The organism is Acetivibrio mesophilus (assembly GCF_004102745.1).
Classification (GTDB): Bacteria; Bacillota; Clostridia; order Acetivibrionales; family Acetivibrionaceae; genus Hungateiclostridium; species Hungateiclostridium mesophilum.
Window position 1 is genome coordinate 1 of the sequence record NZ_RLII01000024.1, and the last position, 55609, is coordinate 55609.

38 protein-coding genes are annotated in these 55609 nt (G+C 38.5%); 6 read left to right on the forward strand and 32 right to left on the reverse strand.

Translation table 11 applies throughout. The features are described 5' to 3' along the window. Positions 1 to 254: 254 nt before the first annotated feature. The 22 genes from greA to EFD62_RS13960 form a co-directional block, all read right to left on the reverse strand. Positions 255 to 731 (reverse strand): transcription elongation factor GreA, encoded by a 477-nt coding sequence (gene greA, locus EFD62_RS13855; RefSeq protein ID WP_069195016.1) that lies wholly within the window; start codon positions 729 to 731, stop codon positions 255 to 257. Between the two features lie 343 nt (positions 732 to 1074). Then, on the reverse strand, positions 1075 to 2031 hold the full coding sequence (locus EFD62_RS13860) for a hypothetical protein (RefSeq protein WP_128706298.1): 957 nt from the start codon (positions 2029 to 2031) through the stop codon (positions 1075 to 1077). Positions 2032 to 2106: 75 nt separating this feature from the next. Beyond that, positions 2107 to 3855, reverse strand: coding sequence for a glycosyl hydrolase family 18 protein (locus tag EFD62_RS13865; protein WP_128706299.1), 1749 nt, complete (start codon positions 3853 to 3855; stop codon positions 2107 to 2109). 129 nt (positions 3856 to 3984) lie between these two features. Continuing rightward, a complete protein-coding gene (locus EFD62_RS13870) occupies positions 3985 to 4512 on the reverse strand; it encodes a DUF6106 family protein (RefSeq protein ID WP_069195019.1) in 528 nt (175 codons plus the stop codon). Between the two features lie 35 nt (positions 4513 to 4547). Then, on the reverse strand, positions 4548 to 5627 hold the full coding sequence (locus tag EFD62_RS13875) for a PilZ domain-containing protein (protein ID WP_069195020.1): 1080 nt from the start codon (positions 5625 to 5627) through the stop codon (positions 4548 to 4550). A gap of 219 nt (positions 5628 to 5846) precedes the next feature. Beyond that, entirely contained in the window at positions 5847 to 7484 is a 1638-nt protein-coding gene (gene groL, locus EFD62_RS13880) for a chaperonin GroEL (RefSeq protein ID WP_069195021.1), read from the reverse strand. 49 nt (positions 7485 to 7533) lie between these two features. After that, on the reverse strand, positions 7534 to 7818 hold the full coding sequence (gene groES, locus EFD62_RS13885) for a co-chaperone GroES (RefSeq protein ID WP_069195022.1): 285 nt from the start codon (positions 7816 to 7818) through the stop codon (positions 7534 to 7536). A 222-nt stretch (positions 7819 to 8040) separates the two neighbouring features. Beyond that, positions 8041 to 9204: an AlbA family DNA-binding domain-containing protein gene (locus EFD62_RS13890; protein ID WP_128706300.1), complete on the reverse strand. Its 1164-nt coding sequence runs from the start codon at positions 9202 to 9204 to the stop codon at positions 8041 to 8043. A gap of 24 nt (positions 9205 to 9228) precedes the next feature. Beyond that, positions 9229 to 9891: a bifunctional phosphoribosyl-AMP cyclohydrolase/phosphoribosyl-ATP diphosphatase HisIE gene (gene hisIE / locus EFD62_RS13895; protein ID WP_069195024.1), complete on the reverse strand. Its 663-nt coding sequence runs from the start codon at positions 9889 to 9891 to the stop codon at positions 9229 to 9231. A gap of 21 nt (positions 9892 to 9912) precedes the next feature. Next, positions 9913 to 10674 (reverse strand): imidazole glycerol phosphate synthase subunit HisF, encoded by a 762-nt coding sequence (hisF, locus tag EFD62_RS13900; protein WP_128706301.1) that lies wholly within the window; start codon positions 10672 to 10674, stop codon positions 9913 to 9915. 12 nt (positions 10675 to 10686) lie between these two features. Further along, positions 10687 to 11400 carry a 1-(5-phosphoribosyl)-5-[(5-phosphoribosylamino)methylideneamino]imidazole-4-carboxamide isomerase gene (hisA, locus tag EFD62_RS13905; RefSeq protein WP_069195026.1) on the reverse strand — a complete coding sequence of 238 codons (714 nt, stop codon included), beginning with the start codon at positions 11398 to 11400 and terminating at the stop codon, positions 10687 to 10689. Between the two features lie 26 nt (positions 11401 to 11426). Further along, positions 11427 to 12068, reverse strand: coding sequence for an imidazole glycerol phosphate synthase subunit HisH (gene hisH, locus EFD62_RS13910; RefSeq protein ID WP_069195027.1), 642 nt, complete (start codon positions 12066 to 12068; stop codon positions 11427 to 11429). Between the two features lie 82 nt (positions 12069 to 12150). Then, positions 12151 to 13035, reverse strand: a complete 885-nt coding sequence (locus tag EFD62_RS13915; protein ID WP_069195028.1) for a phosphoribosylaminoimidazolesuccinocarboxamide synthase — start codon at positions 13033 to 13035, stop codon at positions 12151 to 12153. Positions 13036 to 13083: 48 nt separating this feature from the next. Then, positions 13084 to 13671 (reverse strand): imidazoleglycerol-phosphate dehydratase HisB, encoded by a 588-nt coding sequence (gene hisB, locus EFD62_RS13920; RefSeq protein ID WP_069195029.1) that lies wholly within the window; start codon positions 13669 to 13671, stop codon positions 13084 to 13086. A gap of 88 nt (positions 13672 to 13759) precedes the next feature. Beyond that, positions 13760 to 14848, reverse strand: coding sequence for a histidinol-phosphate transaminase (hisC, locus tag EFD62_RS13925; protein WP_128706302.1), 1089 nt, complete (start codon positions 14846 to 14848; stop codon positions 13760 to 13762). A 62-nt stretch (positions 14849 to 14910) separates the two neighbouring features. Beyond that, a complete protein-coding gene (hisD, locus tag EFD62_RS13930) occupies positions 14911 to 16218 on the reverse strand; it encodes a histidinol dehydrogenase (protein ID WP_069195031.1) in 1308 nt (435 codons plus the stop codon). Positions 16219 to 16223: 5 nt separating this feature from the next. Next, complete coding sequence (hisG, locus tag EFD62_RS13935) at positions 16224 to 16865, reverse strand: ATP phosphoribosyltransferase (protein ID WP_069195032.1); 642 nt, start codon at positions 16863 to 16865, stop codon at positions 16224 to 16226. 14 nt (positions 16866 to 16879) lie between these two features. Further along, positions 16880 to 18139: an ATP phosphoribosyltransferase regulatory subunit gene (gene hisZ, locus EFD62_RS13940; protein ID WP_069196352.1), complete on the reverse strand. Its 1260-nt coding sequence runs from the start codon at positions 18137 to 18139 to the stop codon at positions 16880 to 16882. Positions 18140 to 18301: 162 nt separating this feature from the next. Further along, on the reverse strand, positions 18302 to 19732 hold the full coding sequence (locus tag EFD62_RS13945; RefSeq protein WP_083225180.1) for a BsuPI-related putative proteinase inhibitor: 1431 nt from the start codon (positions 19730 to 19732) through the stop codon (positions 18302 to 18304). A gap of 125 nt (positions 19733 to 19857) precedes the next feature. Beyond that, on the reverse strand, positions 19858 to 22083 hold the full coding sequence (gene pcrA, locus EFD62_RS13950; protein WP_128706303.1) for a DNA helicase PcrA: 2226 nt from the start codon (positions 22081 to 22083) through the stop codon (positions 19858 to 19860). Positions 22084 to 22204: 121 nt separating this feature from the next. Continuing rightward, the gene (hpf, locus tag EFD62_RS13955) at positions 22205 to 22735 is read right to left on the reverse strand and encodes a ribosome hibernation-promoting factor, HPF/YfiA family (protein ID WP_069195034.1); all 531 of its coding nucleotides are present in this window, start codon (positions 22733 to 22735) and stop codon (positions 22205 to 22207) included. A gap of 1264 nt (positions 22736 to 23999) precedes the next feature. Then, positions 24000 to 25793 carry a phosphoenolpyruvate carboxykinase (GTP) gene (locus EFD62_RS13960; RefSeq protein WP_069195035.1) on the reverse strand — a complete coding sequence of 598 codons (1794 nt, stop codon included), beginning with the start codon at positions 25791 to 25793 and terminating at the stop codon, positions 24000 to 24002. 601 nt (positions 25794 to 26394) lie between these two features. On the opposite strand from EFD62_RS13960, the gene EFD62_RS13965 reads away from it, so the two are divergent. Continuing rightward, the gene (locus EFD62_RS13965; RefSeq protein WP_128706304.1) at positions 26395 to 28092 is read left to right on the forward strand and encodes a cellulase family glycosylhydrolase; all 1698 of its coding nucleotides are present in this window, start codon (positions 26395 to 26397) and stop codon (positions 28090 to 28092) included. A gap of 84 nt (positions 28093 to 28176) precedes the next feature. On the opposite strand, the gene EFD62_RS13970 is transcribed toward EFD62_RS13965, so the two are convergent. The 5 genes from EFD62_RS13970 to EFD62_RS13985 all read right to left on the reverse strand — a co-directional run bounded on the left by EFD62_RS13970 (position 28177) and on the right by EFD62_RS13985 (position 33807). Continuing rightward, positions 28177 to 28944 carry a MerR family transcriptional regulator gene (locus tag EFD62_RS13970; RefSeq protein ID WP_069195037.1) on the reverse strand — a complete coding sequence of 256 codons (768 nt, stop codon included), beginning with the start codon at positions 28942 to 28944 and terminating at the stop codon, positions 28177 to 28179. Positions 28945 to 29005: 61 nt separating this feature from the next. After that, entirely contained in the window at positions 29006 to 30307 is a 1302-nt protein-coding gene (locus EFD62_RS13975; protein ID WP_128706305.1) for a hemolysin family protein, read from the reverse strand. Positions 30308 to 30365: 58 nt separating this feature from the next. Further along, positions 30366 to 30491, reverse strand: a complete 126-nt coding sequence (locus EFD62_RS18235) for a hypothetical protein (protein ID WP_268919986.1) — start codon at positions 30489 to 30491, stop codon at positions 30366 to 30368. A 125-nt stretch (positions 30492 to 30616) separates the two neighbouring features. After that, positions 30617 to 32770 carry a glycoside hydrolase family 3 N-terminal domain-containing protein gene (locus EFD62_RS13980; protein WP_069195039.1) on the reverse strand — a complete coding sequence of 718 codons (2154 nt, stop codon included), beginning with the start codon at positions 32768 to 32770 and terminating at the stop codon, positions 30617 to 30619. A 50-nt stretch (positions 32771 to 32820) separates the two neighbouring features. Then, positions 32821 to 33807, reverse strand: coding sequence for a Gfo/Idh/MocA family protein (locus EFD62_RS13985; RefSeq protein ID WP_128706306.1), 987 nt, complete (start codon positions 33805 to 33807; stop codon positions 32821 to 32823). A 453-nt stretch (positions 33808 to 34260) separates the two neighbouring features. Between EFD62_RS13985 and lysS the strand changes: the two genes are divergently transcribed. After that, positions 34261 to 35862: a lysine--tRNA ligase gene (gene lysS / locus EFD62_RS13990; RefSeq protein WP_069195040.1), complete on the forward strand. Its 1602-nt coding sequence runs from the start codon at positions 34261 to 34263 to the stop codon at positions 35860 to 35862. Between the two features lie 117 nt (positions 35863 to 35979). Here lysS and EFD62_RS13995 read toward each other — a convergent pair whose 3' ends face one another. The 5 genes from EFD62_RS13995 to EFD62_RS14015 all read right to left on the reverse strand — a co-directional run bounded on the left by EFD62_RS13995 (position 35980) and on the right by EFD62_RS14015 (position 45097). Further along, positions 35980 to 38004: a sensor histidine kinase gene (locus EFD62_RS13995; RefSeq protein WP_128706307.1), complete on the reverse strand. Its 2025-nt coding sequence runs from the start codon at positions 38002 to 38004 to the stop codon at positions 35980 to 35982. Then, on the reverse strand, positions 37979 to 38674 hold the full coding sequence (locus EFD62_RS14000; protein ID WP_069195042.1) for a response regulator transcription factor: 696 nt from the start codon (positions 38672 to 38674) through the stop codon (positions 37979 to 37981). Before EFD62_RS14000 ends, EFD62_RS13995 begins: the two co-directional genes overlap by 26 nt. A gap of 324 nt (positions 38675 to 38998) precedes the next feature. Then, positions 38999 to 40846, reverse strand: coding sequence for a glycoside hydrolase family 9 protein (locus tag EFD62_RS14005; RefSeq protein WP_128706308.1), 1848 nt, complete (start codon positions 40844 to 40846; stop codon positions 38999 to 39001). Between the two features lie 486 nt (positions 40847 to 41332). Next, the gene (locus EFD62_RS14010; RefSeq protein WP_128706309.1) at positions 41333 to 43105 is read right to left on the reverse strand and encodes a glycosyl hydrolase; all 1773 of its coding nucleotides are present in this window, start codon (positions 43103 to 43105) and stop codon (positions 41333 to 41335) included. A gap of 237 nt (positions 43106 to 43342) precedes the next feature. Further along, entirely contained in the window at positions 43343 to 45097 is a 1755-nt protein-coding gene (locus tag EFD62_RS14015; RefSeq protein ID WP_128706310.1) for a Na/Pi cotransporter family protein, read from the reverse strand. Positions 45098 to 45319: 222 nt separating this feature from the next. Here EFD62_RS14015 and EFD62_RS14020 point away from each other — a divergent pair, with 222 nt between their 5' ends. From EFD62_RS14020 to EFD62_RS14035, 4 genes are all read left to right on the forward strand, one after another. Beyond that, entirely contained in the window at positions 45320 to 50185 is a 4866-nt protein-coding gene (locus EFD62_RS14020) for a Kelch repeat-containing protein (RefSeq protein ID WP_128706311.1), read from the forward strand. A gap of 230 nt (positions 50186 to 50415) precedes the next feature. Then, positions 50416 to 51519 carry an eS1 family ribosomal protein gene (locus EFD62_RS14025; protein ID WP_128706312.1) on the forward strand — a complete coding sequence of 368 codons (1104 nt, stop codon included), beginning with the start codon at positions 50416 to 50418 and terminating at the stop codon, positions 51517 to 51519. Positions 51520 to 51548: 29 nt separating this feature from the next. After that, positions 51549 to 53129, forward strand: a complete 1581-nt coding sequence (locus EFD62_RS14030; RefSeq protein ID WP_144445285.1) for a copper amine oxidase N-terminal domain-containing protein — start codon at positions 51549 to 51551, stop codon at positions 53127 to 53129. 33 nt (positions 53130 to 53162) lie between these two features. Further along, complete coding sequence (locus EFD62_RS14035) at positions 53163 to 55406, forward strand: copper amine oxidase N-terminal domain-containing protein (protein WP_069195050.1); 2244 nt, start codon at positions 53163 to 53165, stop codon at positions 55404 to 55406. Positions 55407 to 55609: the final 203 nt, after the last annotated feature.

Here is a 55609-nt window from a genome sequence, read left to right on the forward strand (position 1 = left end):
ACCTCCTTTTGCTATTTATGCGGTCGGCTAAACCCGCTATATTTTAGCAAATGGAGGTATTTTTATCTACTCATAGCTATAAGCTTTTTGGAACCACCTGCATAGCAGGTGGTATTCATAAAGACAATAAAATAACAGCTTACACTTCATGTAAACTGTTATTAATAATATGCTAACTTAAATTATATATTAATTAAATTATATATTAATTAAATTATATATTAATTCAAATTAATATTACAAGATATATTCAATTACTTATTGATTCCTAAAATCTTAAACTTAATAATGCCATCAGGCACTGAAACCTCAACAACGCCGCCTACCTTTTGCCCAATAAGTGCCTTTCCCACAGGAGACTCATTAGAAATCTTGAATTGGGCAGGATCTGCTTCCGTAGAACCAACTATATAATACTCAACCTCTTCATCAAACTCCATATCCAAAACAGTAACTTTAGAACCTATACCTACTACATCTGTTTTTATATCGTCTTCATCTATAACTTTAGCATTCTTCAGCATATTCTCAAGTTGAAATATCCTTCCTTCTATATATGCCTGTTCGTTCTTTGCTTCGTCATATTCGGAATTTTCAGATATATCACCAAATGAAAGAGCTTGTTTAATTCTCTCTGCTACCTCTCTTCTCTTTACAGTCTTTAAATTCTCCAGCTCCTGTTCCAACTTTTGCAATCCCTCATATGTTAGAACAACTTCTTTATTTACCATTTGAAGCCTCTCCTTTACTTAGAATTTCGTGTTGATAATATATGCATTTCCTTCTTATTTATTCTAAAATTGATATTTTCGAAATATAAACAGCACCGAAATGGTATAACAGCGCCTTTAGCTAAGCTATAGAACCACGAATATAAAAGCAATATAAAATTACTTCTATCAATAGTACGAATGAAATGGAACCAGTATAATCAGAACCGCCTAATATCATAAACCGCTATAACAGCAATTAATTCATAAATGCGATTTATCTAAGTCAATTTTTATTCATTATAGACCACTAAACTAATATTGTCAATAACCTACCAAGAAAAAAAGTTTTTCTCAATACAAATCAGTTAATAATTGGAATAAGCTTAAATCCATCGTTTTGAAACTGCCTTGAAAGATTATCTATTACAGTATAATCAGCACTGTTTCCAATTGCGTATGTTCCAATTTCAAGCTTGTTTAATAAAATAATCTCTGCCAATTCGGCTTTTTTATAAAATTTATACACATCTTTGCCCATCATTTCCTCAAACTTCTTCGGTAGGATGATGTCAATATCATTAATTATTATATCTGAAAACTCTATTTTATCTGTCTTAACACTTCCATAATTTATAACCGATGCATTGGATTTTATGTTTTTAGAAATATTAAAATCACATAAATCAGTTAGATTCACAATAACTTCAGCATCTTCTATGCCGCTTGCCACACTGTCTGTTACCCTCACCGACAAACCTGTCTCTTCAAAGATATCATCAATTATTTTTTCAACATTATCCTTCTCGTGTGTTATTATCGTCAAATACTTTGAAAGAGTTGATAAGAGCTTAATATATGAATATAAAAGATCATGGCCTCTACCATGGATAATTGCCACACTAAGCCCCCTTATATCCTTACCCTTTCTGTCTGAAATTATCTTCAAAATATTTACCAGCATTGCTGTATAAATAAAATACCCCGAGAAAGGATTTTTAATACAGCAGTCAATATCTAATTCCTCGGGCATACTTCCGGGAAAAAAGCACCTATCAATGGAGTAATCCGAACACAGTTTCCGAATAATCTTTTTTAGTCTGTGCATCGTAAAAAAGTTTGGTTTTTTAAGTTCGCTCAATCTATAGGGCAGTCTCACCGTAAAAATATTAAATTCGTCATAAAGCTCTGCTTTCTTGATTGCTCCATCGGGGAGATTTGAGCTTAAAAGTCTTCTCAATATATTGAATATATTTTTAATTAAATTCTTTTTTGTACCTTCTTTCTCGTGACACAATAGCATCAAACCTATATTACTCATTTAAGTATCACATACCTTCTTTTAAACAGGTTTTATATCATCCTATTTGTGACAGAAGCCAAATATTCGTACTAATCAAGGAAATTTATATTGATTATCCCGGTTTTGATTCAACCACTCTTGGTAACTCTCTATTTCCTTGAGATTCCTGTTCAATACATCCCAGATATCCTCAGATACAAAATAAATGCTCCATGCACATGTACCTGCAAGCCTATATTTTTGGGCCAGGGATGCTTTTAAGTTAATTGAATTGGCATCTTCAAGCCAAAGCCTATAATATGTGTTATCTTTAGTATATTCGGCGTAAAACTGCCCACTTTCCTCATCCCATTCCACTTTTGCTTTGTTCTCTATAATGTTGTTTTTTGCTTGCTTCATTGTAAGAGCACTGCTTGTCAGCTTCTTTTTGCCGGATGCATCAGTCGTCTCTTTCCATAGCCGGGTATAAAACGGAATACCCAAGAGCAGCTTTTCCCTCGGTACTCCTTCCTCTTCAAGAACCCTTTTCAATATTTTTTCCTGCCAGCTAACCTGTGCTACCGAACCCGCTACAGGGCTTGTACTCCAGTGTTGGTCGTAGGACATATACATTATATAATCTACAGGCTGGCTCAATGCCCTTTTATCGTAGCATTTTATATCGTTGACATCTACAGATACCACAAGTCCTTGCTCCCTCAACAACGGAGAAATTTCTCTGACAAACTGTGTAAAAACATCTCTATCCGAATTATACATATTTTCAAAATCAATATTAATGCCATCAAGCTTGTACAGTGCCGCATACGCCAATATTTCCTTGATAAGGTTGTCCCTTGCATCCGTATTGTTTAACAACCTGCTTGTCATATCAGTGTCAGTAAAGTCATTGCTCAAGAGAGCCCACACCTGGTAACCTTCGCCATGGGCCCAATCAACATACTTTGAATACGCTCTGTTGATTAACTCTCCTTTATCATTTTTCACCTGAAACCATGTAGGGGAGATGACATCAAGCCCTTTCATCTCCCCCAAAGACGCATGGTCTTCTCTTCTTGAATATATCATATCCCAAGCAAGATTTATCTTGCCCTTTGGAGGCATCCATGCAGGTTTCGGATCTTTTTGCTCCAAAAATTCCTCTACAATCATTCTTTTGACAACAACAAAACGTTTTTCAATATATCCAATAGCGCCATCCCAAGTTCTGACCTTGTACCATTTGTCATACTCCTCAAATATTCTGAGAGTATTTTCGGAAGTCCCACCAGAAGTTAAATCAAACTTTCTTATAATAGGTTCGCGTATGGAACGTCCTTTTCTCACAACCGCTTCGGGTTGAATTGGCTCAGCTATCTGTCTTATGCTGTTTTTATAGTCGATAATAATGACGTTGCTTTCTTGGATGTAGGATACCTCAATGCCATAGAATTCGGCCAGGAACTCGATAGGGATATACACCACTTCATTTTCCACCGTCACAGGTATATTTAGAGTTATTGGCTCGTTATTGACAATTGCATTGAGATTATCCGTCTTCATCCTTATTACTCTATCCTTCGTGGTTATGGTGACCTTCCCTAAAGCCTCGTCCCAGAAAATATGAGGATCAAAATACTCTTTTACAACATCAAAAGGAAGAAGTATCTCACCTTCCATCAGCTTCGGGCCGTTCTTTGAAACTACTCGATCACCCTCAACCAACAAAACTAATTCCCCCTCCAAAAAGGCAGGAACCACATTATCATTGGGTTTAAAATAAAGGTAATATCCCACTGGAATTATAGCCACCAACGCCAATAAAAGAACAATCACAAAGCAACCTATAATTTTCTTCTTCATTTTGTTCCCCCATAATCACAAAATAGTCATTTATCTAACATTATACAATAAAATTATCAATTCGACACTAAATAAAAAAAGGAAGTCCGATTTGACTCCCTTTTTCGCCAATATTCACTAGCATGCAAACTACTCAAATACCTTTCGCGGTATCATCGTTTTAATGGATTTCAACATCTTTTCATTTGGCTCAAAAAAGACTATCACTCTTGTCGATTGTGTCCTGCCATCCTCATCACTCTTTTTATTTACAACAAAGCAATAGATGTCCTCAGAATCTAGAGAGCTAACAGCCATTATCCTATCCTTTATTTCTTCAACGTAGCTGCTCAGCTTATCGGAATCTGCTTTCGCAAAAATCTCAAATTCTCTGCAATTTGAATTTATGAGATTCTTCCTCTTCTTTTTGTTGGTTATTTTATCGATATCAAGTTCTCCATTGGTAAACGCATATTCATACTCTATTCTTCTTGATGTAATAATCAAATAGGTTAAATATATTATCGCTGCAGAAATCAACAGGGATGTCCCGTAAGGCCCTAATAAAACTATTATTGCTGCAATTAAAATAATAGCCAAAGTTATTGAGCCGCCGATAATCAAGACATCACTAGCATCCCTCTTCTTTTTTACTATTTTCTCTAAAAATATATCCACTTCCATCCTCCCAAATAAATATAAAATAATTCAATTTAAAGATACTTTATAATTCTATCTTCAAACTCATTATAAATCAATGGCTTGAACAAAACTTCATCTTCACTTGCAAGGGTATTGAGAATACCCTCCTCCATAAGTTCTATAGGCAGAATAAGCTGAACCTGCATATCGGAAAAATCCGTTTTTATATTTTTTATCGTATTGACAACTTCATCATCCAATGTGTTTGTATCAACTATTACCAGCTTTGGTTTTTCCTCTGTAAGGTAGTCAAAATAGAACTTAAAGTTATTTATTACATCAAAATTCTCCGCTCCAAGTTTTATCAGTGATTCCCTGATATCATAGCTTTCATCAACATCCGAACTGAATATTACAATTTTAGTATCAAACCTCATGTCAGAAATTCTTTTGAATTCTCTAAGGGTAGTCAATGACTCAAAATATTTGTCCTCATACTTTGATATCTCGGCATTTAAAATATCCCTATCGTTTTTATCCATATCAATGAACTGCACTCCATAGCCAAATTCACCGTTTTTATAGTCCGATACCCTTAATACTTTCGCAGATGCAACAATTCCTCCGGACGAGTCAAAATTTAGTTTGATATCAATTGTGCTGTCAAAATCCAATTTCGTATTGGAAATAAACATTGCACCGCCTTTACTTATATTTTTAATCGTGGCCTCCGTCCATAGGCTGTCACATTTTTGTCCTTGATTCACATTTTTATTTGAACCGTCTTCCCTTTCTTTTATTCCGGATTTCATATCAATATCAAATCTTATATGTTTTCTTAAGTTATAGTACTTTTTTGCATCCGTGTATTTTATAGTGACTGTCACAGGAGCATCCTTGCTTTTATCGTCAATATGCCCATTTATAATGTATTCATATCCCTTGCGTTGAAATTTTATAACAGCTCTACTTCCATCATCTTCCAACAGGGCAGTCTTTGAAGCATCAACCAAAACATCCACCTGGTCTTCACTGGCATATAATATCGGAAGTACTGTCCATACATCATCGGTTTCGAATCTTACGCGTACAAGATTAGTATATTGCATGATACTAAATAATTCTTCTCTGCTTACGGAAATAACACTCATAATAAATCTCCTTTTGTAGAAAATGATTTGAACGCAAGACAACTAACATGATATGAACCGAATTGCTTATACTATATATTTTATATCTTTTATGAAATAAGTTCAATACTCTGTAAATATTAGGCAGCATTTTGTGGGTTTTATAAGGTATAAATAATAAAGAGAGACCCTTTATTTAAGGATCTCCCCTTGTTACTGACATTTGTGACGCGGTTTAAATTAGTACATTCCGCCCATTCCGCCGCCCATTCCGCCAGGCATTCCTGCAGGAGCAGCTTCTTTTTCAGGAATATCGGAAACAACACTTTCTGTAGTGAGCACCATTGAAGCAACTGATGCAGCGTTTTGAAGAGCTGATCTTGTTACCTTTGCAGGGTCAACAATTCCTACTTCAATCATGTTAACATATTTTTCGTTAAGGGCGTCAAATCCTACGCCTACTTCGCTAGCCTTCAGCTTTTCAACTATTACAGAACCTTCAAGACCTGCATTTTCAGCAATTTGTCTAACCGGCTCTTCCAAAGCTCTGAGAATTATCTGTACACCAGTTTTTTCGTCTCCTGTTACAGTTTCGAGAATCTTCGAAACTTTTGGAAGAACATTTATCAGAGCTGTTCCTCCACCTGCTACTATTCCCTCTTCAACAGCAGCCTTTGTAGCAGCAAGAGCATCTTCTATTCTTAATTTCTTTTCCTTCATTTCTGTTTCAGTTGCAGCACCAACCTGGATTACAGCTACGCCGCCAGAAAGCTTTGCAAGTCTTTCCTGCAGTTTTTCTCTGTCAAAATCCGATGTAGTCTCTTCAATTTGAGATTTAATTGATGCAATTCTCTTTTGAATTTCGCTGGCGCTTCCTGCACCGTCAACGATAATTGTATTTTCTTTCTGAACCTTGATCTGTCTTGCTCTACCAAGTTGTTCAACAGTAGTATCTTTGAGTTCAAGACCGAGATCGGATGTTATAACCTGACCACCGGTGAGAATTGCTATATCTTCAAGCATAGCTTTTCTCCTGTCACCAAAGCCCGGTGCCTTAACAGCAACACATGTAAATGTTCCCCTTAATTTGTTTACAAGGAGTGTTGCAAGAGCTTCACCTTCAACATCTTCAGCAATAACAACCAGTTTCTTACCCTGTTGAACTATCTGTTCAAGCAATGGAAGAACATCCTGTATATTGCTTATTTTCTTGTCTGTAATGAGGATATATGGATCATCGAGAATAGCTTCCATCTTTTCAGTATCAGTAACCATGTAAGGTGATACATATCCTCTGTCAAACTGCATACCTTCAACTACTTCAAGGTTTGTACCCATTGTCTTTGATTCTTCAACAGTGATAACACCATCATTTGTTACCTTTTCCATAGCATCGGCTATCAATGTACCGATAACTTCGTCATTAGCGGAAATTGAAGCAACCCTTGCAATGTCTTCTTTTCCCTTAACCTTCTGACTTACTTCTTTAATACCTTCAACTGCTGCATCAACTGCTTTTGCTATACCTTTTTTCAGCACCATAGGATTTGCGCCGGCAGCAACGTTTTTAAGTCCTTCTCTGATTATAGCCTGTGCCAGAAGTGTTGCTGTTGTAGTACCGTCACCGGCAACATCATTAGTTTTTGTAGCAACTTCTTTTACAAGCTGTGCACCCATATTTTCAAATGCATCTTCAAGCTCAACTTCTTTAGCAATGGTTACACCATCATTTGTAATAATCGGTGAGCCAAATTTCTTATCAAGTACAACGTTTCTTCCCTTAGGTCCAAGGGTAACCTTTACTGTATCTGCTAACTGATTAACGCCTCTTTCTAGCGCTCTTCTTGCTTCTTCACCAAACTTTATTTCCTTTGCCATATAATAACCTCCTTAAGGTATACTTTTTGTAACTAGATTGATAAGGCAATTATTCAACTACCGCCAAAATATCGCTCTGTTTGAGGATTGTATACTCCTGTCCGTCAAATTTTACTTCTGTGCCAGCGTACTTGCTCATTATAACCCTATCTCCGACTTTTACTTCCATCTTAACTTCTTTTCCATCTACGATTGTGCCAGGTCCTACTGCAACAACTTCAGCCACCTGTGGCTTTTCCTTGGCTGAACCCGGTAAAACAATACCGCTTTTTGTTGTTTCTTCAGTTTCTACCATTTTAACAACTACTCTGTCTGCTAATGGTCTAATATTCATATAAGTACCTCCTCTTTGAATTTTTTATTTAAACTTGGTTTATGTATTCATTTATTAGCACTCACCAAAGGTGAGTGCTAATCACAAATATAATATTATTATATTACCCATTTTGTTATCAAACATGCATTTTTCCTAAATTTTATCGTTTTACGGGGATAGGAGCCAATTGCCGATAAATACATCCCTAATTCATTAATTTCCTCATTTTTTCGTTGATAATCAACTCTTTGTATCAATATTTACCCCCTGTGTTGCTTCAATTGGCAAAAGCACCTTAAACAAATTCTGGGAACCAATATTTATAAATTTAACTGTCCCTATCTCTTTAAAGGATATTTTAACCCGCTTCATTCCCAACCCCGACTTCATAAATCTCCTTTTGGGATCCAAAGTCAGAAGCCTTTGATACAGCCATGGATTTCGTCTATCGGGATTATTCTCTCTTGAAAAACTGTAGACGCTGTTATTGGCAATAAGAGCACCAGGGTTGCTGACCTCAATATTTTTTTCTGTAACTGTTATCACAATTCCCTTTGTTACATCCAGATAGTCCCTATGAACAAGAGCATTGGCGATTACCTCTTCTAAGGCATTAAAGGGATATCGTTCCGTTTTTATTATACTTCTCATATAACCGGATACATCATCGAGCATTTTTAATATATTCCCGAAAAACATTCGAGTCTCTCCATTGCAAACTACTTTTATATAGACATGCGGAAGATATAAGGAAGGATTTTTCCCGAACAACAGCAATCCTCCTATAGTTGGGTGATATTTCTCTGTCTCGGACTTTTGCCCAATTATACCCAGTGCCTCAAGGATAAGGTCGCTAGGATTGTCACTAATGACATTTAGTGTTTTAAAGTAGTCTTTAATAAGAGTAAAATCCAATTCCTCCATGCCTAAATTCTTCAGTATCACTGTCTCATAGGTCATAAGACCGTTTTCCTGAAATAGATTTGCGATTTCACCTCTCCTGGCTATATCGGTGGTTGAACCTCTCCTTATGTAGAAGGCTCCATTCTGTATCATCTGATGGGGCTTATGACTGCTTTTATAGACAGTAATAACCCCCACTGTTTTGCCCTCCAACTGAACAAAGTCTACCGATATCGGCACAGGGGGATCACAGCGGTTATAAATTATCTGCTGAATCTGCTCTTCTTTATACCCTTTAGGATCAATTCCCAATATTTTTTTGGTCTTATCCTCAATGCCCAAGAGAATGTATCCTCGCCCGCCCCTGGAATTGGCCATGGCAATAACATCCTTGGTAAGCTCCTTTTTCTCACCTTCAGTGGATAAATTAAGCGCTGCCTTAAAGTCAATCTTAGGACCTTCTTCCTTTTTCAGCAAGCGCTTTAGCTTATAGCAGTCCATTGCTATTCCTCCGCGATACTTATCCTATCTTCTTTTTTTCAGCTCTTCATAGATATCTTCAAGCTTAACTCCTCTTTCCACCATCAAAACAAGGAGATGATAGATCAAATCGGATATTTCGTATACAATTTCACCTTTATCCTTATTCTTTGCTCCGATAATAACCTCTGCCGTCTCTTCTCCAACCTTTTTCAGTATTTTATCAAGGCCCTTTTCAAACAAATAATTCGTATAAGAGCCTTCTTTAGGATGTATGGTTCTATCAACTATGACATCATATACATCCTGAAGTATCTTTGCATTTTCTGCTGCATACACCTTTTGCTCATCAAAAACCTTATCGGAGGTTTCCTTTAATTCATCCCCAGAGACCTCTCTGTAAAAGCAGGAATAATGTCCTGTATGACAGGCCGCCTCAACTTGTTCAACCTTAATGAGAAGCGTATCTCCATCACAATCTATATTTATAGACTTAATGATCTGAAAATGGCCGGAAGTCTCACCTTTTAGCCACAATTTATTTCTGCTTCTGCTGAAATAATGAACCTTACCTGTTTCCAAGGACTTCTTTAGCGCCTCTTCATTCATATATGCCATCATGAGTACTTCATTTGTCTTATAATCCTGTGTAATTACAGGAAGCAAACCCCTATCATCAAATTTTATCTCTTCTAAAATACTTCCCATTTTATTGCCTCCATATCCAATCTACATTCTTATTTCTATTCCGTTCTCCCTCAAATATTTCTTAAGATCCATTATTTCCATTTCTCTGTAGTGAAACAGGGATGCAGCCAGCACAGCATCAGCCTTCCCCTCCACCAGTGCCTCACGGAAATGTTCCAAGGTCCCGGCACCACCCGATGCAATAACTGGAATCTTTACACTTTCCGACACCTTTCTGGTAAGCTCAATATCATACCCTTTTTTGGTACCGTCACAGTCCATACTTGTGAGAAGGATTTCCCCGGCACCAAGTTTCTCAGCCTCCACAGCCCACTCTACCGCATCTCTTCCGGCATTGACCCTTCCTCCGTTAAGGTATACATCCCATCCGGAATTGTCATCGCGCCTCTTCGCATCAATTGCAACCACCACGCACTGACTTCCAAATCGGGATGCAGCTTCCGATATCAGCTCCGGTCTCTTTAACGCTGCAGAATTAATAGATATTTTATCCGCTCCGGCTTTTAAAATTTCCCGAAAGTCCTCAACCGTTCTTATTCCCCCACCTACAGTAAAGGGGATAAAAACCTGCTCCGCAACCCTTCTGACCACATCAATCATAATGCTTCTAGCATCTGCCGAAGCTGTTATATCTAGAAAAGTAAGCTCGTCAGCACCGGCCTTATCGTAAATAGAAGCGATTTCAACCGGGTCTCCAGCATCCCTTATGTTTACAAAATTAACACCCTTTACGACCCTGCCATTGTGAACGTCCAAGCAAGGAATTATTCGTTTTGTCACCATTTGCCTCACTCCTTATTTCGCTGCTTCTATAGCTTCCTTCAAGTCCAGACTTCCTGTGTATAGTGCCTTTCCAACGATAGCACCGGAAACACCAACATCCTTCAAATTCCTGATATCCTCCAAGTTGCTGACTCCTCCAGAAGCGATTATCTCTATATTCACGGCTTTCACCATTTCTTCCATAGCCTTAAGATTTGGACCTTCCAGCATTCCATCTCTGGATATATCTGTGTATATTATGGTCTTTGCACCCAATTGCTCCATCTTCTTGGCAAAACCTACTGCTGTAAATTCGCTGGTTTTTGCCCAACCCTCAATAGCCACCATACCGTCTTTTGCATCAATTCCAATGACAACGCTACCCTCAAAAGTCTTTAAGGCCTGTTTGACCAGCTCGGGGTTCTTAACTGCCGAAGTCCCCAATATCACACGGTGAATTCCCTTGCACAGGAGAGTTTCTATCGCTTCGATAGTCCTTATTCCTCCACCCAGTTGCACAGGAATTCCCAGCTTCACAGCCATTTCACTTATGACTGGAGTATTCTGAGCATGTCCGGTTCTTGCTCCATCCAGGTCAACCACATGCACATACTCCGCACCCATCTGTTCCCATTTCAAACCCATCTCAACAGGATTGTCTGAATAAACCGTAACCTTATTGAATTCTCCCTGTACAAGCCTTACACATCTTCCATCCTTAATATCAACGGCTGGATAAATAATCATAATCTACAACAACCTCCTAAGTTATACTAAGCACCTTTCAAAGAATATTTATTATTAGGTATAATGTTCGCAAAATTTCTTAATATTTCAAGTCCAACTTCACCGCTTTTTTCGGGATGGAACTGGGTAGCAAAAACATTCTGTTTCTGTACCGCAACAGAGAAGTTGATGCCATAATTGGTTTTGGCAATAACTATATCCTCATCATCTGTATCAAGATAATAAGAGTGAACGAAATATACATATGGTTTTTGGGGAAGCCCGTCAAACAACGGAGACTTATTCTTAAGCTCCAGGCAATTCCACCCCATATGAGGTATCTTAAGATTCATCTCAAAGGGAAGCTGTTTGATTGCCCCCTTTAGTATCCCAAGTCCCTTATTGTTCTTTCCGCCTTCTTCACTATAGTCAAATAAAAGCTGCATGCCAAGGCAAATGCCTAAAAACGGTTTCCCACTCTCGATAACCTTTTGAACTACTTCAATCATACCGCTTTTAGAAAGACTATCCATGGCATCCCCAAAGGCTCCTACTCCCGGGAGAACTACAGCATCTGCATTTAAAATATGCTCCTTATCCGAGGATGTCTCAGCCTCAAAACCAATAAATTGAAATGCCTTCTCGACACTTTTCAAATTGCCTACTCCATAATCTATTACTGCTATCAAATTTGTTCACTCCAAATAAAAAATTAAGTACAAACACCCAACACTCCCCTTACCAAACAAAAAGAAAGGGGAGTGTTTCAAGTTATATCAGCTTATTGCCTGTAAGCCTTTCATAGGCTTCAATATATTTTAGTTCCGTATTTTTCACTACATCATCGGGAAGAACCGGAGCCGGCGGGTTCTTATCCCAGTCAATGGTTTCAAGATATTCCCTTAAGAACTGTTTGTCAAAGCTCTTTTGCGCTCTGCCGGGCTCATACTCTTTCATATCCCAGAATCTAGAGGAGTCAGGTGTGAATATCTCATCCCCCAATACAATCTTTCCGTCTAAAATACCGAATTCAAACTTAGTATCCGCCAAAATAATACCCTTACTCTCTGCGTACTGGCTAGCTTTGTTGTATAATGCCAGACTCATATCCCTAAGCTTGTTGGCAAGCTCCGTGCCTATTGTATTACAAAGTCCTTCAAAGGATACATTCTGGTCGTGACCTTCCGATTCTTTTGTAGAAGGTGTAAATATAGGCTCAGGAAGCTTATCGGCCTGTCTTAGTCCCTCCGGAAGCTTTATTCCGCATATGCTTCCGGTTGCCTTGTAGTCTTTAAGTCCAGACCCCTCAAGATATCCTCTGACTATGCATTCAGCCGGAATCATCTGTATCTTCTTTACAAGCATAGAACGCCCTTGAAGCTCTTCCTTGAATTTTGAAAGTCCTTCAGGGTATTCGCTGACATCGGTAGTTATAACATGGTTATCCACGATATCCTTGGTATAGTCAAACCAGAAATTGGAAATACCATTGAGAACCTTTCCCTTGTTGGGTATAAGGTTCGGAAATACCACATCAAAAGCAGATATCCTGTCGGTAACTACAATTAATAGTTTATCTCCCAAATCATAAACATTTCTTACCTTACCTTTAATATATAAAGGAAGGTCTATAAAATTTGTGTCTCCTAATAACATTTTCAAAACCTCTCTTACTAAATATGTATATTTTTATAGTGAATTTATTCACAATATCCCTTTGGTCGACATGACTCCTTCAATCCTGTCATCTTCCCTTGCAGCATCGTCAAGGGCTCTTCCGAAGGCTTTGAAGATAGCCTCAATTATATGGTGAGTATTAGTACCGTATAATACTTTAATATGCAGGGTTATCCCGGCATTAAAGGAAACCGCCCTAAAAAACTCCTCAACAAGCTCTGTCTCCATATTGCCGAGCTTTTGACATTTTAGCTCCGCATCAAAAACCAGATATGGCCTTCCGCTTAGGTCAAGGGCAACCAGTGCCAACGTTTCATCCATAGGAACAAAGGAAGACCCGTACCTTCTGATGGATTTCTTTTCACCCAGAGCCTGTTTTATCGCCTGGCCAAGTACAATTCCCACATCCTCTACGGTATGATGGGCATCAACCTCCAAATCGCCCTTTGCCTTTATATCGAGGTCAAAAAGACCGTGTCTTGCAAACAAATTAAGCATATGGTCCAAAAACCCAACTCCCGTATTGATATTACCTTTGCCGGCACCATCAATATTTATGCTCAAGGTTATATCCGTCTCACCGGTTTTTCTGATTATTTCAGACTTCCTACTCATCAAATTGCCTCCGAAGTTTGTAATCACTTCCTATCCGTTTCTAACAGATAAGCTATTTTAATTCTACCATTTCTATAGAAAATCGCAACTATAATGTTCTTAAAAAACTATTAATAATGTCGGAAAATTCCTTTAAGAAAATATCATTCTGTTCCTTGGTTCCCACACTTATTCTGATACAGTCATGAAGTATCGGATCATTGGAAAAGTCCCGAATTAATATACCCCTTTTTTCAAGCTCCTTACTTATTATGCCTGCCTCAGGTACCTTGATAAGTATATAATTTGCAAAAGAAGGATAAATATATACATCCTTTATCTTTCTAAGACTATCCTCCAAATTACCCCTCTGTTCAATCAAATAAAGTATCTTATCCTGCATTTCTTTCTGTTCCTCAAATACCATTTTGGCTATTAGCTGAGTCAATGAGCTTACATTATAAGTGGGCCGTATTTTATTTATCTCATTTGCAATCTCAGGTCCGCTTATCGAATAGCCGCACCTTGCTCCGGCAAGAAGATATGCTTTAGAAAAAGTACGCAGTACAACAAGGTTCTCATACTTCTTTACAAAAGATACTGCGCTCTGGGTGCAAAATTCGGCATATGCTTCATCCACAACAATAATTGAATTGCTGCATTCTTTCACTATTCTTTCAATATCCTCAAGAGAAATCATTCCGCCTGTAGGGTTGTTGGGGTTGCAGAGGAAAACCACCTTGGCTCTTTCCCTATTTACAGTGTCAATAAACTCATCGACAGCAAACAAAAAATCCCTGTCCTTATCAAGGGGTACTTCCACCGGGACGCCACCTGCTATCAGAGTATTTATTTTATACATTGAGAACGTAGGCCAGGGATATACCACCTTTTCACCATTCCCCACAAACACCGTTATTATCAGTTGAATAAGCTGATTGGAGCCGGTGCCCACAACAATCTCATCCGAATCAACATTCCAATACTTAGCAAGAGTCTTTCTAAGTTCAGTAGACTCGTTGTCAGGATATATATTCAAGCCCGGTCCGTTTTTTAAGTAATCCTCCAGTCTCTTGCTGATACTCGCTGGAAGCTCAAAGGGACTTTCATTTGCGTCAAGCTTTATCCTGTATGGAATCTGATGGGAAACATATGGCACCAATTTTTGCAGTTCAGGTCTTACCAAATCTTTGATCATTGTATATACCCCCCTTTATTTGTCCTGTAAATTCCTTTATTTATTTCAATATAGGCTGTTTCTTATTCTCTCTGATTGTCTTGAAACCTTACCCTTATAGCATTTGCATGGGCACCCAATCCTTCGGATTCGGCAAAAAGTATGACATCGTCTTTAACCTTTGCAAGAGCATCCTTTGAGTAGGAAATAATACTGCTCTTCTTCATGAAATCCGATAGATTAAGGGGCGAGAAGAACCTTGCTGTGCCACTTGTCGGAAGCACATGGTTAGGTCCTGCAAAATAATCCCCTAAAGACTCTGTAGAATAGTTGCCAAGGAATATTGCTCCCGCGTTCTTTATATTTCCCAGCGCGGCAAAGGGATCTTTTATGCAAAGCTCCAAGTGTTCCGGCGCAATTCTGTTAACCACCGCCGCAGCATCCTTCAGGCTTTCAACAATAATTATAGCTCCATAGTCAGCTACTGACTTTCTGGCTATCTCCTTCCTTTCCAAAGCCTCAAGTTGCACCTCCAGCTCCCTTTGAACCTCTTTTGCAATAATCTCTGAGGTTGTAACCAGAATGGAGGAAGCCAGGGCATCATGCTCTGCTTGGGATAAAAGGTCTGCCGCCACAAACACCGGATTTGCCGTCTCATCGGCAACTACCGTGATCTCGCTGGGACCTGCAATCATATCGATATCGCAATAGCCGTATACTGTTCTCTTCGCCATTGCCACATATATGTTTCCCGGTCCTACAATCTTATCCACCTTCGGGATTGTCTCTGTTCCAAATGCCAAGGCAGCAATAGCCTGGGCCCCGCCTACTTTATATATTTCGTCAACCCCCGCCTCATTGGCCGCTACCAGTATGGCAGGGTTTATCTTTTCATCCTTTCCCGGAGGTGTGGTAATTACGACTTTACTTACGCCAGCTACCTTTGCAGGCATTACACACATGAGGACCGAAGAAGGATAGGCAGCTGTTCCCCCGGGAACATACACACCTACAACTTCTAAAGGTGTATACATCTGCCCGACAATTACTCCTTCAGTATCGGTGGAAAACCAAGACTTCTCCTTCTGCTTTTCATGAAAATCCCGGATATTGTCCCTCGACTTTTTTATCACCTCAACAAGCTTTGGGTCAACCTTGGTGTACGCCTCTTTTATTTCCTCTTCCGTAACTCTTAATTTATCGGAAGTCAACTCAACCTTATCAAACATAGCGGTATATTCCAGCACGGCTTTGTCTCCATTTCGCCGAACATTTCCCACTATATCCTCTACGCGATCCAAAACATCCCCATGCTCTAGCTGACTTCTTGACGCTAGGCTTTCAAATATGTCGCTATTTTTGTTATCTCTCAAATCAATAATTTCTACCAACGGTATCACCTCTTTTCCAATTCCCTTCGTATTCCCTCGATTATTGCGTTGATTCTTTCACTTTCCATCTTCATACTTACCCTGTTTACCACAAGTCTCGCACTTATATCCGCTATAGTGTCCAGTACAACAAGCCCGTTTTCCTTTAAGGTTCTGCCACTCTCCACAAGATCCACTATTACCTCGGAAAGCCCCACTAAAGGCGCAAGTTCAATGGACCCGTTTAACTTTATAACCTCAATGGATTCTCTTCTTTTGTGCTCAAAATACTCCCTTGCTATCCTGGGATATTTTGTGGCAACTCTTTTATTTGTGAGCTGGTCAAGCTTTCCCTGAAGCTCCGCCGGGCCTGCCACCACCATCCTGCAAGCAGCAAACCCAAGGTTTAATACTTCATAAAGGTGCCTTCCCTCCTCAAGAAGCGTATCCTTTCCCACAATACCTATATCTGCTGCTCCGTACTCTACATATGTAGGCACATCGCTGGGCTTTGCAAGAAAGAATTTGATTTTGCTTTTTTCATCGCTTAAAATCAATTTTCTGGATGAATTTTTAAGCTCCGTGCAATCTATTCCTATGGCTTCAAACAGCTCTACCGACATATCGGTCAGCCTACCTTTTGAAAGCGCTATCGTTAGATATCTCATACCCTACCTCCTGACTATATCTTTAAAAGCTCACTGACGGTCACCTTTGAAACCTCACCCTTTTCCAAGTTGTGAACCTCAATATTCTCATCGTCCAGAACATTGAGTATACCGCCAATGCCCTTTGAGGATGCATAGCTCTTGATCTTTCCAAAGTCACAGCCGCCGGTAATATCCATCTCTATCACAAGCCCCTGATTTCTTAAAGTTTCACAGATTCTAAAGGCGGTCTTTCTTCCTTCCTCCTTGCAGCAAACCAAGGTGTCAACACCAGGTTTTTCAATCTCAATTTTCTGCCTATCGAGAGCCATCATTATCATGTTTATACCCAAGGAGAAACCTGTGGCGGGACTTTTCTTCCCGAATTTCTCCACCAGTCGGTCATACCTTCCTCCGCTCAGTATAGGGAATCCCACTCCATATGTAAACCCTCTGAAAATCGTACCGGAGTAATAATTAAGGCTTTGCACCATCCCCAGGTCCACCGAAACATATTTGGAAATCCCATAATCATCAAGAATCTTAAGTACACTTCTTAGATTGTTTAGGGCATCTATAGAACGTTGGTTTATAGGATACTTCTCCACCCTGTCAATAACGTCGGTAGAACCGAACAATTTAGGAAGGCTCAAGATTAGCTCCTTTAAGTCGTCTCTAATACTCTGCTTTTGGACCAATTCTTCGATTCCCAAAAAGTCTTTTTTGTCAATCAGTATTCGCATTTTCTCTGTTTCTTCATCAGAAAGGCCTGTTTCCTCCATGAGCCCCTTAAAAAACTCCACCTGACCTATATCAATCTGGAAATTTTCCAGCCCGGCAGCCTTTACTGCATCTATTGCCGTCGCAATCACCTCAGCATCTGCCTCGGGAGTATTTACACCGATTATCTCAATTCCCGCCTGGGTAAACTCCTTTTGCTTTCCGCCCCCCAACTCGTTGTACTTAAACGTGTTGCCTATATAGGAAAGTCTCAGTGGATAAGCAGCATCCCTATACTTAGTAGCTGCAACCCTAGCAATCGGTATTGTCATATCCGGCCTCAGCACCAGAATCCTTCCCTGCTGGTCAAAAAATTTGAACATTGTTTCCTGCGGCATAATATTTTCTTCTGTAGAAAAAACGTCATAAAACTCCACCATTGGAGTCTCAACCTCGTAGTATCCGCGGCTTCTAAACACATTTCTCATCTTTTCTTCCAGGTTTTTTTTGAAAAAACACTCGTTTGAAAGTATATCCTGAATGCCTTCAGGAGTATATATTTTCCATTTAGCCAATTCCAGCACCTCGCTTTTTCACTTTACTATACTAAAGTTATAAAGTGATGAATTAAGTTAATTATAAAGAAAGTTTTGGAATTTGTCAACAAAAAAATTGCTGCGGCAGGATCAACTCCACCGCAGCTTTTTGGATTCTATCAAATTTCTAAGTAATCCACTCTACTTTATTTCTATCTCATATCCGTCTTTTTCTATATCACAATCTTCACATGTACCAACAACATAAGCTTTCAAATACACTGCTTTTTTGATAACATCCTCAAAACTTTCCACATCAAGCTCCTCAGTAAACTCCACCGTCTTGCCTGCATCAATTACCGTCTCCGTCTGCGCAAATATAAACATCTTGTCAGCAGACCATGTATAAATTATTTCTTTATTTTCATCCAACAATTTGAAGTCAAACTTTTGTCCTGATGTATGGTTGATTGTTATTGGTTTATTGGATGTATTTTTTATTGCAAGTTTCATTGCAAACGCTTTTTTGCCTTTTTCATAGCTCGGTACTATTACAAGCTTATCGTCTTTTTCTTCCTTGAGCTTCAAAGAATATCCTTCTTTATTTATTTCAAAGTCCTCGCTGTTTCCTACTATCTGCGCTATAAAATAATACACTTTATCACTGATTTCCCCATAGGTTTTCCCGTCTATCTCCTCGGAAAACTCCACTATCTTGCCAGAAGGAATCGTTGTCTGTGTCAGTGCCATAGTAAAGCCTCTTCCTTCGGACCATCTGTATATTTCCTCCTTTTTATCATCCAGCAACACGAAATCATACTTTTGACCGGATGAGTGTTCAATCACAACTTCCTGCTCGCTGTTATTTCTGATTGTCAGCATCATTTTATACCCATCTTTGTGTTTTATAAGTGAAGGAGTTATCTCAACAGCGTCTTTAGGCTGTTCAACCATTTCGTCAACCGCTTCCTTCAAAGCTTCCATTAATTTGTCCAGCACTATCATGGCTTCCGCTCTTGTGGTAGATCCCTTAGGATCAAATTTTCCATTGCCCCGTCCTTTGACAAATCCAAGTTTAAATGCATACTTTACTGACTTTTTATACTGTTTCTGGATACTTGCTTCATCATCAAAATAATTGTCCTCTCCATCAAATTCATCTGAAATAATATTAAGCTTATATTTATATGTGTTTATAAGATAATGCACCATTTCCTCACGAGTTATGAGATCATTGGGTCTGAACTTGCCTCTGTCATCAACTATGTTTAATGACGCCAGATCATAAAGGGCCGAAGCATACCAATCTTCGTTTTTCACATCATTGTAAAACTCACTGATGTCCGGGGCTTTAAAATAGTTGATTGTAATTTGTGATGCCTTGTGCAAAGATACAACAAATTCCGATCTTCTCATCTGTGCATCGGGCAAAAACAAACCATTGCCAAAACCCTTAACAATTCCTAAACTCGCCATTTTTTCGATTGCACTTTTTGCCCAGTGTCTCGAAATGTCTGAAAAATCTGCTTTGCTCACATCTTTCCCATCTTCGCCGTATCCTCCGTTCGCCATTACCGGTACACTTACCATCATAATGCTCAATACCAGAATGATTGCCAACGTTCTTTTCATCCTTATTACCTCCTCTTAAATTTTAGGATAATTAATACTGTTTGTATCCATATTTTTCTGTTTAAATATTAGACGCAATCATATCTGACTTTGTTCGAGCAATATGAAAAAAATTAAAAATTTTATTAATTCAGTTTTGTCAAATTTGCATAGCTTTCCATTAGCCTCTTCATACCTTTTCCTTTAAAGTGTATTTCCAGCTTGAAATCATCGCCATCCTTCTCCCTCTGTGTGATGATTCCTTCTCCAAACAGCTTATGCCTCACCTGGTCACCCACCTTTAGCTCTGCATTTGGCGCTGCCGTCTTTTGAGGACCCTTAAAACTTACCGTATTAAAGCTTACAGACGGATTAAAGCCCTTATTTACTGCATCGGTCTTTTTAGCCTCTGTCTTACCGGATGTCTTTTCCACAGCCTTTTCTTTATCGGTACCGGACTCAAACAGATTTCCAGGAATTTCTTTGATGAATCTTGAAACTCTGTTGTAGGTAGTATTTCCAAACAGTGTACGACTGAAGGTACTTGTCATATAAAGGTTTTCCCTAGCCCTTGTTATGCCAACGTAGCACAGCCTTCTTTCCTCCTCGAGCTCCGTTTCGCTGGTCATTGACCTATAACCCGGGAAAATACCTTCTTCCATCCCCACCAAAAAAACCACAGGGAATTCCAGCCCCTTTGCGCTGTGAAGAGTCATTAGAGCAACATATTCACTATCCTCATCCATAGTATCAATATCTGACACCAAGGATACATGGGCAAGAAAATCCGTAAGGCTCTTTTCTTCATTTTCATTTTCAAATTCCATTGCAACGGACAATAACTCTTTCATATTTTCTATTCTGCCCTGGGCCTCTATAGTATTCTCTTCCTCATAGGCCTTTAGAATGCCTGTCCTCTCAATTACCTCCCCAATCATTTCCGATGCAGTCATCACCATACTCTGAGCTCGTAGGCTGTTTATCAGGGAAACAAATTTCTCAAGCTTTGCTGATGCCCTAATAAGCTCGGGGATTTCCGCCGCCGATGAAATAATTGAGAAAATGCTAACTCCTCTTTCATTGGCCAATTTCTCGGCATTATCCACCGTTGTATTCCCAATACCTCTTTTCGGTTCGTTTATTATTCTCTTTAAGCTTATGTTGTCTGCAGGATTCTGAATAACACGAAGATAAGCAATGACATCCTTTATTTCCTTTCTGTCATAGAACTTCAATCCTCCAAATATTTTGTAGCTTATTCCTTCCTTCATGAGCACATCCTCAACAACACGAGACATGGCATTTATACGATAGAGTATGGCAAAATCCTTATAAGACCTGTTCTTCTCAGTGCAAAGCCTCTTTATCTCGCTCGCTACAAAATACGCCTCTTCATGCTCATTTAAACACTCCAGATACTTAATTCCGTCGCCTTCTTTATTATCTGTCCAGAGGCTCTTATTTTTTCTTCCTAAGTTGTTTTTAATGACATGGTTGGCTGCATCAAGAATAGTCTGAGTTGAACGGTAGTTTTGCTCAAGCTTTATTACCTTTGCATCCTTAAACTCTTTCTCGAAGTCCAGAATATTTCTTATATTGGCACCTCTCCACCCGTAGATGGACTGGTCATCATCCCCCACAACACAAAGATTTCTATATCCCTGGGCCAAAAGGCTTACAAGGGAATACTGGGCTGTGTTGGTATCCTGATATTCGTCCACCAGTATATATCTGAATTTTCTCTGATAATAATCAAGCACATTAGGGTTATCCACAAAAAGCTTTATCGTCAGCATTATAATATCATCAAAATCCAGCGCATTATTCTGCTTAAGCTTCTTTTGATAGAGCTCATAAACCCGGGCAACTTTCTCCATCCTGAAATCCCCGGAATACATTTTTAAGTAAGAATCGGGAGTAATAAGCTCATCCTTGGCTCTCCCAATCATTTCCAATATAGATTTCGGAGGATAGTTTTTCTCATTGAGGTTTAGCTCTTTAAGACAGTCCTTTACAACATTCTGCTGATCCGTATAATCGAATATTACAAAGCTCTTATCATAATCTATTTTTTCTATGTCCCTTCTTAGTATTCTCACACACATGGAATGAAAGGTACTTACCCATATACTGTTACCGACATCTTCAACAAGCCGATCTATTCTTTCCCTCATTTCTTTTGCAGCCTTGTTGGTAAAAGTTATCGCAAGAATATTGGCGGGATGTACATTCTTTTCTTGAATCAGGTAAGCAATCCTGTGCGTAAGCACCTTTGTCTTTCCGCTTCCTGCGCCGGCCAAAACAAGCAATGGTCCGTCAATATGCAATACCGCTTCCTTCTGTTCTTTATTTAAATCCTTTAATAAATCCATATATCGTCCTCTCCAATAAAAAACGCAAATTTAAATGCCGAGACATTAGCCTCGGCATTTTTATTATAGTAGAAAACCCATTATATATCAAACATATATTTTATCATTCACAATTGATGAATCAGAACTCCGGTTCAATTAGTCCATAATTCCCATCTTTTCTCCTATATACAACATTCGCTTCAAGAGTTTCTGCATTGGAGAACATAAAGAATTCATGTCCTAAAAGATTCATTTGTAAAACAGCTTCTTCAACTGTCATGGGCTTTATAGCAAATTTCTTTGTCCTTACGATTTCAAATTTAGGTTCTTCTTCAGCGTCATCATCAAAATTAAAGTTCTCAAACCTCAAACTGCCATCGTGGACTTTCTTTTCAAGTTTAGTCTTGTTTCTTCTTATCTGTCTTTCGAGACTGTCTACGACCTTGTCGATAGAAGCATACATATCTTGATTGTCTTCTTCGGCTCTCAGTAGTCCTCCTTCGAAAGGTATTGTAACCTCCACTATATGTCTGTTCTTTTGTACGCTCATGGTGATATGAGCCTCAGCATCTCGGCGGAAGTACTTGTCCAGTTTTCCGACTTTTTTTATAGCCATTTCTTTTAAAGCTTCAGTTACAACAATGTTTTTTCCAGTAACTTTGAATTTCATATATGCATACAGCCCCTTTCCGTCAATAACAAGTATTGTACAATCTCATTTAAGTACAAATACCTGTCTTGCTATTATTAATAGTTTTACCCAGAAAATTATCTCCAAAACACGACTTTGACTTAAAAATCAAAAACCCACCCCCATTTACTAAAATTGACTAGTTCAAATCATGTCACAAATCATGTTTTCCCATACTTTTCTGTGTTTTCGGGTAAAAATATTAATAATATATTAATTCGACGTTAAGTAAAATATTCCTTCAAAATAATTATAAACAAGCAAATAGGTATTTTACAACCTAACAGTATCTAATTTCCCACATAAGTGCTTAAGCTCGAAAGCCTGCGAACCAATACAGAAAGCTGTATTCAAATGTTTTTCCACAATTATATCACATTTGACCCACAAAACATCTGTTTTGTGCACATAAACCCTGTGGATAATGTGGACAATTCTGTGAATAAGTAATATAGGCTGATTTTACCTGTGGATAAACCTGTTGTTATCTTTAGAAATCCTAACGTTTTATGTTAACACAATACCTTTCATAATATTCATCTGCCCTAAAAACTTTTAATGGGAAATAGCTATAAATATTGCTTTTGGAGGATTTTATTTCCATTAGTAATACCACTTTAATTTATATAGCACCATATCTCACAATGAAATCCATTATTATGTAACGTTAGTGAATTATTGTTTTTCGTTTTATTGATCAAAATTTGATTGCATACTCCTTCATTTTTTGTTGAAATTGCATATTGTTTAAATTCGCAGAATTTGTGATAATAAGATTGTGAGAGGGAAAGAAAATTATAGGGGTGTGATGTATAACACCGAACAATATACATCATCCAATTAACAATATAATATATTTAATTACGAATGCAATTACAACGTAGCAAAGAACTTAGAATCGATATAATAATATACACACTTAATATGTACACCGAATCATACAAACCAACGCTCTAATTTGACACCCGTCAAACGATAAAACATATTTAACATTACACCCTTTTCTCTTATATATAAAATATACATATAATAAAGCTTACTAAAAAACCGAAACTAAGTTTCGGTTTTTCGCTTTCTTAGCCTCTTGGAATGAAAGAGGCTAAAGAAAGGGCCTCAATGGCTCTAGCTTTTATTATAAGGCAAACATAATTTTATTAGGAAACTAAGCAATATAAAAAAGGAGTCGTGAAAACATCATGACTCCTTTTCTACTTTATAAATTAACCGTCTTTAATACCAAGACTTATTCTTTCAAACGTTTTTCAAGAGCATCCAGCTGCGCCAGCAATTCTTTTGGCAGCTTTTCTCCATATGATGCATAGTGCTCTCTTACTGACTCAACTTCACTGAGCCACTGTTCCTTATCAACTTTCAAGAGCTCTTCCATATCCTCTTTGCTTACATCAAGTCCGTTTGTATCGATAGCATCAACTGTAGGCATATATCCTATAGGAGTCTTCACTGCTGTACCCTTGCCGGAAACTCTTTCAACAATCCACTTGAGAACACGGCTGTTTTCACCGAATCCAGGCCACAACCATCTTCCGTCGCTGTCCTTGCGGAACCAGTTTACATAGAATATCTTCGGAAGCTTGCTATCATCAGTCTTAGTACCGATGTCAAGCCAGTGTTGGAGATAATCATTTACATTATAGCCTATGAAAGGAAGCATAGCGAATGGGTCACGACGTACCTGGCCGATTTTATTTGAAATTGCCGCAGCTGTAATTTCAGAACCCATGATCGAACCCATAAATACACCGTGGTTCCAGTCAAAGCTTTCATGAACCAACGGAATAGTGCTTGGACGACGTCCACCGATGAGAATAGCAGAAATCGGCACACCCTGAGGATCTTCCCATTCAGGAGCAATTACAGGACACTGACTTGCAGGTGCTGTAAAACGTCCGTTAGGATGTGCTGCTGGAGTCTCTGAACCTGGAGTCCAGTCATTGCCTTTCCAATCTATGAGGTGATCAGGTGCGTCAGTTCCAATACCTTCCCACCAAACATCACCATCGTCAGTTAATCCAACGTTTGTAAATATTGTATTCTTTTCGATTGAATGCATTGCATTTGGATTTGAATCCATGGATGTACCTGGAGCAACTCCAAAGAATCCTGCTTCAGGGTTGATAGCGTAGAGACGACCGTCCTTGCCAAACTTCATCCATGCAATGTCGTCACCGATTGTTTCAACTTTCCAGCCCGGAATTGTAGGAATAAGCATAGCCAGATTTGTTTTTCCGCAGGCACTTGGGAAAGCACCGGTAACATATGTTTTATTGCCCTCTGGGTCAGTTATGCGAAGGATGAGCATATGCTCAGCCAACCAACCTTCATCACGTGCCAAAACGGACGCGATACGAAGTGCAAAGCATTTCTTTCCTAAAAGCGCATTTCCACCATATCCGGATCCATAGGACCATATAGTCCTTTCTTCTGGGAAATGACTAATGTATTTTTTCTCTATTGGTGCACATGGCCAGTCTGAATCCTTTTGGCCCTCTTCCAATGGAGCTCCAACTGAGTGAAGACATGGTACAAATTCTCCGTCTTCTCCAAGCTGATCTAATACAGCTTTACCTATGCGTGTCATGATACGCATATTAACAACAACATAAGGACTGTCGGTCAATTCAATACCGATCTTGGAGATAGGTGAGCCGATAGGTCCCATGGAGAAAGGAATAACATACATTGTTCTTCCTTTCATGCAACCCTTGTACAATCCCTTCATAGTTGTCTTAAGTTCTTCCGGGTCAATCCAGTTGTTGGTAGGTCCTGCATCCTCTTTAGTCTTAGATGCAATAAAAGTTCTGTCTTCAACACGAGCAACATCGGATGGGTCGCTGCGGAAGAGATAACATCCCGGACGTTTTTCAGGATTTAAAGGTGTTGCTAAACCCGAATCTACCATCAGCTTTAATAGGCGGTCATTTTCTTCCTGTGAACCATCGCACCAATAAATTTGATCAGGCTGACACATTTCAGCCATTTCTTTTACCCAAGCCTGCAATTTCTTGTTTGATGTCATTAGAAATTCTCCTTCCAAAATAAAGTATTATTTATGCTATTGCATTTTGCAATATAAGTGAACCGAAATAATTTCGGTATTTTATGCTCTGTAACGAATTAGTTAATTTTTTCACTAACATCCTAACACAAAACCACCAAAATATCAACAAGTCTTTTGCCTTTTTATGCATGTTTTGATGAAGTATCAACCCTCCTGTTTTTATTCTAATAAAGGCGACAAATTCCTCACTTTTTTGCCTCAAAAAGTATGCGATGTTATACAACTATACATTGAGAGTATTATATTTGATAATTATTTTTATACATTTGCTTCTGTGATAGAATACCTATATATTGCGAAAAAGAATTTGTGATCCTTGTGAGAAACAGGTTAGATTGCAATAACATCCGACACAATGCCTAATTTTCTGCAGATGTGCAGATTTTGGGTTGATTTAATCTCGAATATTTTATAAAATTATAATAGGATGTACATATTGCATCAGTTAATTGGAACTTTGTGTCACTCAGGGTTTTTACTTATATTAATACATCTTTAGTTTGGTTAACAATTTTCAATAATATATTGAATAAATTATTTTTGGGGGGAAGATATTTTTATGAAAAAAGCAAAAATGATTTTTTCGCTGGTTGTTGCTTTCACGGTTCTGGCTGCTTTTTGTTTTTCACAGAATACAGCATCAACAGTAACCGCTGTTGACAGCAACAACGACGACTGGTTGCATTGTAAAGGCAACAAGATTTACGACATGTATGGAAACGAAGTCTGGCTGACAGGTGCCAACTGGTTTGGTTTTAACTGTAGTGAAAACTGTTTCCATGGTGCTTGGTATGACGTTAAGGGTATTCTAACAAGCGTTGCCGACAGAGGTATTAACTTTCTGAGAATACCAATTTCCACAGAGCTTCTGTACAGCTGGATGATTGGAAAGCCGAATCCGGTTTCCAGTGTAACTGCCAGCAATAATCCTCCGTATCATTGTGTTAACCCTGACTTTTACGATCCTGAAACCGACGATGTAAAAGACAGTATGGAAATCTTCGATATCATTATGGGATACTGTAAGGAACTTGGAATTAAGGTAATGGTAGATATACATAGCCCTGATGCCAACAACTCCGGACATAACTATGAGTTGTGGTACGGTAAGGATACCAGTACCTGCGGAGTAGTTACTACAAAAATGTGGATAGACACTTTGGTTTGGCTGGCCGATAAGTACAAAAACGATGATACATTATTGGCGCTTGACCTGAAAAACGAGCCTCACGGAAAGCGTGGCTATATGGATGAAGTACCTGAAATGCTTGCAAAGTGGGATAACTCTAAAGACGAAAACAACTGGAAATACGCTGCTGAAACTTGTGCAAAAGCAATTTTGGATGTAAATCCTCATTTGTTGATAATGATTGAAGGTGTTGAACAGTATCCTAAGACTGAAAAAGGCTATACCTATGATACACCGGATATCTGGGGTGCAGTAGGTGATGCTTCTCCGTGGTATGGTGCATGGTGGGGCGGAAACTTAAGAGGTGTTAAAGACTATCCTATTGATTTAGGTCCTTTGACCAGTCAGATAGTATACTCTCCGCACGACTACGGTCCGTCGGTATATGCTCAAACATGGTTTGATAAAGACTTCACAACTCAGACCTTGTTAGATGACTATTGGTATGACACTTGGGCATATATTAACGATCAGGGAATTGCACCACTACTCATAGGTGAGTGGGGAGGACATATGGATGGTGGCAAGAACCAAAAATGGATGACATTGCTAAGGGATTATATGATCGAGAACCGCATTCACCACACATTCTGGTGTATAAATCCAAACTCCGGTGATACCGGCGGATTAATCGGAAATGACTGGTCCACTTGGGACGAAGAGAAATACGGATTGTTAAAGCCTTCATTATGGCAGACCAAAGATGGCAAGTTTATCGGACTTGACCATAAAATTCCTCTTGGTTCCAACGGAATTTCATTGGGTGAATACTACGGAACACCACAAGTAACAGACGCTCCTGCAACACCGACTCCAAAGCCAACTTATTTACCGACTCCTACAATATCACCTAAACCGGGATTTACTTATGGTGATATTAATAGCGACGGTAATGTCAACTCAACAGACCTTACTACGTTAAAGAGAATATTGCTGAAGATTCCGGTATCAAATGCGAACCTGGACGCTGCAGATGTAAACAAGGACGGTAAGGTGACTTCAACAGACGCTACTATCCTAAAAAGGTATTTGCTTAAGGTAATTGATAAACTTCCATTTGTATCATAGTAATTGCAGTTTTGGTTAGATTGATAAATGAAATAAAGGTTGACTGCCGAACACATGGCAGTCAACCTTTTTAAATAAGCTACATTATTTGTCCTTCATTCCGGTATAAATTAGAATGGCATCCCTCAAGAACTTTGCAGTTCCCGGTTGTTCCTTATCATAATACTCAGTAAATCTCTCGTCCTCAACATACATTCTGGCAAGTCCGGCATGGGCTTCCTTGCTGTAGCTTCCCCATGAATAGCATAACCATTGGCGATGCAAGTCTGCAGCTTTTTGAGCGAGCTCGCCTGCGGGATTGCCCGTTGCAAAGGCTTGCTTTAATATCTCATTCAACTCAAGAGACAGCTTTTCCATCTCTTCATACTGCTCTTTCGTCATGTTTTTGAACTTTTTATAGGATTCATCGACCTGTCCATCTCCGTATTTAGCTCTGATCTCTTCTCCATACTTTTGCTCGTTCTCGTCGAGCATTTTCTGTTTAAAACCTTCAAATTTTTCCTTATCAGTCATTTCAGCTCTCCTTTCCGCAGCCGCAATTGTCTTACTCACATTTGCGATTAACAATTCCAACTGCTCTCTTTTTTGGAGGAGCTTTTCGCGATGCTCTATCAGTGCAGCAAGCGGGTCAAAAGAAGGTGACGTAATAATATCCTTAATGCAGTCAAGACCCACGCCCAATTCCCTGTAAAAAAGTATTTGCTGCAGAGTGTCAACTTCCTTCTGACCATATATCCTGTAGCCTGATGAATTTATTCTTGCCGGCTTAAGAATACCCAACTCATCATAATACCTAAGGGTACGGCCACTGACCCCAGCCAGAGATGCAAGCTTTTGCACTGTGTACTCCATGCTTTCACCTCCTCACAAGAATACTCTACACCTTTACGCTGCGTTAATGTCAATAACTTTTTTATGTTTTACACACCTTAATCTTTTCAATCCTTTTTTCGCTTACCTCTTCTACTTTGAATACAAGTCCGTTGAATTCTATTTGAGGTTTTTCATCGTCATTTGGAATTCTCCCCAACTGACTTATGACAAAACCGCTCAATGTGTCATATTCATCCTCAGGCAGCTGTGCGTCTACCCATTCGTTTAGAGTGTCAAGCCCGGCAGAACCATTAAACACATAAGTACTATCATCCAGCTTTTCAAAATCTTTTTCTTCTTCATCGTATTCATCAAATATATTACCTACAATCTCCTCAACAAGATCTTCCATAGTAACAATTCCCGCTGTTCCACCGTACTCATCAATAATAATTGCTATATGATTTTTGTTTTTCTGCAATTCAGCAAAAAGCTCGTCTGCCTTCTTTGACCAAGGAACATTATAAGGCTTTCTGCTAATCTTTTTCAAATCAAAGTTTTTAGTAGTATTCTCACTACCAATATATTTTATCAAATCTTTAACATGCAAGATTCCAACAATATTATCTATACTTTCTTCATACACCGGTATCCTCGTATATTTCTCTTCAATAAACAAAGTCATCACTTCATTAAGACTTGCATTGTCCGGAAGGGCTATAATATCAGTCCTGTGTGTCATAATATCCATGACAGTCTTATTGTCAAAATCAAAAATATTGTTAATCATTTCCTTTTCGGTTTCCTGTATGGCTCCTTTTTCCTCTCCTACGTCCACCATCATTCGAATCTCTTCTTCCGTAACCTCTTCTTCATCTGCATTAGGGTCAATACCAAACAGTCTTACCACCAAATTGGTTGACGCATTGAGAAACTTTACAACAGGATAAGTAACAACCGAAAGAAAATAGAGGGGTTTGGCAGCAAACATGGATATGGCTTCCTCTTCCTTCATTGCAAGCCTTTTAGGAACCAATTCACCTATTACAAGTGAGAAATATGACAGAATCACAGATATGAAAATCATTGATAAAGTTTTCAGCACTGCATCCGGAATAGGAGCACCCATCTGCTTTATAAAAGCTGCCAGTCTATCAGAAAAGCTCTCGGACGCAAAAGCACTCGATAGTGTTCCTCCAAGAGTAATACCGACTTGGATGGTGGCCAAAAACCTGCCCGGTTCGGATAATAGTTTTTTTAGCAATGCAATCTTCTTTTTGTTCTTTTCATCGCTCATCATTCTGAGCTTATTGTCATTTAATGATATCAGTGCAATCTCCGAAGCTGCAAAAAATCCATTCAGCACTATCAATAGTACTAAAACCAGAATCTCAACAAACAATTAAAATCATCCTCCACATTAATATAATTAGATTAAAAAAAAACATAATAAACCCATGCTACGGATTTACTATGGCCCCTTTGTAATTACCGATTTTTATATTGTCCATTTTTACAGTACCCTCTGATTTTAATAACAACCATAGTGCGTCGATGCTTTGTAAATCCGCCGGATAGTCATCCATTATCTTATCACCCCCAATTAAATCATAAATTTCTTACATTGATAATAAAATAAATTTACTATTTTCCAATTCAAATGTCAAGCAGATAGAAAGTCAAGGGAAACCATTTCCCTTGACTTAGCCTTTTATATCATCTCAATTTCACCAAATTTATTGCCCACCTCAATACGAATAATTCCATGTTCCGATACCTGCTCCATCTTTTCATTCAATACGGCAAGTCGCTCCGGTGATACTACAAAACGAATTGTCTTCTTTTGCCCGCATTCCAAAAAAACCTTTTCAAAGCCCAATAGCTGTTTCTTCGGTCCAGTGACCGTTCCGTACTGCCTGTAAACATACAATTGGGCAGTCACTTCACCCCACATATCGCCGGTATTTTTTACGTCTATACTGACTTCAAACTCCTGATTGCCATATACCCTTTCCGGATGACTCAAATTGGAATACTCAAAATCCGTATAGCTAAGTCCGAATCCAAATGGGTACAGGGGATCGTAAGCAGTATTTATCCTTGAATTGTAGACGCAGGGTAATTGAGAAATATCTCTCGGAAAAGATATGGGCAAACATCCCGAAGGATTGTAGTCCCCAAAAATAACATCGGCTATTGCACATCCTCCCTCAGTTCCCGGAAGACATGACCATAAAAGAGCATTTGTATTCTCTACAATCTGCGATATCAAAAGAGGCCTTCCGCTTATTAAGACTGTAACGATGGGTATATTGGTCTTGTGCAAAAGCTCCAGCATTTCAACCTGTTCATCAGGCAGTCTCAAATCCTTTGAATCCCCAAACCACTCTGCGTAAGGCTCCTCTCCGGCAACAAAAATACATACTTGCGAAGCTCTTGCAGCTTCGATTATTTTTTCTTTTTCAGTGTAATTATCAATAAACTGTATCTTTGTCCCTTTCGAAACCTTGCTTGAAATAGAGTCAAGAATAGTATCTCCCCCGGTGAGCTGTTCCTCAGAGGCTCCCTGCCACAGCATAGTCCATCCGCCGCAAAGATGCCTTCTGCATGCAGCTGCTTCCCCTACGACAAGAATTGAATCCACGTCCTTTGAAAGAGGAAGAACCTTTTCTTCATTCTTCAATAATACTATGGACTGTCTTGCAGCCATTCGTGCCGCATCCCTTGCTTCATCGGATATAATTATACTATTGGCTTTTGCCTCATCAATTGGTCTCTTATCAGCCAAGTTGTATTTAATCTTCGCTTTCAGTATTCTTTCAACTGCTTCATCTATACGACTTAAGGGTATCCTGCTATTTTCAACATTACGCTCAATAATATCGGCATATTTCAAATCAACAGGCACCATTATAATATCAATGCCGTTGTTTATCGTCTTTACCACAGCGTCTTCGACCGTCCTGCAAATCTTATGATAATTGTATAATTTGTGTACATCTCCCCAGTCGGTAGTTATAATTCCTTCAAATCCAAGCTCTCCTCGCAAAATATCATTAATCAGCCAATCGGAAACAAGGACTGGAACACCATTCACCTCTACACTGCTAAGCATTACCACTTCTACACCGGCTTCTACCGCAGCCTTAAATGGCAACAGGTGTATTTCCCTCAAGGTTCTCTCCGAAATATCCACCGGACTTCGATCTTTACCGTTAAAGGAACTGCCGCAGGCAATGTAATGTTTGGCACAGGCCATTACCCGAGAAGATTCTTGAGTCCCTTCAACGAAGCTTTTTGCCATTTGGGCCGAAAGATAAGGGTCTTCACCCAATGTCTCATAGGTTCTGCCCCACCTTGGATCTCTTGCGATATCAAGTCCCGGTGCATAGTTCAAATCAACTCCAACGGCCGCCAACTGCTTTGCCGTAATTTCCGCTTCAACCCTCGCCACATGAGGATTCCATGTTGCTGCAATTGCAAGGTTATGGGGAAAAACAGTACCATTATATATAAAGTTAAAGCCGTGGACCGCGTCCAATCCGTAGATTATAGGTATCTTAAGCCTGGTTCTGGAGCTATATTCTTTGATGGTGCCAATCAGCTCGATCCATCCCTCAACCGTACTTCTAGGAGCTGCAGAACCACCGCTCATAACTGATCCTATATTATAGTCAACCAACACTTTTTTCAGGGCATCATGGTTTAGATTATTTTCGATTCTAAGCCATTCCTCTTCACTCAGCTCATCGTCCCAGGGCTCTTGCATTAGTCTGTGGGTTTCGATTTGAATAATCTGACCGATCTTTTCCCGAAGGGTCATCTTTGACATGAGCTCCTCAACTTGCTTTTGCACATTATCCATTTTGTACACCCCTTAAAATCATCGAATAAAAACAAATATCTGTATAATTATTATTCTATAGGGTATTTAAGCCCCCACTCTTTTCTTAGTGCGTCCAGAATCCTCATGATTTCCAAGCTCTCGTCCAAAGGCATAATATCGCTCTCAAGCTTTCCTTCCTTAAGACATCTGTTTACTTCCTGGGCCTGGTAGTTCAACCCGTTGGATACAAAAGGGATTCTCACAACCTTCTCCTCCTGCCCATGTAATTGAATTGAAAATTCGGTTGGACGTGAAAAATTTGGAATCTTTATATATCCTTCTGTCCCGCAAATTACACCGTCATGGGGTATGTCAACACTATATGAAGAGGCCATCATTGCCACTTTCCCGTATTCGTATTCAAACATATAGGCCGCATGTTCATCAACCTTTGAGCTGTCTATATACCCAAAGGTTTTTATGTTGACAGGAGACTTTTTGAAAACAAGTCTGGAAAAGGAAACAGGGTACACCCCCAAATCCAGCAATGCTCCCCCTGCCAGGTTTGGATCAAAGTAGTATTTCGGCGCATTTCGCCCCTTTGCTCTAAATCCGAAATCGGCTCTCAATAGACCGATATCTCCTATTACATTTTCCGAAAGCACGCGGTTTAGCTCAACTATGCACGGCAAAAACCTTGTCCACATTGCTTCCATCAAAAAAACTTTATTCTCTCTTGCCGCTTTAATTAAATCTTCAGCCTGTTTTGAATTAACTGTGAAAGGCTTTTCGCACAGGACGGGCTTCTTATTTTCCAGGCAAAGGAGGGTGTGTTCATAGTGATAGTTATGTGTGGTGGCTACATATATGACATCCACAGATTCATCTTTTACAAGATCGAGATAGTTTTCATAGTAACGCTCAACATTATAAATTTCGGCAAATTCAGCAGCCCTTCCCGGAGTCTTTGACGCAACAGCTGCCAATTCTGCATCGGGCACATATTGCAAACTTTCTGCAAAAGTCCTTGCAATTCTTCCACAACCTAATATTCCCCATCTTATTTTCTTCTCCATAATCATATCCTGCCTTTTATTTTTTATATTTATCCTAACAACTATCTTAATTGAAGTGATTATTTTCAAAACGCCTTTCGGCCTGCTTTGGAAGTGTATTTAGCTACTATTTACAGTCTTCAATTTTATTATAAATTTATTCTAAACAAGTATATCCAATTTGTCAACAGAGGTGAAAGCTCCAAAGCGTTGGCTATTGGGACTTCCCGCCTCTTGTCCCAACTTTTTATTGACTTAATTTTCATTTTGTATTATCATATTTTAAAGTATGGTATCAGATACCATTGGCTCAATTTGCAGAGCATTTTACTCTAATTGAGGTGGCCTGCGTTTAAATCGCGGATGGGTCACCGAGTTATTTTATTTTTTGAATTAATTAAGGATAAAAAGCAATTAGTTTGCTAAGAATAAAATGGATTTTATGGTGTTGTTACACTAGGAGGAATGTAATAAATGCATTGGTCGGATGAAGTTGCTAAGAAGCTTATTAGCTTACACCCTGATAAGGAAGAGTTTGTACTGGCTGCAGGAACAAGCCCTTCAGGGACAGTCCATATAGGTAATTTTAGGGATGCTGTTACCGTTTACTTTGTTGCAAAAGCTCTTAGGAGTCAGGGAAAAAAGACGGTTTTGCTTTTGTCGTGGGATGACTACGACCGTTTCAGAAAAGTCCCTAAGAACCTTCCCGAGGACAAAATCAAAGAATATGAAAACTATATCGGTCTACCCTATTCTGCAGTGCCTGACCCCTTTGGTTGTCATGCTTCCTATGCAGAACACTACGAGAAGGAATATGAAGAATCCCTTAAAAAGATCGGTCTTGAATTCGATATAATCAGATATCAATCCAAGGAGTATATGAGCGGAAGGTATAAAGACGGGATAATAACAGCGCTGAAAAACAGAAAAGAAATATATGATATAATGCAGGAGTTTAAGACACAGGAGTATTCTGCTGAGGAAAGGGAGAATTTCTATCCTCTGTCTATATATTGTGATAAATGCGGAAAGGATACTACGAAAATCACCGAATTATCCTCCGATTGCAATGTTGTGGGCTATAGCTGCAAATGCGGAAATGTCTCAACTGTGAATATTTCCGAACAGGGCAACAGCAAGCTTCCATGGAAGGTTGACTGGCCTATGAGATGGACGTATGAAGGTGTCGACTTTGAGCCCGGCGGAAAGGATCATGCATCACCTCAGGGAAGCTATCAGGTGTCCAGAATAATTGCCAAAAAGATTTATAATATTTATGAGCCACTGTTCCAGGGCTATGAGTTTATTGGAATAAAAGGCTTGACAGGAAAAATGTCCGGTTCTTCGGGCTTGAATATAAATCTCGAAGAATTGCTAAAGATATATCCTCCGGAAATCATCTGGTGGATTTATGCCAAAAAGACTCCTAACGAAGCTTTTGATATAAGCCTTGGAGATGATGTACCGCGAATTTACGGTGAATTTGACAGAGTTTATGAAAACTATTATAAGAATGATGAAAGTTTAGATGAAATCACCAAAAGTACGCTGGATATTATATTAGACGGAAGCCCTAAAAAGGTTAATCCTCCTTTTAGTATCCTATTGACTTTATACTCAATTTCCAACGGCAAAATTGATATGATAGAAGAAATGTTTACAAAAATCGGCATGAGCTTTAAAGCTGAAGAGCTCAAAGAAAGGCTCGATAAAGTTGCTTACTGGCTACAAAAGTACGCACCGAATATGCTGATGAAGTTAAATACATCCCCGGATTTCGAATATTTTGAAACTCTGGATGATGAAGTAAAAGGTTGGGTCAAAGCTTTTTGTGATTTAATCAAAATTAAGATGGATTCCGAGGAATTGACTACTCAGCTTTATGCTATTCCTAAAAAGGAATCGGCAGACAATAAGGAAAACAAGAAGAATCAGTTGTTATTCTTCAAAACCATGTATCGTTTGCTGATTGGAGAAGATAAAGGACCAATGCTCTCAACATTGATCCTGGCTGTAGGTTCCGAGAATATTCTGCCCATAGTTGAGCCTTTAGTGGCAGGAAACACAAATAATTGATTATCAGAATAAATGAATCCTTGAAACACTATATTGCCAAGTGTTTCAAGGATTTTTTATTACCCTCTTGGGTTTTTCACTTCGAAGGCAAAGGGGCTCTATGCCCCTTTTTTATTGCTAATTCTTCCATAATGGCATTTCTACAATTACCTTGAACAAATCTCCATCTATCTGTATATCAAACTTTCCTCTCTGCAGAGTAGTCAAACTTTGAGCAATAGACAATCCCAGGCCCGAGCCTTCCGTCGTTCTGGACTCATCGCCTCTCACAAATCTTTCCGTCAATCGTTCTGAAGGTATATCCAGAGGAAACGCCGATATATTTTTTATAATCAATACTCCGTCAGTTTGACTTTTTGTTATATTGATATAAACTCTTGAATTTCGCATGGAGTATTTCAAAACATTTGACATAAGATTTTCTATTATTCGCCACATATGCTTTCCATCAGCCAGCACAAATACATTTTTCTCCTCCGCATTAATTCGAATATCGAGCCCTGCTTTTGCGGTTTTCTCTTGGTATTCTCCACACGCCTGCATAATAAGTTCATGCATATCCACCTTTTCAAAATTGACTGCCATGTTTCCGCTGGACGCTTTGCTTGCCTCCACCAAATCCTCAATAAGCACCTTAAGCCTTGCGGATTTTTCCTCAAGAATACCGATGTATTCCTTTGATTTCTTGCTTCCCACCTCTTCTTTTTTCAGCAAATCAACATAATTTATTATAGAGGTCAAGGGTGTCTTTAGGTCATGGGATACATTGGTTATTAGCTCAGTCTTCATGCGTTCACCCTTTATTGCTTCGTCAACGGCCTTTTTCAATCCTCCCTGGATATTACAAATATTTTCCACGAAAGCAGCAAACGCAGGGGACATTTTATCGGTGTTCATTTCATAGTCAAGATTGCCCTGGGATATCTGTTTGGTTCCCTCCATAATTGTTGAGAGGGACCTCAATGCGCCGGCAGTAGAAGCAAAAGCCAATGCATTCAGAGATACCAGTAAAAAAATCGAAATTACCCCCATAGTTCTATAGTAGTAATGGGAAAGTGCCTGAATAAATATTGCAAATAAAATGCTGTTTATAACTGAATAAACAAGAAGCAATATCAATATCCATGCTTTAAAAATTTTACCATTAAAGCATCCCTTAATGAAGGCTTTAATTTTTTCTAAAATAATTATAAAAAGAATATTGCTTGACAAATTTCCCCTCTTTGTCTGCCGTATCAGGGATAATGAATAGGATAGCGAAGATATAAAGGTCAAACTTAGTACAACAGCCAAAACCAGTGTAACTCTAGACACATTATGATAGTAGTCATCCAAAGCTCTCTCAAAAACAAATGCACATATGCAAATCAAAATTGTAACCCCTACTGTGTGTATATCTAAATACACTTTGTCTATAAAGGGCAAAGATTCGCTTTCTTCCTTTCCTTCCCTCCAAATCCCTCGCCAAGCGCCAATGAAAATGTATGCTAAACATGCTATCATCAGTATAAAGCTTGATATCAATAAAACTATTGCAAATATTATTAAGGATTTTACTCTATTATAGAGAACATAATCATCGTAGAATTCGTCTCCCGGTTTCAATGGCTCTATAACTGCGGCATGAATTTCATAGTCCGTTCCTTTCATTATTTTCATTATATAATTGGCATCATATAATTTTTGATTATATACAAGGCCCCGGTCTATATATGTATATGTACGTTGCTTTTTCAGTAATTCAACTGGTTTCTCATCTTCTATATTTGTAATAACTTCTCCTGTTTGTTTATTTCGGATGTAATAGCCGAAGTTTAATGTGGTGGAAATTTTTTGGGTAGAATTATATAACGCACTTAATTTATCGCAAATTATATTCTGATCGGTTTCAGTAGCAATAATATCCTTTTCGGTTTTTACATCTTTTAGCCAAATATAATATTCCACAATGCTTGCAACACTACTGTTAAAATTGGATAAATACTTGGGATAGCTGTAATAGTCCTCACATATGACAATCTGATCATTTTTTATCAGGAAACCGCTGCTTCCACACACACTTAAAAAACTCAGCCATGCGAGGAAAAAAGCAAGCATCTTTGTTTTATTTGAATATTTAATACTTTTCCATTTTATATCCAATGCCCCACACCACCTTTAGATATTTTGGTTCTTTCGGATTTATTTCTATCTTCTCCCTTATGCGACGAATGTGCACAGCAACTGTGTTTTCCGATAAACACGCCGGTTCCTTCCATACATTTTCATATATCTGATCTATCGAAAACACTTTACCCGCATTTTTCAGGAGAAATAGCACAATACCGTACTCCGTCGCTGTTAACTTCACTAAATCCCCATCAATTCTCAACTCTTTGGCCTCTACATCAAGCTCCAACCCTCCGGTTTTCAATATTCCTCTCTTTTGTTCCGCTCCTCCGAGCTGAGTGTACCGCCGCATCTGTGACTTTACTCTTGCAATAAGCTCCAATGGATTGAAGGGCTTTGTCACGTAGTCATCAGCACCGAAGTTAAGCCCTATAATCTTGTCTGTATCCTCAGACTTTGCAGACAAGATTATTATGGGTATATTTAGCTCTTCGCGGATTTTTATGGTTGCAGATAATCCATCCAATTCCGGCATCATCACATCCATTATTACCAAATGGATTTTTTCTTCCTCCAAAGCCTTCAATGCCTGCTTTCCCGTATATGCTTTGACAACATCGTATCCCTCCTGTTTCAAGTAAATTTCCACTGCCTCTACTATAGCTTTGTCATCATCGCATACTAGAATATTGAATTTCTCCATATGTATCGGCCCCCAATACTTTTCTGTAATAATGCATCTTAATATCACCTGCCTTTTTATTTATATAATAGCAGGCAAACCTTACAAAACTTTTCATAAAATTCTTAAACTTTTCTTAAGATTAATCTATATCTTAGAAAACATCAAGCATAAACTATAGGGTTCAAACATAATTGCACGTAAAAAAGCTCGGGACATCGAGTCCCTTCGCTTTTGACTCTTTCATTTTACTCCAAGAGGCTAAATAAAACGGGCAGCGCATTTGCTACCCGTTTTATTTTTGTACATTATTAAATGTAAATATCAACTGCTTTTAATTATTATTTATATGGGTATAGACGGTATTCTATTGAGTAAATACCTCTTTAAAATAGTAACGTCTGTAGAATTTATTCTGCCGTCTCTATTCAGGTCAGCAGCTTCTTCGGAAGTGTTAAACTGATGAATAACTTTAAGCAAATACCTATTCAACATAGTCAAGTCTGTGGAATTTACCCTCTTATCCCCATTCAAATCCCCATACATAACTTCCTTAACAGGGGTAGGTGTTGCAGATGGTGTAGGTGTTGGTGTTGGTACAGGTACATTCGGTGACGGCATTGATGGATCTATCTGCATTGAAGAATCTCCAAAGAATCTATAGAGACCTGCACATGCTCCTACAAAAGCAGCATTATAGTCAATGGCAACCTCATTGTAAATATAGTCTTTTGTTACATCTATATGCTGGTCACCCAAATCAGGACCACCAACCAGTGCACCATACAATACATGTTTATGCGGGGAAGAATCATTGGCATCTTTTAAACCCGAAGCAGCCCTATGGTGCGGAAATTTGACCGAATTACTGCTATAGCCTACAACATAACAACGATTTAATGGATTTTTACCGAGCAAATAGTCCATTTGTGACCTTGCCCAATTACTGTATTTTGATGGGCTGTCCCCATTATGCTTATCGTATACAAGGGCTACGAGTTGTGCAGCAGTATTATACCTAGCAGATCCCCACTGGTCAAGGAAAACATATCCTGCGCCAGATTTAGGAATATTATTCATCCAGTTATTAAGCAAATCTTCTACAGGTTTCCAAAAGTTTACTTCTCCATAAGGTTTCTGGTTAGCAACTCTAATATACCAATTTTCAAACTCTTGACTGTTTCTGTCATACTTGTCATTTATTTCAGCTAAAATACATCCTACCCCTGTCCGTACATCATTCCAACAATGTATCCACCATGCAGGTGATTCGAAGACATGGTATTTAAATGCTTCTTCTAAATAGTGATCGTCCTCAGTAGCCAAATAAAGCCATGCCGCAGCCCAACAGTAATCATCTTTCCAATCGGAAGAACTATAATAACCCTTTGGTCCATCATCATTAACCTGTTTGTTATTTTTTTCTGCAAATCTAAACAGGGCTTTTGCATAGTCAAGGTTTTTTGCAGCGTACTGAGGGTCTGTGTCCTTAAAGTTCAGATAGTTTACTGCAAGGGAAGCCGCTGCTGCTGTAACAACATCCGTTGAAGGTAGCTGCGCGGTAGCAAACCAACCTTTTCTGAACATGGTATCATTTTCAGGTGCATCCCAAGATCCATGGTCTATATCGCCATCGCCTACCTGATAACAAAATGCCACTACATTACCGGAGCTGTCTCTGAAAGTACACTTCATAAAATAATCATTAAAGTACCTTAAAAGCGTTTCCGCATGAGCAGCCTGACCCGTTGCTTGAAACTGCTCTCTGAATTCATAATATCCCCAACCCACTGTTGAAGCGGCATAGCCCTCAGGCATACCGAACTTTACGTGGTCGCCGGCATCATGGAAACCGCCCGAAACGTCAACTTTGCCATTCCCATCGGGATCCAATACACTTCTATTGCTACTGATAAAGCCATCCGACATATTGGTGTTTTGAGAATCCAGTCGAAGTTCTGCATCATATACATGACAATCCCCTCTCCAGTCTAATAGACCATTCTCATCAACACCAGTACCGCACATATTCGCATCATAAAAGAACATGGAATACTGCAATGCCTTTGCATAATTGTATTCCCCGGCAGCATCAGTGCTTACAGTGTTAAAAGGAACAATTCCTACAACTGTGATTGCAAGACTTATTAGAAATGCCCCTGCTTTCTTTGGAAAAAACTTCCTTTTCATCATATCCCTTTCCTTTCTTAATAATAATAAATTATTTATGTTAAACTAATACCAAACATAAATTAATAAAATTGGGTCAATTAATAAAAAAACAGATAAAGTAAGGACTAAATTTGGGATATAGAATATAGCAAGACGTTTTTTCAATGAATTAATGGCAATATTTGTTTTCTAAAAAGAATAGTATTACTGCAACTGATTCAATTTTTGATCTTTTTTAATTATCAATATACTACTTTATCCTTTCACTAATATCTTACTATATTTTTCTTTACATTACAATTAGATTTCTTCACTAAAATTTATCGAGTGTCTTCGGTTTTACCTCTTTCATTTCACTCTAAGAGGCAAAATAAAAGCTCGGGACATCCAATCCCTTCGCTTTAGCCTCTTTAATTTCACTCCAAGAGGCTAAAGTAAAAGCCGGCATCATAAGACACCGGCCGACACCACAGGACTAATCCTGTAAATATTAAATTACACTCCTCATTATTTTTGAACGGGAAAATCCAATATTATACGAAGCAAATACCTCTTTAATATACTAAAGTCCGTTGAATTTATCTTTCCATCTCCATTTAAATCTCCTGCTTTTTCGGAAACGTTGAATTCTTTAATAATTTTAAGAATATATCTTTTCATAATAGTCAGGTCCGTTGAAGTAATTTTGCCATCGCCATTCAAATCTCCATATTGAACTTCCGGTGATATTGTAGGTGTAGGAGACGGATTTGGCGTCGGATCATCATAACCTGATATAGGGTAGGTTTTTAGGTCTGGAAGTTCATCCAAAGTTATGCAGTATTCACTGGTATATATTTCAATCAGCCAGTCAACAGGATTGTTCTGTTCTCCTGTCAGCCACCAGCCATACCATGGACAGAAATAAAGCCATCCCGCCTTTTCATTTACAAGATTTGAAACTCTCGGAATTGTATCATTCTCGCTCATTGCAACCAGCTTTTTGCCGTCAGTGAGTTTTACCAAATTATAAAATGTGGATGAAATTGCGCTTCCGTTAGGCAATCCGTCTTTGGCATTATATTTGTCGTAACCGACAATATCCACCACATCATCGCCCGGGTACCATGCCGCTGAAGTCTCATAAGTATATGAAGTCCAAACCCATATAAGATTATTCAAACCATATTCGTTGGTAAACTTATCATAGAGAAGCCTGTAAAGCTCAACACAAGGCTCCGGACCTTCGGCGCCCCACCAGAACCAGCCACCCTCTGCCTCATGGAGCGGTCTGAACAGTATCGGAACTCCGGCATCCTGAACCTGCTTTAGCTTTTTTGCCATAAAATCAATATCGTTTAGCATTGCAATATTTTCTTCCGTTCCCGGAGTCAAAGCCTTTGATATACTGAAGGTTGTACTTTCTGTATAAAAACTGTTGTCTGCTTTCTTGCCAATATCCGCAGGGGAGAACCAGTGCCAGCAAACCGTTGGAATTCCGCCTTTTTCATTGTACCATTCGATAACGCGCTCGGCGCACAGGTCATCCCACATTAAGCCGTTTCCTCTGTAGTTCATAAAATCAAAACCTCTTACTGCAGGCAATTCCCCGGTTTTCTCCTGTATATATGTGAATTCAGCCTCAGAACCTGCATAGTTATGGGAACCGCAAAGCTCCTGCTGGCCCGCAAGTATGTGCTTGCCGTAAATATCAACAAGGTAGCTCATTAGTGCTTTGGCCTCTTTTGTAGCATTAGGATTTACCAATGTCTTGTTAACCTTAAGCCCTGTGATGCTTTCATCCGCAGGTTTAACAATTAGGTAATCAAAATAGGTATAACCCCAGTAGGCTTCAAGCTCAATATTATTAGTACCCGCCTCAAGCTTTACAATGCCTGCTGAAATTTCTCTCCATTGAAGAGTATATGGAAAGCTTACTTCTCCCTGATTGGTACCATTTACATTAAGATACTGCACTTTTTTGTTTTTGTCGTAAGGCTGTACATAGCAGATAAATATTTCATAAAGTCCTGCCTCATCAACCTCAACATTAACCGAAGTGCTTGTACCTTTTTGCCCAATAAAGCTGCAGGTGGTTCCGGTAAGATCGAAGACGTCACCATCATCATTTTTACCGACATAGTCAGTATAGATTTTAGCTCCATCATGAACGCCGTCTTCAAATTCGTACTTGTCCCCATCCATAGATGTTGCATTTGTAACATTGATGCATGATGTTATAGGTATAACAACTGCAAGCACCAACGCCAAGAAAACTTTTATTGAAGTTTTCCTCTTCATAGAGATTCCCCCTTCTTGAAAAAGTATATAATGAAATTCTTAATTTACCCATTACTGTAATGTGACAAAATAAGATTACTTTTCCCTTCATATTTATCTTACTATATTTTTCTTCACATTACAATTATTTTACCTAAGGCTTAGGAGGCTAAAGTAAAAAAAACACTTTTCTTTGAAGTATCAAGAAAAGTGCTCTTTATACGTATTTATTTAAATACTCAACAGCAAAATACTGCCCTACTCTCTACTTATAGCATATTTTACTGAATACTCATTAAATTGCTTAATGAATTCATTATTAGGCTCATGCTTCACCTTATATAGATAGCTATGCATATTCATGCGGTCATTGGACATTTCTATAACACATCCGGCAATATTGGAACAATGGTCGGATATACGCTCCAATACCGTCATCAAATCAGAAAACACAAATCCCATTTCGATTGTACACTGGTTGCTCTGCAATCTTCCAATGTGCTTCTTTTTCATGCTGCTTTTTAGATCGTCAATTACTTCTTCGAGGGGATCTACCTTTGCAGCCAGTGAAATATTGTTTTGGTCAAAGGCTTTGACTGATATCTCTACTGCTTCTTCTACAGCTGCCATCATAACACCCAGCTCCTTTTTTGCCGATTCGGAGAACTGTATTTTTTTATCGTACATTTCCTGGGCAGAACCCACAATCTCCCACGCATAATCCGCAATGCGCTCAAACTCACCAATCATAAAGAGCAGTTTAGCGGCTTCTGTAGTATCTTGAGCTGACAAACTCTGACTGGACAATTTAACAAGATACGTCCCCAAAGCATCTTCATATGTATCTGTTTGCTGTTCTGCATCTTTTACCTTTTGTGCTTCTTTTTCGTCATAATTGTCAATCAGGGCAAATGCCTGCCTTATAGCATTCATTGAAATATAGGCCATCTCCTTTGCAACCTCCCTACTGCGGTTTATAGCTATAGCAGGAGTTGAAAACAAACGAGAATCGAGAAGTGATACCTTGTCCTTTTTATTATCTTCCTTTATGGTCTTGTATGCCAACTTTTCAAGCAACCCGCTAAAAGGAAGCAGCATAGCCGTACACAAAATATTGAATGCCGAATGGGCAATTGCAATAAATACATGATTGGCTGTCAAATCAAGAAATGCAAAATTGAATATCTTATCCGATATGGTGAATAGTGTAAGGAATACTCCCGTACCGATAAGATTGAAGTAAAGATGCACCAGTGCCGCACGGCGAGCATTTTTGTTTGTACCTACTGACGAGATTAACGCTGTAACGCAAGTACCGATATTCTGTCCCATTATTATAGGTATAGCCGCCCCCATTGTAACCTGCCCTGTGGAAGATAAAGCCTGCAAAATACCCACTGAGGCAGATGAGCTCTGGATGATACCCGTTACGATAGCTCCAAGCAATACCCCAAGTACAGGATTTGAGAAAACCAACAGTATATTACGGAACCCTTCCATTTCACCTAATGGTTCAACAGCTGCTGTCATGCCTTCCATACCGTAAATCAATGTGGCAAATCCCAACAGAATCAAACCAATATCTTTTTTCTTTTCATTTTTAATAAACAAATAATAGATAATACCGATTAATGCAAGTATCGGAGTAAAGGAAGAAGGCTTCAGAAGCTTTATAAACAAACTGCTCCCCTCAATCCCAGCCAAGCTCAAAATCCATGCTGTAACTGTTGTACCTACGTTTGCCCCCATAATAACATGTATCGCTTGCTTCAATGTCATTACACCGGAGTTTACAAATCCCACTACCATAACTGTAGTTGCAGAAGAACTTTGTATAATGGCGGTCACAGCCAAGCCCATCAGAAAGCCATTTAACTTTTTTGATGTCAATCGTTCCAACAAGCCCTTGAGTTTGTTTCCTGCACTTTTTTCAAGGCCTGTTCCCATTAGACTCATACCAAATAGGAACAATGCCAACCCGCCTATCAACTCTAAAAAACCAAATAAATCCATATATCACCCATTCCCTTTTAATCAAAATCAAAAGAATTATATCATATTTTAACCGGGCGTTTTGTAAAATATATGTTAAATGTTGCATCTCCCATTTTTTTCACGAATTTTTCACAAATTTTCTTACTCTCTTAGCTACTCTTGGTATATAATCGATAAGCGTGAAAATAAAAATTGCACATATAAAACTATTACCAAAAAATGTGAAAGGGGCTTGGTTTTATGAAATTCAAAAAGCTTATGGCTTTTTTGCTCTCGGCTTCGATTGTTTTATCCGCCAGCTGCTCAAGTGTAAATGTCTCAGCGGCAGAGAATACTTCAAATAAAAGCAAAAAAATTTATTTGAAAGCAGCAACATTAGAACCGCGCAAAAGGTCATTCATGCTGATGGCAAAAAGGTATTCTTCAAATGAAGAAGGAGCCTACATTGTATCTTTTAACGGACCTATAACAGATGAAATGAAGAATGACGTAATGGAACTTGGTGTAAAGTTTATAGATTACACACCTGAGTATTCGTATCTTTGCTACATGACTGCCGATACTGCAGAAAAGGTAAAAGGTATTTCACACGTTGTAGATGTTCTTACATATGAAAACGAATACAAGATTGATCCTGCACTATTATCAAAATTCTCAGAAAATAAGGGTATAAAATCTCTAATAGGAATTGATACCCCTTCTTTAGAATTGGATGTCAGGATAAGCACTTTTGGAATTGATGACAGCAATTTGATAAGTGAAATAGAAAAGTTGGGTGCTTCCAATGTATCCCTCAGAGAAAATAATATCTACGCAAAAATATCAGCAGATAAAATTGAGGAACTATCCGAATTAAAATCAGTCAAATTTATAGAAGAAGTACCTGAGTATGAGCTCTTTAACGATAAAGCTTCAGGTATTATACAATCTGAAATAGCCTCAACCTTTGGATATGAAGGCGAAGGCCAAATCGTAGGGATTGCCGATACCGGCCTTGACAAAGGAATCTCAGGCCTCAACAATGGCACGATTCATAAAGACTTCAGCGGAAGAATAATTAAAATTATTGACTGGGTAAATGATACAGGATCTGATCAAAATGGTCACGGCACCCATGTTGCAGGCTCCATTGCCGGCAATGGAGAAATGTCTCAAGGGAAGATAAAAGGCATGGCGCCCAAAGCAAACCTTGTTATTCAAAAAATAGGCGCTTATGATGGCTCAATCTATATGAATTCTTTTTATAATTTATTACAAGAGGCTTATGACAATGGAGTAAGAATTCACAATAACTCCTGGGGAAAAGACTCCCAAGGTGCCTATGCCTCAGATAGTGCCGATTTGGACAGCTTTGTATGGTCTCATAAAGACATGCTTGTAGTGGTATCTGCCGGAAATAACGGCCCGGATGAATGTACCATAGGGTCACCGGCCACCGCAAAAAACTGTCTTACTGTCGGTGCAACGGAGAATTTCAGACCCAATATGAATTTGTATTATGGTCAAAACATCTCTGATGACCCTAATGAAACAGCTTTTTTCTCAAGCCGGGGATGCCAGGACGGAAGAATCAAACCTGACGTGGTGGCGCCAGGTACATATATTGCTTCAACAATGTCATCTTTAATATTTGACGAGCTATCCCTATTCACCTATTACTATCCCGGAAACTCAAATTATCACTTCATGAACGGTACTTCTATGGCAGCTCCTATTACTTCCGGATCTGTTGCGGTAATCCGAGAATATATTACAAAGAATTATAATATAGTGCCAAGTGCTGCTCTTCTGAAGGCTTTTGTCATTAACGGTGCTTTAGACCAAAGCGGTCATAGCCAAGACAAGGGTTGGGGGAAAGTAAGCTTGTATGATTCGATGTTTGGAACCCAAATAATAAATGACACCGTTTCTTTGTCTCAAGATGAAAAGTCAACTTATACCATATCATGCACCAGAACAGACACTCCATTAAAAATCACTTTGGTTTGGTCGGATTATCCTGCTGCTGTGCAGAATGCAGCTACACTGGTAAACGACCTTGACCTGAAAGTTACATCTCCGGACGGTAGTGTAACGTATTACGGAAATGATTTTACCCTTCCCTACGACTCTGATTTCGACAGGACAAACAATGTAGAAAATGTAATAATTGCCAATCCTGTTGCAGGGAATTACACAATAGAAGTATCGGCGCACTCAGTACCGTATGGTCCTCAGCCCTTTGCGCTAGTAAGCTCATCCGACTTTTTCAGTACAACGAAGACCATAAAAGCCACATCAACCACCGATTCCATAACCATCAACTGGGACCCTGTTCCCGGAGCAATGAGTTATGATGTTGAAGTGGACGGCACAAATATTGTGAACATTTCGGGGACAAGCTATACTCATAGCAACTTAACTCCAAACTCAGAACATCAATACAGAGTCAGGGCCAAAAATGCTGTAACCCATAGTGCTTGGAGTTCTACATTTACATATTCGACAATACTGAATACACCTGTCCTAAATAATATTTGGGTCGACGACGGAGTCCAATTGACATGGAATCCCGTTCCGGAAGCAACTTACTACGACATATATATGAATGATAGTTATTTGGGCACTGTATACTCAAATACATACACAATTACAGACCTTGTACCCAATACAAAGTACAGATTTTTCATCAGGGCCAAAACAGATTTCAACACCAGTGATTCCAGCAATATCTTGGAGTTTGTAACCCCCGATATAGGAGTCTCCTATAGAAACTCTATGACCTCTGAAAGAATGAATTTTGGTGCTGTAGCATCGAAAACCGGGAAAATCTATGTAGCAGGAGGAACAAACGGAACCCATTATCTAAATACCCTGGAAGAATTTGATCCTGACACAAACACCTGGACACAGAAAGCTCCAATGTCTCAAAAAAGAAGCGGCGTTGGAATCGTCGAAGCAGATAACGGAAAAATTTATGCCATTGGAGGATTCGACGGCAACTCCTATCTTAACACCGTTGAAGAATATGACCCCATTAATGACAGTTGGACTGTGAAGACCAGTATGAATGCCCCAAGAAGCAATTTCGGCATTGCCTTTACCGCCGGCAAAATTTATGTAATGGGTGGATATGACGGAACTACATTGGAAAGCGTTGAAGTATATGACCCCTATACAGATACTTGGACCGGTGCAACTGATATGCCTACAGCCAGAAGCAACTTCGGAGCAGGGGTTGTAAACGGTAAAATCATTGCTATGGGGGGAATATGCGGTACCGATAATCTGAAATCAGTGGAAGAATATGATCTTTCATCCGGAAAGTGGACGGTAAAAAATGAGCTCAGTAACTATATAAGCGACTTTAGCGTGTGTGAAGCAAATGGAAAACTCTTTATCTCAGGCGGAAGAAATTCAAATCAAATCATAAAGTACGATCCTTTAACCTGCTCGGAGACGAAAGTAGCCCAGCTGCCTTCAAATGTGTTCGGACATGCTTCTGCCCTGGAAAATGGAAAGCTATATATTTTAGGCGGTTTTGCAAACACATCCTGCAGCAACCAGAATCTTCGCTATTTGCTTCAAAATGAAGGTTGGAGAAAAGAGTCTGCCATGATTAATGCAAATTCCTTCTTTACTGCAGAACTTGTGGACGGAAAGATATATATCATTGGAGGACAGAACGATTATTTCCAAACTTTAAAAACCGTAGAAGAATACGATATATCTACCGGAGCATGGTCTTCATGTCCGGAAATATCCGAGAAAAAGAGGGATTTGACATCCGCAGTTATTGACGGCAAAATTTATGTATGCGGTGGAGACCTTTTCGGTCATATGGGCAAGTCATATTCCAACATGCTTGAAGTATATGATCCTGTGAGTAAAACATGGACTAAAAAGGCAAATATGCCTAAGGGGCTTGCCGGACACAGGGCAGTTTCATTAAACGGATACCTGTATGTTGTCGGCGGCAAACAGGAACAGCAAAATAAATACGATTCTGAATTCTCACAAAATGTATATAAGTATGATCCGGCTAGCAACAGTTGGTCCACAGTAGCTTCCCTGCCGGTTCCAATGACTTATCACGGACTGGTTGCTGTAAATGGCAAGATATATGCAATAGGTGGATATAACTCAACAGGAATGCTGGATTCCGTCTATGAGTACGACCCATTAACAAACACCTGGGCTACGAAAGGACCTATGCCCCAAGGAAATATGCAATTTTCTACCGCAGTTATTAATGACAAAATATTTATCATCGGCGGGTCTGAATCATTCTCAAATGACTTAAACATCGTTTATGAATATGACCCTGCAAACGAAATCTGGACGAAAAAGCAGAGCCTTCCTTCAGTCATGACAAGGAACTGTTCGGTATTTGACGGAAGCAAGATATATACTATGGGTGGAATGTTGGATCGCCTCCTTTATATTGACGTAATCGATACCGTGTATTCTTATTCACCCACAGAGGAAAGCATTATCAGTCTGGAGATGGGTAGTGGTTTAATGGAACCGAAATCAGGAGCAAAGACTCTGCCTTTGTCAATATCCAACGTGCCTTCAAATGGGATATATGAAGTAGACATAACCCTTGAGTACGATGCATCCACTCTTTCGGTGACCGATATAACTTGCGGAAACATCATAGCTGACAGCAATGCTTTCTCCTACAATATTGATAATAACCTTGGTACCATACGCATCTGCTATAACGGAACTCAGCAGGCAATAAGCAGTAATGGATTATTGGCAAATATTGAATTTGATGTCCTTAACAGTGTAAACACTGCAAAGAGTAGTTCTTTAAGCTTTAAGAAAGACAAATCCAAGATATATGGTGCAGGTTCTCACGAGTATACGGGATTAGACCTTATCAATGGAGTTGTTGATATCTTCATATATGGTGATGTAGATGGTAACGGTATATGTGAATCGATCGATTTCGCCCTTATGGCGGATTATCTTACAGGCAGGATTAAAAACCTTCCGGGGTCTTACTCGGCGATTAGCGCAGATCTAGATGGCTCAGGTGACGTAAATTCTATTGATTACGGATTCCTTAGAAGTTATATACTTGGACAAATTTCTAAATTTCCGGTGCAAAAAGAATAAATTATATACTATCATTGCTTAATAATCTTATATTTTTCAAAATAAGGCTGGGGAAAAGCACCCTAGCCTTATTTTTTTAGTTAACTAATAAAAAACACTATGTTTTTTAATGAATTTATTTTTTATTTAGTGTATAATATCCGTAAAATAAATTTGAGTTGAAATAAAGACCAAAGTGTCAATGTTTTTTAGAAACCGCATAAGCAATATTTCACAAGGAGGGGATTACAATGTATGTGAACTATGATATGAAAACGCTTTTAGAAATCATTTTCAAGTATACGAAGAAAAATGCGAGAATCCTTGCCGATCAATATTTGTTGAAGGATGTATCTATTATATCAAAGTGGCGAAATAGTGTGATATATCCTAAGAATGATGATATTATCAAAATTGTTGAATTTGCTAATACTGAAGCTACATCTTCTCAAAAGGAATTAATAAGGGATAATATTGAGGAATTGCTCAGAAAGGCACCTATAAAAAGCAAGATTAAAGATATTATTATAGATACCAAAGATTTCAGTGAGTTTCTAAAAGAGGCTATAAGTGTCGCAATGCCGGAATATGAGGAAGCAAAAAAGACCAAGAGTATTAGCAGTAAAGAGTCTCAAGTAAAGGGAAAAGAAGCTTATTCCGGTACTGTGAAGCTTGATTTTGATCTTCCCGAAGGAGACGAATTAAATCTTCAAAAGTTGGCGAACGGTCCAGGAATAAAATTTAATGGAATATTAAACTTAACTCCTAAAAAGAAAAAATTAAAAGTTGCAAACTTCTTTACAAGCAGTACTGCTTTAGGAGTCCTATTAGTATGGGTAATTTCAGGTACAATAATAATTGCTTTCTCTGGGGGCATGCAAAAAAACGACTCCGATGTTTTTGCGTCAAAAAATAGCTCTTTGTATAGTGAACCCATTGAAAATACAAACGAGCCGGATATTTTAGACACAGAGAACATCCAAGAATACACTACACCTTCACCTATTCCTGAGATAAAAGAAATTGATAATTCTAAAACAGCCATTCAGGAAGAAAGTGAAGATAGTGAAGATGGCAAAGATAGCGAAGAAATCAAAGAGAGCAAAGAAAAAGAAGTTTATACAGCCAATAATCAAACAAACAACATGAACAACAACTATGAGCAAAACACAACAAATAACACAAACAACAGCTATGAGCAAAATACAACAAATAATACAAACAACAGCTATGAGCAAAACACAACAAACAATACTCAGGTGAATAGTTGGAACAACTCAAATATTCAAATCAGCGGAGAAAACCACAAAGTGATATTGGGGGATCAAAACGCCGTTATTATTGAAACTGATTGAATATTGTGAAGTTAAAACCGGTGATACATATGATAGGTATAATAAAAAAGTCCACAATTTCGAATATACTTTTGATTTTTGTAATGGTTTTCTGCTTTATGCTAAATAACCAGAAAGCCATTGCCAAAGATATAAGATATACTACCGAAAGCCTTAGTATAGAAAATGTGCACCCTAAAATTATTAATGGGATTATATATATTCCATTAAGAAGCGTTTTCGAAGCACTAGGCTGGGAAGTCAGTTGGGATGGGCAATCAAAAACTGTTACCTGCACAAATGAGAACCGGGTTATTCGTTTCAAAGTAGACAGCTCAAAAGTTGATATTGATGACAGTTATTATATAATAGATGGGGCTTTAATAATTCTGGAGAACAAGAGCTATATACCGCAAAAATTTATTACAGAAGAGTTTGGTCTAAAAGTTAGATGGAATAAAAATGATAACATAATAATTACTTCGGATAAGGGTACGACAGGCATTATTGTAGACGGGGGCAGTAACATTGTTATTGTTGGGGACAGCATGATTGTGAATATCTTCGAGCCGTATAATATCTATACTATCAGCGATATGATCAGCTATTCGGACAGGCTGCTTGCCTCAAATAATGCACAAGAAGCTCTACATAAGTATAAGGAAATCTTAGGCAACATTTCGAAGGAGGAAATGCCGGATATTTATGCCCACGTAATGAATAATCTTGCAAATGCATACAGCAAGCTTTCTGAGTCAAAGAATACCAGAAGCAATATTCTTACTGCGATCGGTTTCTATAACGAAGCTATGGCATATTACAGGGATAATGATTATGCTGCAAAATACAGCATAATACTGAATAATCTCGGAAGTGCCTACAGGATTTTGTCGGATATTACTGGCAATAACGCTTTCCTTGTAACAGCAGCAATCTATTATGAAGAGGCACTGCAGTATTATACCCTTCCTCAGCATCCTATGGAGTATTCTCTAATTCAATATAACCTGGGAAAAGTTTATTATGACCTGGGAGAGCTTGATCTTTCAAAAGAGTGTTTTATTGCTGCCAAAGACGTATTTGTTGAGTCACTGGATATATATTCTTTGGACAAGAACCCTAACTGTTATGCAACTATTCAGTTTCACTTAGGCATTGTTAATAATGTTCTTGAAGATCTGTGCCCTTTGGAAGAGGAGGAGATGCACCAGATAAATGATTTTGAGGGGGTAAAGGTAAAAGAAATAGACAATTTTAAAGAAGCATTAAAGGTATGGACTGCCGAGAGCTACCCTTTAAACTATGCAAAGGTTCATGAACACTTGGGAAAAATCCATACCAAATACTATGAAAAATCCGGCGATGTTGACTATTTAATCATGGCTGAAAAAGAATATGAGGAGGCTGTTGAGTTTTATTCGATAGAACGCTATCCATTCCTTTATGCTGCAGTAAACTATGAACTAGGTAACTTGAAACTGCTTTTTTCCCGGATCGAAAATAGGGATAAGCACCTTTCTGAAGCCACATCGGCATATGAAAACAGCCTTAAAGTTTTTAATTCCTCAGAGTATTCAAAGTACTATGCTGAGGCGCTCTTAGCAATTGAAAGATCAAAGGATTTAAAATAAAAAATATATTATTAAGGAAGTTGATGAATAGAGATGAATACGAAAAAATTATTTTTATTGCTGCAAGTTTTTTTCATATCCCTGACGCTCATAATTCCCGTGCAAACAGTGACAGCGTCAAATGAATATAATGTAAAAATAAACGAACATACTGTACAGTTTACGATGGCTCCCGTAATGGATAATGAAAACCTATTATTGCCTCTTAGAGAAATATATGAGATTTTCGGGTTTAACGTCCAATGGAATGCTGCTAGTAAAACAGCCTCATGTATAAAAGCCGACAAAAAGGTTTTGATAAATGTGGGCAGTAAAACCGCTCAGATTAATGATGAAGTATTGACTCTTCCGGCCCCCGCATTAATTATTAATGGAAGAATATATGTAACTTCCGAAGTAATCTGTCAGGGTCTGGATATCGATGTAAATCTTATAGAAGAGGAAAAAACCGTTTGCTTTACAACCAAGAACGGGTCATCGGTTTCTGTGTCTGGTGATAACAATTTTCTTGTTGCAGGAAATAACGTAATTGTAAGTGTAATCAAGAGATATAATAAAGGAAATTATAAAAATGAAATCGAAGCTGCAGACACTCTCTTAGAAAATCGCAATTATTTGGGTGCCATAAAAAGCTATGAAAAGATTCTTGGGAATATTTCAAGTGAAAAAAACCCCGAAGAATACGCCCATACAATGAATAATATGGCTAATGCCTATCTCAAATTATCTTGTCTCATCAATAAAGATGAAAATTCATTAAAGGCAATATCCATTTTTGAAGAAGTGCTGGCAAACATAAAGGATGAAAAATATGCTTCTTATATAGCGGATGCATATAAAGGCATCGGAAATGCCTATTCCATTTATGCAAATGTAAGGGATCTGGAAATCAACACCTCCAAGGCCCTCGCTGCAATGGATGAAGCCTTGAAATTATATGATAAAGAGAAGGATGCCTACGACTATGCATATACTCATATTCATAAGGCATTTTCCCATTATACGTTGGCTCATGTGAAAGAACCCGTGGAGAACCTTATACTCTCTTTGGAGTCCTGCGAGGAAGCACTAACCATATTCAATCCTGAAGCAAACCCCAATGAGTATGCAGATATCAAGGAAATTCAAGGTATTATTTATTTGCGCATTTCCACCAGCTCCAGTGACAGACAATATCTTGATATGGCTTTTGAAGCGTTTCAAGATGCCTTAAAATGCATAGATGCAGAAAATAACCCTAGTAAATATGTACGAATTCAATGCTATATTGGAATTGTTTATCAAGGCCTTATGAATTTTGACCCCTCCAAGGAAATCTTTGAGGCAGGGGTTGCTGCGTTCGAAGAATCGCTGAAATTTTGCGACCTTGATACATCTCCAGCGAATTATGCATATGTTCAAGTACAGTTAGCAATAATATACATTCAAATGTCCGATCTCTCCGGTGATGCAGAATTTGGGAATAAGGCTATTGAGGCTTTAGATGAAGCAACAAAGGTATATAACATTGAACAATATCCTTTGTTTTATGCGAATCTTCAATATTATCTAGGAAGTTGCTACAGCATCATCGGAAATTTAGAAGGTCAGCAAGAATACTATGCTAAAGCAATAAAGTCCTTTGAAAATGCTTTCAAGATTTTTACCCCGGAAAAATACCCTGATGATTATGTCATCACAAATATTGGACTAGGAAAAGCATATATGGCCATGAGTGAGTTTGCCGAACCAGAAGAATACATAAACAATGCTATCACATGCTTTGAAAAAGCATTGGTGATATATAATCTGGAAGTAGATCCGGTTTACTTCTCATATGTACAGGGATGCATTGCCTCTGCACAAATAAAACTTGCTAAATTGGGTGTTGAACCGTCGGAGAATATAGATAAGGCTATTGAGGCATGTGAGACCGCCCTCGGAGTATTTACCTTTGAAGCTTTACCCAATTATCATGCAAATATAAAGGTAACTCTTGGTGATGCCTACTTTATTAAAGCAAATATAGAGGATCTGGAGGGAAATATACTAAAAAGTATAAACTCATATAAGGATGCTCTAAAGTATTATACTCTTAATGAAACTCCCGATTCCTATGCCAATACCCATATAAAACTGGGTGATGCCTATATTTCCTTAGCTAAAGTGAAAAACACAGCGGAAAATAGAAAGCTGGCGGCAGCAAGTTATGATGAAGCTATAAAGTTCTATACCGCTAAAGATCATCCTGAAAAATATAAGACAATAGTAGATAAAAAGAAACTGGCAGTAGAATAGTTTTTCATCACAAGACACACAAAGCATGATTTCAGCGTTATTAATTGGGAATATTCTAATAATAAAACCATCTACCAAGAGAATGTTGAAAATTTTGTGTATAAGAGAATGAAAAGACTCCTTCTTGGCAAGAATTACAAAATAATATCCAAGGAGGAGATTTTTTATGTCAACATTATCAAAAGAGCAAGTGAAAGAAATAA

What these genes read in the sequence shown, in the direction of transcription:
- greA (WP_069195016.1), bottom strand. Translation starts at nt 731, where the DNA reads ATGGTAAATAAAGAAGTTGTTCTAACATATGAGGGATTGCAAAAGTTG.
- EFD62_RS13860 (WP_128706298.1), bottom strand. Translation starts at nt 2,031, where the DNA reads ATGAGTAATATAGGTTTGATGCTATTGTGTCACGAGAAAGAAGGTACA.
- EFD62_RS13865 (WP_128706299.1), bottom strand. Translation starts at nt 3,855, where the DNA reads ATGAAGAAGAAAATTATAGGTTGCTTTGTGATTGTTCTTTTATTGGCG.
- EFD62_RS13875 (WP_069195020.1), bottom strand. Translation starts at nt 5,627, where the DNA reads ATGAGTGTTATTTCCGTAAGCAGAGAAGAATTATTTAGTATCATGCAA.
- groL (WP_069195021.1), bottom strand. Translation starts at nt 7,484, where the DNA reads ATGGCAAAGGAAATAAAGTTTGGTGAAGAAGCAAGAAGAGCGCTAGAA.
- groES (WP_069195022.1), bottom strand. Translation starts at nt 7,818, where the DNA reads ATGAATATTAGACCATTAGCAGACAGAGTAGTTGTTAAAATGGTAGAA.
- EFD62_RS13890 (WP_128706300.1), bottom strand. Translation starts at nt 9,204, where the DNA reads ATGGACTGCTATAAGCTAAAGCGCTTGCTGAAAAAGGAAGAAGGTCCT.
- hisIE (WP_069195024.1), bottom strand. Translation starts at nt 9,891, where the DNA reads ATGGGAAGTATTTTAGAAGAGATAAAATTTGATGATAGGGGTTTGCTT.
- hisF (WP_128706301.1), bottom strand. Translation starts at nt 10,674, where the DNA reads ATGGTGACAAAACGAATAATTCCTTGCTTGGACGTTCACAATGGCAGG.
- hisA (WP_069195026.1), bottom strand. Translation starts at nt 11,400, where the DNA reads ATGATTATTTATCCAGCCGTTGATATTAAGGATGGAAGATGTGTAAGG.
- EFD62_RS13915 (WP_069195028.1), bottom strand. Translation starts at nt 13,035, where the DNA reads ATGTTATTAGGAGACACAAATTTTATAGACCTTCCTTTATATATTAAA.
- hisB (WP_069195029.1), bottom strand. Translation starts at nt 13,671, where the DNA reads ATGAGTAGGAAGTCTGAAATAATCAGAAAAACCGGTGAGACGGATATA.
- hisC (WP_128706302.1), bottom strand. Translation starts at nt 14,848, where the DNA reads ATGATCAAAGATTTGGTAAGACCTGAACTGCAAAAATTGGTGCCATAT.
- hisG (WP_069195032.1), bottom strand. Translation starts at nt 16,865, where the DNA reads ATGAGATATCTAACGATAGCGCTTTCAAAAGGTAGGCTGACCGATATG.
- EFD62_RS13945 (WP_083225180.1), bottom strand. Translation starts at nt 19,732, where the DNA reads ATGAAAAGAACGTTGGCAATCATTCTGGTATTGAGCATTATGATGGTA.
- pcrA (WP_128706303.1), bottom strand. Translation starts at nt 22,083, where the DNA reads ATGGATTTATTAAAGGATTTAAATAAAGAACAGAAGGAAGCGGTATTG.
- hpf (WP_069195034.1), bottom strand. Translation starts at nt 22,735, where the DNA reads ATGAAATTCAAAGTTACTGGAAAAAACATTGTTGTAACTGAAGCTTTA.
- EFD62_RS13960 (WP_069195035.1), bottom strand. Translation starts at nt 25,793, where the DNA reads ATGACATCAAACAAGAAATTGCAGGCTTGGGTAAAAGAAATGGCTGAA.
- EFD62_RS13965 (WP_128706304.1), top strand. Translation starts at nt 26,395, where the DNA reads ATGAAAAAAGCAAAAATGATTTTTTCGCTGGTTGTTGCTTTCACGGTT.
- EFD62_RS13970 (WP_069195037.1), bottom strand. Translation starts at nt 28,944, where the DNA reads ATGGAGTACACAGTGCAAAAGCTTGCATCTCTGGCTGGGGTCAGTGGC.
- EFD62_RS18235 (WP_268919986.1), bottom strand. Translation starts at nt 30,491, where the DNA reads ATGGATGACTATCCGGCGGATTTACAAAGCATCGACGCACTATGGTTG.
- EFD62_RS13980 (WP_069195039.1), bottom strand. Translation starts at nt 32,770, where the DNA reads ATGGATAATGTGCAAAAGCAAGTTGAGGAGCTCATGTCAAAGATGACC.
- EFD62_RS13985 (WP_128706306.1), bottom strand. Translation starts at nt 33,807, where the DNA reads ATGGAGAAGAAAATAAGATGGGGAATATTAGGTTGTGGAAGAATTGCA.
- lysS (WP_069195040.1), top strand. Translation starts at nt 34,261, where the DNA reads ATGCATTGGTCGGATGAAGTTGCTAAGAAGCTTATTAGCTTACACCCT.
- EFD62_RS14000 (WP_069195042.1), bottom strand. Translation starts at nt 38,674, where the DNA reads ATGGAGAAATTCAATATTCTAGTATGCGATGATGACAAAGCTATAGTA.
- EFD62_RS14005 (WP_128706308.1), bottom strand. Translation starts at nt 40,846, where the DNA reads ATGATGAAAAGGAAGTTTTTTCCAAAGAAAGCAGGGGCATTTCTAATA.
- EFD62_RS14010 (WP_128706309.1), bottom strand. Translation starts at nt 43,105, where the DNA reads ATGAAGAGGAAAACTTCAATAAAAGTTTTCTTGGCGTTGGTGCTTGCA.
- EFD62_RS14015 (WP_128706310.1), bottom strand. Translation starts at nt 45,097, where the DNA reads ATGGATTTATTTGGTTTTTTAGAGTTGATAGGCGGGTTGGCATTGTTC.
- EFD62_RS14020 (WP_128706311.1), top strand. Translation starts at nt 45,320, where the DNA reads ATGAAATTCAAAAAGCTTATGGCTTTTTTGCTCTCGGCTTCGATTGTT.
- EFD62_RS14025 (WP_128706312.1), top strand. Translation starts at nt 50,416, where the DNA reads ATGTATGTGAACTATGATATGAAAACGCTTTTAGAAATCATTTTCAAG.
- EFD62_RS14030 (WP_144445285.1), top strand. Translation starts at nt 51,549, where the DNA reads ATGATAGGTATAATAAAAAAGTCCACAATTTCGAATATACTTTTGATT.
- EFD62_RS14035 (WP_069195050.1), top strand. Translation starts at nt 53,163, where the DNA reads ATGAATACGAAAAAATTATTTTTATTGCTGCAAGTTTTTTTCATATCC.